General features: G+C 36.0%; 36 protein-coding genes (1 of these 36 only partly in view). 27 read left to right on the top strand and 9 right to left on the bottom strand.

Annotated elements, in window-relative coordinates:
• Positions 1 to 2,241: the 5' portion of an outer membrane beta-barrel family protein gene (locus VB264_RS11575; protein ID WP_323249508.1), read on the bottom strand. The gene continues 144 nt to the left of window position 1, outside the view; 2,241 of the gene's 2,385 nt are visible here — the first part of the coding sequence; it begins with the start codon at positions 2,239 to 2,241; its stop codon lies off the left edge, out of view.
• Between the two features lie 205 nt (positions 2,242 to 2,446).
• Between VB264_RS11575 and VB264_RS11570 the strand changes: the two genes are divergently transcribed.
• The gene (locus VB264_RS11570; protein WP_323249506.1) at positions 2,447 to 3,475 is read left to right on the top strand and encodes a sensor histidine kinase; all 1,029 of its coding nucleotides are present in this window, start codon (positions 2,447 to 2,449) and stop codon (positions 3,473 to 3,475) included.
• Positions 3,465 to 4,184, top strand: a complete 720-nt coding sequence (locus VB264_RS11565; protein WP_323249504.1) for a LytR/AlgR family response regulator transcription factor — start codon at positions 3,465 to 3,467, stop codon at positions 4,182 to 4,184. Before VB264_RS11570 ends, VB264_RS11565 begins: the two co-directional genes overlap by 11 nt.
• A 33-nt stretch (positions 4,185 to 4,217) precedes the next feature.
• Here the strand turns inward: VB264_RS11565 and VB264_RS11560 are convergent, their stop codons facing one another.
• Entirely contained in the window at positions 4,218 to 5,501 is a 1,284-nt protein-coding gene (locus VB264_RS11560; protein ID WP_323249502.1) for an ATP-binding protein, read from the bottom strand.
• Positions 5,502 to 5,687: 186 nt separating this feature from the next.
• On the opposite strand from VB264_RS11560, the gene VB264_RS11555 reads away from it, so the two are divergent.
• Positions 5,688 to 6,035 (top strand): Crp/Fnr family transcriptional regulator, encoded by a 348-nt coding sequence (locus tag VB264_RS11555; RefSeq protein WP_323249518.1) that lies wholly within the window; start codon positions 5,688 to 5,690, stop codon positions 6,033 to 6,035.
• Between the two features lie 439 nt (positions 6,036 to 6,474).
• Here the strand turns inward: VB264_RS11555 and VB264_RS11550 are convergent, their stop codons facing one another.
• Positions 6,475 to 7,362 (bottom strand): hypothetical protein, encoded by an 888-nt coding sequence (locus VB264_RS11550; protein WP_323249500.1) that lies wholly within the window; start codon positions 7,360 to 7,362, stop codon positions 6,475 to 6,477.
• A gap of 7 nt (positions 7,363 to 7,369) precedes the next feature.
• Entirely contained in the window at positions 7,370 to 8,329 is a 960-nt protein-coding gene (locus VB264_RS11545; protein WP_323249498.1) for a ParA family protein, read from the bottom strand.
• A gap of 934 nt (positions 8,330 to 9,263) precedes the next feature.
• Between VB264_RS11545 and VB264_RS11540 the strand changes: the two genes are divergently transcribed.
• From VB264_RS11540 to VB264_RS11485, 12 genes are all read left to right on the top strand, one after another.
• On the top strand, positions 9,264 to 10,631 hold the full coding sequence (locus VB264_RS11540) for a replication initiation protein (protein WP_323249495.1): 1,368 nt from the start codon (positions 9,264 to 9,266) through the stop codon (positions 10,629 to 10,631).
• 818 nt (positions 10,632 to 11,449) lie between these two features.
• Positions 11,450 to 14,008, top strand: a complete 2,559-nt coding sequence (locus VB264_RS11535) for a glycosyl hydrolase 115 family protein (RefSeq protein ID WP_323249493.1) — start codon at positions 11,450 to 11,452, stop codon at positions 14,006 to 14,008.
• A gap of 58 nt (positions 14,009 to 14,066) precedes the next feature.
• Positions 14,067 to 15,995, top strand: a complete 1,929-nt coding sequence (locus tag VB264_RS11530; protein ID WP_323249491.1) for a sialate O-acetylesterase — start codon at positions 14,067 to 14,069, stop codon at positions 15,993 to 15,995.
• A gap of 26 nt (positions 15,996 to 16,021) precedes the next feature.
• Positions 16,022 to 17,566 carry a glucuronyl esterase domain-containing protein gene (locus VB264_RS11525; protein ID WP_323249489.1) on the top strand — a complete coding sequence of 515 codons (1,545 nt, stop codon included), beginning with the start codon at positions 16,022 to 16,024 and terminating at the stop codon, positions 17,564 to 17,566.
• 134 nt (positions 17,567 to 17,700) lie between these two features.
• A complete protein-coding gene (locus VB264_RS11520) occupies positions 17,701 to 18,999 on the top strand; it encodes a glycoside hydrolase (protein ID WP_323249488.1) in 1,299 nt (432 codons plus the stop codon).
• A 698-nt stretch (positions 19,000 to 19,697) separates the two neighbouring features.
• Positions 19,698 to 20,573 (top strand): non-reducing end alpha-L-arabinofuranosidase family hydrolase, encoded by an 876-nt coding sequence (locus VB264_RS11515; RefSeq protein ID WP_323249486.1) that lies wholly within the window; start codon positions 19,698 to 19,700, stop codon positions 20,571 to 20,573.
• Between the two features lie 159 nt (positions 20,574 to 20,732).
• On the top strand, positions 20,733 to 21,743 hold the full coding sequence (locus tag VB264_RS11510) for a glycoside hydrolase family 43 protein (RefSeq protein ID WP_407654653.1): 1,011 nt from the start codon (positions 20,733 to 20,735) through the stop codon (positions 21,741 to 21,743).
• Positions 21,744 to 21,856: 113 nt separating this feature from the next.
• On the top strand, positions 21,857 to 22,936 hold the full coding sequence (locus VB264_RS11505) for an endo-1,4-beta-xylanase (protein ID WP_323249516.1): 1,080 nt from the start codon (positions 21,857 to 21,859) through the stop codon (positions 22,934 to 22,936).
• 303 nt (positions 22,937 to 23,239) lie between these two features.
• Positions 23,240 to 25,180: a family 43 glycosylhydrolase gene (locus VB264_RS11500; protein WP_323249484.1), complete on the top strand. Its 1,941-nt coding sequence runs from the start codon at positions 23,240 to 23,242 to the stop codon at positions 25,178 to 25,180.
• 241 nt (positions 25,181 to 25,421) lie between these two features.
• Entirely contained in the window at positions 25,422 to 25,580 is a 159-nt protein-coding gene (locus tag VB264_RS11495; protein ID WP_323249483.1) for a hypothetical protein, read from the top strand.
• 191 nt (positions 25,581 to 25,771) lie between these two features.
• Complete coding sequence (locus tag VB264_RS11490) at positions 25,772 to 27,385, top strand: FAD-dependent oxidoreductase (protein WP_323249482.1); 1,614 nt, start codon at positions 25,772 to 25,774, stop codon at positions 27,383 to 27,385.
• A 117-nt stretch (positions 27,386 to 27,502) separates the two neighbouring features.
• Complete coding sequence (locus tag VB264_RS11485) at positions 27,503 to 28,312, top strand: sugar phosphate isomerase/epimerase family protein (RefSeq protein WP_323249481.1); 810 nt, start codon at positions 27,503 to 27,505, stop codon at positions 28,310 to 28,312.
• An 11-nt stretch (positions 28,313 to 28,323) separates the two neighbouring features.
• Here VB264_RS11485 and VB264_RS11480 read toward each other — a convergent pair whose 3' ends face one another.
• Positions 28,324 to 29,808, bottom strand: a complete 1,485-nt coding sequence (locus tag VB264_RS11480; RefSeq protein ID WP_323249479.1) for a hypothetical protein — start codon at positions 29,806 to 29,808, stop codon at positions 28,324 to 28,326.
• A 149-nt stretch (positions 29,809 to 29,957) separates the two neighbouring features.
• Here VB264_RS11480 and rbsK point away from each other — a divergent pair, with 149 nt between their 5' ends.
• From rbsK to VB264_RS11465, 3 genes are all read left to right on the top strand, one after another.
• Positions 29,958 to 30,863 carry a ribokinase gene (rbsK, locus tag VB264_RS11475; protein WP_323249477.1) on the top strand — a complete coding sequence of 302 codons (906 nt, stop codon included), beginning with the start codon at positions 29,958 to 29,960 and terminating at the stop codon, positions 30,861 to 30,863.
• Positions 30,864 to 30,943: 80 nt separating this feature from the next.
• On the top strand, positions 30,944 to 32,509 hold the full coding sequence (locus VB264_RS11470) for an ADP-ribosylglycohydrolase family protein (RefSeq protein WP_323249475.1): 1,566 nt from the start codon (positions 30,944 to 30,946) through the stop codon (positions 32,507 to 32,509).
• A gap of 20 nt (positions 32,510 to 32,529) precedes the next feature.
• Positions 32,530 to 33,522 carry a GRP family sugar transporter gene (locus VB264_RS11465; RefSeq protein ID WP_323249474.1) on the top strand — a complete coding sequence of 331 codons (993 nt, stop codon included), beginning with the start codon at positions 32,530 to 32,532 and terminating at the stop codon, positions 33,520 to 33,522.
• An 87-nt stretch (positions 33,523 to 33,609) separates the two neighbouring features.
• Here VB264_RS11465 and VB264_RS11460 read toward each other — a convergent pair whose 3' ends face one another.
• Genes VB264_RS11460 through VB264_RS11445 form a run of 4 tightly spaced genes read right to left on the bottom strand, consistent with a single transcriptional unit; the run spans position 33,610 to position 38,813 of the window.
• The gene (locus tag VB264_RS11460; protein WP_323249473.1) at positions 33,610 to 34,596 is read right to left on the bottom strand and encodes an FAD:protein FMN transferase; all 987 of its coding nucleotides are present in this window, start codon (positions 34,594 to 34,596) and stop codon (positions 33,610 to 33,612) included.
• Positions 34,597 to 34,613: 17 nt separating this feature from the next.
• Positions 34,614 to 36,809, bottom strand: a complete 2,196-nt coding sequence (locus VB264_RS11455) for a PepSY domain-containing protein (RefSeq protein WP_323249472.1) — start codon at positions 36,807 to 36,809, stop codon at positions 34,614 to 34,616.
• A 9-nt stretch (positions 36,810 to 36,818) separates the two neighbouring features.
• Complete coding sequence (locus VB264_RS11450) at positions 36,819 to 37,313, bottom strand: DUF2271 domain-containing protein (RefSeq protein WP_309917749.1); 495 nt, start codon at positions 37,311 to 37,313, stop codon at positions 36,819 to 36,821.
• Positions 37,314 to 37,316: 3 nt separating this feature from the next.
• Entirely contained in the window at positions 37,317 to 38,813 is a 1,497-nt protein-coding gene (locus tag VB264_RS11445) for an ankyrin repeat domain-containing protein (RefSeq protein WP_323249470.1), read from the bottom strand.
• 1,224 nt (positions 38,814 to 40,037) lie between these two features.
• Between VB264_RS11445 and VB264_RS11440 the strand changes: the two genes are divergently transcribed.
• The 9 genes from VB264_RS11440 to VB264_RS11400 all read left to right on the top strand — a co-directional run bounded on the left by VB264_RS11440 (position 40,038) and on the right by VB264_RS11400 (position 57,352).
• Positions 40,038 to 42,035 carry an alpha-L-arabinofuranosidase C-terminal domain-containing protein gene (locus VB264_RS11440; protein WP_323249468.1) on the top strand — a complete coding sequence of 666 codons (1,998 nt, stop codon included), beginning with the start codon at positions 40,038 to 40,040 and terminating at the stop codon, positions 42,033 to 42,035.
• 120 nt (positions 42,036 to 42,155) lie between these two features.
• A complete protein-coding gene (locus VB264_RS11435) occupies positions 42,156 to 43,022 on the top strand; it encodes a transketolase (protein WP_323249467.1) in 867 nt (288 codons plus the stop codon).
• A gap of 15 nt (positions 43,023 to 43,037) precedes the next feature.
• Positions 43,038 to 44,009: a transketolase family protein gene (locus tag VB264_RS11430; RefSeq protein WP_323249466.1), complete on the top strand. Its 972-nt coding sequence runs from the start codon at positions 43,038 to 43,040 to the stop codon at positions 44,007 to 44,009.
• Positions 44,010 to 44,679: 670 nt separating this feature from the next.
• Positions 44,680 to 47,829: a SusC/RagA family TonB-linked outer membrane protein gene (locus VB264_RS11425; RefSeq protein ID WP_323249465.1), complete on the top strand. Its 3,150-nt coding sequence runs from the start codon at positions 44,680 to 44,682 to the stop codon at positions 47,827 to 47,829.
• A gap of 14 nt (positions 47,830 to 47,843) precedes the next feature.
• On the top strand, positions 47,844 to 49,733 hold the full coding sequence (locus VB264_RS11420; protein ID WP_323249463.1) for a RagB/SusD family nutrient uptake outer membrane protein: 1,890 nt from the start codon (positions 47,844 to 47,846) through the stop codon (positions 49,731 to 49,733).
• A 50-nt stretch (positions 49,734 to 49,783) separates the two neighbouring features.
• Entirely contained in the window at positions 49,784 to 52,810 is a 3,027-nt protein-coding gene (locus tag VB264_RS11415; RefSeq protein WP_323249461.1) for a SusC/RagA family TonB-linked outer membrane protein, read from the top strand.
• Positions 52,811 to 52,853: 43 nt separating this feature from the next.
• Positions 52,854 to 54,644 carry a RagB/SusD family nutrient uptake outer membrane protein gene (locus VB264_RS11410; RefSeq protein WP_323249459.1) on the top strand — a complete coding sequence of 597 codons (1,791 nt, stop codon included), beginning with the start codon at positions 52,854 to 52,856 and terminating at the stop codon, positions 54,642 to 54,644.
• Between the two features lie 40 nt (positions 54,645 to 54,684).
• Positions 54,685 to 55,641, top strand: coding sequence for a DUF5627 domain-containing protein (locus VB264_RS11405; RefSeq protein WP_323249457.1), 957 nt, complete (start codon positions 54,685 to 54,687; stop codon positions 55,639 to 55,641).
• 28 nt (positions 55,642 to 55,669) lie between these two features.
• The gene (locus tag VB264_RS11400; protein WP_323249455.1) at positions 55,670 to 57,352 is read left to right on the top strand and encodes an endo-1,4-beta-xylanase; all 1,683 of its coding nucleotides are present in this window, start codon (positions 55,670 to 55,672) and stop codon (positions 57,350 to 57,352) included.
• Positions 57,353 to 57,671 lie beyond the last annotated feature (319 nt).

Raw genomic sequence — 57,671 nt, 5'->3', positions numbered from 1 at the left:
CTGAAAGTTTTCAATCCTTTCTCGATAGGTATCTGAGTGAAAAATATCATTGATATTCAGTTTTATCGCCCCTTTGTCTTTCAAAATCTTTTTTTGCATCGAATAGTAAACAGATGCCCGAGCTAACACTGTTGTAGGATAGATTCTTTCTTCTGTTTTGTACTGAGCCGTAAGTTCACTTGACCACCCCTTCCCAAAACTAATTTGTTGAGTGGTAGATACTCTTCCAGTAAAAAATACTGTATGATTTGTTTCTCCGTTTATGTTACTTTTAATGTCGAATCGAGCCACTTGAAAATACAATGTTGAACTTAGCCATTTGGTCGGTTGCAGTGTTAAATTGTGATTAATAAATGTTCTGTTGCCAATGCCCGTATTAAATGGTTTTCGGATAAATGTTTCGCCTTCTCTGATGGTAACTTCTCCCAGAATTCCATCCGCTCCGTCATAGCCAAAACCCATTGTGTAAATAGATTTATATTGATATCTAAATCGTACTAAATTCAAGTAAAACGGCTGTAAATCAGGATTGCCTTGGGTGTAATTATAGGCATCTACATAGTTTAGAAATGGATTAAACTGTTGATAATTAGGTCGATTTACTCTCCTTGTGAAATTAAAACTAATGTTGTGGTTTTTTAAACTGTCTAGGTTATAACTTAAAAATACACTAGGAAAAATATTGGTGAAATTTTGATTAAATTTTTGGTATTTAATAGTTTCGTTTGCTAGTAATTCTCCTAAGATATTGGTATTTTCTGCTCTCAAACCCATTTGTAAACTCAACTTTTTATTGATTGGTTTTCTGATATTTATATATCCTGCATTTATGTTTTCATGATATATAAAATGGTTACTTCGGCTGTAAATGATTGCGGCAAATTCGTCTCGAAAAAGTGCATCATTATCGTTTTTTACAAAACTCGACTTTAATCCACTTTCTAAATTGGCTCCTTTGCCCAATGGTAGTGAATAGTCTGTTTTGAAGTTATAGATATTAATATTGTTAGATAATTTGTTGTCAAAAAGCTCATTTTCTGTTATTCTATTAAAATTTCGTAAGCCTTCTGACTGGTAGTTTAATATATTCAAATCCCCAGATAACTCATGCCCCTTATTATTGAATTTATGATTGAAGTTTACATTGGCGGATTTTGAGTTCCAATTATTGGTCCCATTATTATTGCCTTTGAATTCTTGAGTGGCTGTCGTATTTACATAGTTTGCCTCATCAGAACGGGGTCTATTTTGTAAAAAAAACTGCACGCCCAAAATAGTTTTTTCACTTAAAGTAAAATCTGCTCCAAATCTTCCATTCAAACTATTAGATTTATAATCGCTGTAGTTTTTCGATTGAATATTGGTTATACTTATTTTTTCATCATTAAAAATTGTCCTTTGTGAAGTTTCTTCTGTGTAGTCCTTGTCTAAACTCTGGTCTATTCCCCAAAACCAATTGATTTTCTGGCGATTAAGATTAAAGTTTACACTATTATTGACTCTCAGTTTTTGCCCCATCGACATGCCTGAAGATAAGTTACCTGTTAAACCTCTCGCTTTGTTCTTCTTTAAAATAATATTGATGATAGAAGACCCGGCGGCATCATATTTTGCAGGTGGATTATCCATCAGTTCGAGTTTATCTAACAAACCACCTGGTAAAGATTTAAGATAAGCTACCAAATCTGTCCCACTCATGTAGGTACTCCGACCATCAATCAAAACCATTGCTCCACTTTTTCCATAGAGATTAATATTCCCCTGAGCATCCACTGATATGCCCGGTGTTTTTTCTAAAACTTCAAGGGTGTTACTGGACGCTGCCGATATCATCGTTCCTACATTCACAACCGTTTTGTCGATTTCCTGTTCAATTAGCGGTTTTTTAGCACTAACTACTACTTCGTTTAAAGTGGTACTCTTGGCAGGCAAAAGGATAATAACGGGCAATTCTACCTTAGTTTGTTGTTCGTCCAATGTTTTTTTCACACTTCTATATTTCAAAAAACCCATTGAAGTGATTTCTAAAAAATAACTGCCGCTAGATAAATTTTGGATAAAGAAATTTCCATTTATATCAGTAATTCCTCCTTTCACAAAACTTGAGTCGATACTGTTCATAAGTTTGACAGTAGCACCAATCACCGATTCATTTTGAGTATCTTTGACACTCCCGACTATACTTTTATTTTGAGCCAATAGTTGACCTGATAGTATTAGTAATAGAAATAGTTTTTTCATAATTGTTTTTTTGACAAAGTTTGTTTTCTTGGGATTGCCCAGAAAACAAGTCTGACAGAAATCAATTTTGAAGGGATAAACATAGCAAAAGGACTGACAAAGGTTTTAACAGGTTTAAATGCGATTTCGTCAGTCAAATAATGGCGTTTGAAGTCAATAATTTTAATTATACATAAGGGTATTCAATTTTGTATAAAAAAACAAAATGAGCTTTTTAGAAAAAATATTTGGAAAAGAAGCCGTTAAAATCGGCAATTATTTAGGGCTGTCTTTTATAGCTGCAATGCTCCTGTTTACTATCTTTATGGCATTTGCGGATATTTTTTTCAAGAATAATGACGACGAGATAGCGTTAATATCAACTATTTTGTTGTTGATTGGTGTATTTGTAGGCCGTTTTTTGGCCAGTTTATGGCAAAGAAAGCATATCAGTAATTTGGTATTTATTGTGCTGATTGGGTTGACTTTCGCCCTGATAGTATCTTTAATGCCCATTATAGACACCCTTATCACTCATCAGGAATTCTTAGTTGTCGCTATAGCGTTGATTATCTATTTTGTTATCAGTATCTTAATTGGTCTACTCATAAAGCTCACACGCATGCGTACTGAACAAAAATTAGACGTAGCCAACACATCAGCTTTGCATAGTCAATCCGAATTACAGCTTCTTCAGTCTCAACTAAGTCCACATTTTTTGTTCAATACCTTAAATAATCTATACGGTTTGTCATTAACTGACCATCAAAAAATACCTAACTTATTGCTGAAACTATCAGATTTGTTGAGATATTCGGTGTATGACGCCAAAGATATTATGGTGCCACTGACAGAGGAAATAAACTATATAAAAAACTACATTGATTTTGAAAAAATACGTTTAGGCGTTCGCCTAAACTTGAAAACAGACTTTGAAGAAAGTAACCCTCAAAAACCTTTTAAAATAGCACCTATGCTGTTGATTGTTTTTGTAGAAAATGCGTTTAAACACTCCAAAAACAGTCTGGATAATGTGATAAATATAGAAATAAACCTAAAAACTTGGGGAAATTCAATACTATTTTCGGTTGTAAACTCTCATAATAATATATACAATGACAAGCAAAAACATAGTGGATTTGGCCTAGACAATGTAAAAAAAAGGTTGGATTTGATATATAAAGGCGAGTATGATTTGGAAATCAATGAGACTACAACTAACTATGAAGTAAAACTCAGGATAAATGGAAAATAAAATATCGTGTCTTATTGTAGATGATGAACCTATAGCCAGACAAATTATAGAAAAATACTGTTCACATTTGCCTGAAATTGAGCTATTGGCGAGTTGCGAAAATGTTTTTGTCGCTAAGAAAATATTAGAAAGTCAATCTGTTGATTTACTTTTTTTGGACATTAATATGCCTGTTTTGGATGGAATAGCATTTTTAAAAACACTTAAAAATCCACCCTGTATCATATTTACTACGGCATACAAGGAATTTGCCCTTGATGCCTTTGACCTTTCGGCAATAGATTATTTGCTCAAACCTTTTTCCTTAGACAGATTTATTATTGCAGTTGATAAAGTCAAAGAAAAACTAGCTGTATTAAAACAACCTTCTATAAAACCGATAGAAGAAACCACATCAGCTTTTACTTTCATAAAAGCTGATGGAAAAATACATAAAGTGGATTTTAGCTCTTTGCTGTATGCTGAGGCCAAAGGAAATAATGTACTAATTGTTTCCGAAAACCAGACTATTTTCCCAATCATGACGTTTAGTGATTTTTTAGCATTATTGCCCAATCAAAATTTCCTAAGACTTCATCGGTCATTTGTGATAAATAAAGCAAAAATAAGCCATGTTGAAGGAAACAGGGTATTTATTGATAAAACAGAAATACCCATCGGCGGAAATTACAGAGCAGATTTTTTGAAAAGTTTGGGAATTAGCAATTGATTCTTCATTAGTAATTTCTGTTTAAAAGGCTTTTTATAAATTATTCACCGCATACAATGGAGTGTTTATCATCCAGTCTTGTACTCTATGGTTATTCATTGAAAAACGTATATTCTGTTGTGTTTTAAACTTATCTACAAACACTTTCAAGCTTTTCGATTTGAGATTTTCCTCTGCCTTTACTTCTATCGGAATAATTGTTTGCTCTTTTTGAATCATAAAATCAATTTCAGCCGTAGCGTTTTGAGCAGACCAATAATAGATTTCATGTTTGATTTTCAATTGCTGTGCCACAAATTGCTCGGTTAATGCCCCTTTAAATTCCGTTAAAATACTGTTTTTTTCTAAAAGTATTTTTGGCGAAATACCTGCCATCGCATTGAGTAAGCCCACATCTAAACAAAATAATTTGAAAATATCAATATCGGCATAGGCACTTAGCGGAATATTGGGTTTTTCAACGATATTTACTTTCAGTACTAAACCCGCATCCGTAAGCCATCTGATTGCTGTTTCAAAGTCTTTTGCCCTTGAACCTTTCTTGATTTGTCCGTAAATAAACTTTCTATTTTCTTTAGACAATTGGCTAATCAAATGGCTCCAAACCAATCGAATTCTTGGCACTGTTTCGATTGGAGCATGTTTGGCAAAATCGTTTTCATAACCAAGTAGGATTTTGTTTTGAATTTCTCTAGCTTGGTACAAATCCTGAAATTGAATATAATTATCAACCGCTTCGGGCATTCCACCAACGAAATAATAGCGTCGTAACAAATCGACCAATTTTTCGTGAAAAGTATCTATTACAGCCCAATTTTCAATTTTAAGTTGATCTAAGAGTAATTGCTGACCGGTATTTTCTAAAAACTCGGCAAAGCTCATCGGGTACATCTGCAAAAAATCTACTTTCCCCACTGGAAAAGAAGTGCTTTTTTGTAAAGAAACACCCAAAAGCGAGCCAGCAGCGATAATAAAATAATGGGGTGCTTGTTCGTAGAAGTACTTTAGAGCAGTAAGTCCTTTATCAGCTTCTTGAATTTCATCAAAAATGATTAAACATTTGTCTGCCTGAATTTTGTAGCCTACTTCAATTTCAATCGTAGTAATGATGCGTTGTATATCAAAATCGACTGAAAATAAGCTTTTTAGCCTTTCGCTACTCTCGAAATTTAGGTAAACTGTATTGTCAAACTCCTGTTTCCCAAAGTCTTTCATCAGCCAAGTTTTTCCAACTTGTCTTGCTCCTTGCAAGATAAGCGGTTTTCGATTGGGTGAATTTTTCCAATGAACTAAATCTTTATAAAGGCTTCTTAACATTTTTTAGTTTGATTATTTGTACAAATATACATTTTTATCAATGAATAAGTGAAAATAGATGCACTTATTCAAACAAAAAACCTATAACTCTTAAATACATCGGCTTTGTCATGAAGCAGAAAAGAAAACAACAAGATAATCTAAAATAATGCCATCGTATTTGCGACTAAAATTTGACTATACTCTATATTTGTAAAAAGTGAATTTATATCGCATGGAGAAACTACGAACACATATGCCCCCATCAATGATGAGGAGTTTGAAGAAATAAAAACTCATTTCACGCTCAAAAAAGTTAGAAAAGGGCAATACCTTCTCAGCGAAGGCGACGAAGTAAAACATGAGTACTTTGTGCTATCTGGTATTTATAAAGTCTTTTATATTGATGGGCAAGAGAAAGAATATATATTACAATTTGCACAAGAAAATTGGTGGATGTCGGATTATCCTTCTTTCTTTAAACATAAAGATGCATCCATGTACATAGAATGTTTGGTACTGGCTTCGGTAGATATTTTGAAAGGGAAAAACTAACTGACTATTGGAATATTTAGGTCGATAACAAAAATGCTGGCGGAAATGAATTAGAAGTTCCAGTAGTAACAGATGGCAATATTATTACCAGCAGCTCCCCTATTGACGTAGCCTATTTTTCGAGAGCCGTAGAAAACTGGTTAACCCACAAATAAGCTCAGATTCTACTAATACTTTCATTCAAACATTTAAAAGATAAAGTCATTAAAATAGATATTTTTGAACTATCACAATTTGTTTTTTTGCACTGTAACAATCGTATTTTAATGGCTTAATGAAGACGTTATCCCAAATGAAAACAGCGCTTTGTATGATTATTGTAAATGTTAAAATGATTACTCTTAGGTAAAAAGAATTCCATTTATCCCAAACGACAAGTGCAAAGCTAAACATGGATTTCTCCAAGTGGACATAATGTCCACTTGGAGAAAATTTCTAATTAAGCCTCAGAAAGTATCTTTCCTAGTTCCTCTACTTTTACTTTTAAAGATTGATAATCATCTAAACTATTGGTTTCATATACTTTCTCAAGCATATTCTGAATTGTTAGAATAGTATCTCTATTTATTTTTCTTTCCGTTAAAAGAGTTGTTTCCGCACTATCTTTCTTAGACAATACCTTTTCTAAATCTTCAATAGATTCTATCGAATTATCTACGACCACTTTCGTTAGTTGTTGTACCGATTTCTTTGAAACTTTTTGTTTCCCAGCAAGCACCTCTTTCTTAAAAGCGGGACTAAGTTTTTCTAATCCAATCGCGAATTCACCATCACGGCGAATAGTTTTTTCATCTACATTAAATTGCTTCGCTATTTTTTGAGATGTTTTTTCATCACCCGCGTCTTTGCTGAAATTTTCAGCTTTGCTCGTAATTTTTTCATTATTGTACCTCAACCCACGATAATATGCCATTTGAATTTGACTCAGGTTCCTCCTACCCATCTGAAGGTCAAGCATGTAATTTTTGACCTCCTGTAAGCTATTAAAAAACATCAGCATAACATTAAAAGAAATGTTATGTTTGGTGCAAATTTTATAACGGTTATGTCCATCTACTAATACAAACCGTTCTGTATCTGTAATAGCTTCTGGATTTATTACTTTTTCGGTAGTCTGCCAGATGATTAAAGAATCTTTACATCCATTGGCAAGAATATTACTCTCTAAACCTTGTAATTCTTCCTCTTGCAAAGGCTCAATAAGATTCTTGAGCTCATCTAAGATAACTATTTTTTGTTTTATTGTTTCATTAGAAATCAATCCAGAAGTTACTGTCTGCGTCACATTAGATTTCATCTGTGTTTTAAAATCAATCTTTTTTGCCATTCCCTGATTACTTTTTATTGTTCAAGTTATTAAGAAGCTCTACTGCCAATTGATCATAAGACTTAGCAGCAGCTGAGTTCTTATCAAAGTCAAAAATTAGTGATTTAAGCGCTTGTGCTTTCTTGATTTCTATTCCTTTCTTAATTTCTGTTTCAAAAATATTTACGCTGCTATACGTTTCACGAACTGCTTCTTTCAAGCCAATATGAACAGTATTCTTTTCAACAATCGTAAACAAGATGCCTTCTATTCTCAGTCCTGGATTAGATAAAATTTGTGTTTCAAGAATGACACCAAACAAAGAATTTAACCCGTTCACAGCATTCATTTCTGGTTGCATGGCTACAATGCATGAATTAGATGCATTTAACGCATTTAACGTCAAAACAGATAGGGAAGGGGGGCAATCTATTAAAATAAAGTCATACACATCTAAAAACGGCACTAAAGCTCGTTGTAAACGTTGTTGATTAGCTGGAGCAGAGAGCAGAGATAGCTCTGCCTTTTGCAATTCTAAATCAGATGGTGCAATATGCAGATTTTCTGTAATTGGTTTGATATGGAGGGTTTCATTAAAATTAATCAACGAATTGAAAACCTGTCCCTCTTCGGTTGTTACATTAAAAATTTGGCTCAAATTTCCCTGAGAATCTAAATCTACTAAAAGTACTTTTAGCCCTCTGTTCGATAATGCCTCTCCTAGATAAGCCGTTGTGGTTGTTTTACCAACGCCACCCTTGTTATTAGCAATCGCAATCGTAGTAGCTTTTAAATTGAACGTCTCGCTATAACCATACTTCATCAAAATCGGTAATAGTTTCAAACGTTGTTTATCTGATAGTTCTCTTTTGAGATTAATAATTTGCGTCAGCGACCTTGTAGGCATGCCCGCTTCTTTCTCAATGCCTGTGATTGTTAAGGCCGGATTCCTATTCAAGAATCTTATCAATAATTCGGTTGTCAGCATTTTTTATAGTATAAAATAAGTTATGCAAATATAAGACCTGTATTTAATATTACTAAGTAAAATACATTTTTTATATTAATTAGGTTATATATTACAGCCTAATTTTAAACTATTAGTAGTATCTTTTGATGATATTTAGCTACTACTAATATTAGGACAATATCAATTTCAGGTTTATTTTTTAATAAAAAACATAAACAATAACAATGTTGTTTTATTTTAATTTATTATTTTAAATACTTTCAGGCCTTGTAACTATTTGATAATTAGATTATTATGGGCTTATCTATCACAAATAATTCGGCATCTATCACAAATAATTCGGAAAAATGCACTTATCTATCGCAAATAATTCGGAGAAGTATCACAAATAATTCGGAGAAGTATCGCATAAAATTCGGAGCAAATATTGACGTAGTAACGTTTGTGTATAAATGTCAATGATTTTATCTATCACAAATAATTCGGAAATATGTTTATGCTAATTTTCAATGTTTTTTTGTACAATCTTTTCCTTAATATTTCACATTTAATGATTATTTAACCGATGTTAAATGTACCAATTATATTAATCATCTTTTTATGTCTTATTACCTTTGATATGCCTATTATTTAGCTATTCTTTGTATCCAACTATCACAAATAATTCGGAGTAATTAAAGTGTTTTTTGAAAAGTATTACCATGATAGAAGTTATAGAGAACCATGACTTACCAACTATCACAACGGATACGGAAAATAAATGTAATAACATCTATCTTATTAAGATACTATTTTCAAAAATGCAAATGGCTTTATTTATCTATCACAAATAATTCGGAGTAATTAATTACCTTAAAAATTTCAATATATCACATCCATTTTTTAATGTGATATATTTATTGTTTTTTAATAAGTATTCATATATTTTTACGAGCATTTACCTTTTTAATGAATGGCAACCAAAAAGAAAAAAGCTCCATTAAACACCGATTCGGATATTAAGTTAATTCGAAAAGCTAACGAATTGGTAGAAGCCCGATATAAATTTGATATTTGGGAAACAAGGGTTTTTGCTTATATGCTAACACTTATTAAACACAATGATACAGACTTTAATGAATATACTATCAACACTGGAGATATCGTGCGAGAGTTTAACTTACATGACTCAGGGTTAGTATATGATAGTATAAAAAAAGCTGCTGAAAAATTGCTTGATAAAAAAGTAGAAATACTTCGCACTACAGCGGAAGGCAAACGAGAATATTTTAAAACACACTTGGTGGCATCAACGGCTAATCCAGAAGAAGGCGCTAAGGAAAATTATATCAAGCTTAGTTTTCATCCTGCGCTCAAACAATTTTTATTAGAATTAAAAGCCAGATACTTGGTATATGATATTAGAAATATCCTGAGCCTAACCAGTATTTATTCTGTTAGGCTATTTGAATTGCTAAAACAATATCAAAAGATAGGCAAAAGAAAGTTCATGCTAGATGAACTAAAGGAATTGCTGTCGATAGAATCACATGAATACCAACTCTATGGTCATTTTAAAGGTTTAATCAAACGAGCAGAAAAAGACTTGGCTAAGTACACAGATATATATTTTCAGTTTGAAGAAGAAATTCAGAAAAGGAAAGTAGTAGCTGTTACTTTCTATATTTTCGAGAATACAAAAAACCAACGATTGAAAGTAGAATCTGTTGCTTCTGCAAAAACTACGGAAAAAGGCATAGAAATAATTGCTGTCGATAATGTGGTTGAAACATTATTTCAGAAAGTAGAAAAATACGTTACCATGCAGCAAGTAAAGAAGTGGGTAGGAGAGGTGCCAGCAGAGCAAATAGAAAGAGCGATTACCTATACCCTCCATACGTTAGCATCAGGGAAAAGCATAGAAAATATTGGCGGATTCCTCAATACAATGGTTTATACGCCTAATCTTTTTGATAAATATGAAGTAAAGAAAGAAAAAGTAAAAAAAGTAGTTAAGCGTAATACTGAACAAAATAGCGAAATATCGATGTTAAAAGAAAACATCAATATGCTACAACAGGAATATGAAAAAGCGCTTGCTGGGCTGGATAAACGCTATTTATTAGAAAATCCTGTTCTTTATCAACAAATAATTGATAAAATTCAAGCGAATAGTTTTTATGATCATAAGCAATCGTTAGAAAATAATTTAGAACGAGATAGCATCAAAGGGTTGCGAACAGCAATATTATTTGAAATGTTTCCTGAATATCAGTCATTAATGAATCAATTCAATAAAGAAATGACTCGGCTTCATAATCGATTACACAGCTTACAGTAATTTAACTGAGCTAATTGGGGGGGGTAATGCTTACCTATTCTTCTTTTTTTCATGCTCAACATGGTTAGCTTTAGCTATTTAATACAAACAATTTTTTCTATTTTCTTAGTTAAACAGGTAAGCAAATACATTCATTATTTAAAAGTAGATGGGGAAGGAGTAAATACAAAATACATTATATCGGTGTATGATAGAAATGGACAATCTTTTAATTCCAAATGTTCTCTTATGAAGAGATTGACTCATTTTTGGGTATTAAGTTATCCAATCCTACTTCTGAGAATCGCTAAAAAACACAATCCTGACGTTTAAATAGTTGTCAATATTCAATTTGAACCGATTACATATTTATAATAAGTAATCGTAATCCTATTTTTCCATTTTTTAATATTATACTACTATTTAGGGAGTATAATGCTAAATATACCTTCAATAATGACAATTTATTCTTTAAAATTTCATGCAATCGGTTGCACGAAATTTTTTATTTGTATCTTTGCTATGAATAAACCTGATTTGGGAATTTAATTTGTTGGATAACAAGCGACAATTTTGACAATTGCCCTCTTTCTGTTGTGTCAGGGTGATTAAATAGATTTGTATCAAGTTTTCTATGCTTATTAGTCAAAAGTACCCCACCGTTTAATCACCCTGTGGCTTATATTTTATACAGCCTTCAGCAATTCTCTAATAAGTTAATTGTAAGCAGTGAGACTCCTCGCCCGATAAGGTATTCTCTTGCACAAGTAATCATGAAAATGCCATAATTATCTGAACATATAACTATTAATCTCTATTTAATTATTTCAAAAAGATAAATGAAAAAAAAACTATTCATTGCCTTATTTTTCCTTGTTTCCATATCAGGGCTATCTCAAAGTATTACTGTTGATAAATCTTCTTTTGCTCTCTCTACAGCAGCCATCTATGTTGATAATGCTGAAGTTGCGCTTGTAAAAAAATCAGCAGAACTTTTACAACAAGACATCGCATTAGTAATAGGCAAAAAAATCCCTATTATTAATGCAGTTGATAAAACACATAAAAATGTCATTGTAATCGGTACGATACAACAATCATCATTTATTAATGAACTGATTTTACAGAGGAAAATTGACGCTAATGCCATTAAAAACCAATGGGAAGCGTCGCTGATACAGTCGGTCAATCATCTAAAATCAGGTGTGTCTAATGTTCTTGTTATTGCAGGAAACGACCGCCGTGGAGTTGCTTATGGCGTATTTGAACTATCCAAACAAATAGGCGTTTCGCCTTGGTATTGGTGGGCAGATGTGCCTGTCAAAAAGCAAAAGGATGTTTATCTTAAACAAAGTATCAGAATTGTTGATGCTCCAAAGGTAAAATATAGAGGGATTTTTATTAACGATGAAGCCCCTGCTTTATCTGGCTGGACTAAAGAAAAGTTTGGAGGTTTTAATCATACATTTTATGAAAAAGTATTTGAATTGTTACTTCGTTCAAAAGCAAACTATCTATGGCCAGCGATGTGGGGCAATGCCTTTTATGCCGATGATTCACTGAATATAAAAATGGCTGATAAGTACGGGATTGTTATTGGTACTTCACATCATGAACCATTGATGCGTGCGCATGACGAATGGCGAAGAGTTGGAAAGGGTGCTTGGAACTATGAAACCAATAAAGATAAGCTACAGCAGTTTTGGCGAGAAGGGATAAAAAGGGCATATAATGAGAAAATAGTAAGCATAGGTATGAGAGGTGATGGCGATGAGCCAATGTCTAGAGAAACGGCTACAGCCTTGCTGGAAAGAATAGTGAAAGACCAAAGGAATATCATCAGCGAAGAAACTGGCAAGCCCGCCAGCGAAACGCCACAACTGTGGGCACTATACAAAGAAGTTCAGGAGTATTATGAAAAAGGTATGAGCGTACCAGACGACGTGACCCTTTTACTATGTGACGACAATTGGGGGAATATACGTAGACTACCTAAATTAGCAGATAAACCTAGAAAAGGAGGCTATGGTATCTATTATCATTTTGATTATGTTGGAGGCCCTCGAAATTATAAATGGTTGAATACTAACCCACTTCCACGTATTTGGGAACAGATGCACCTAGCTTGGGAACATAACGTAAAGGATATATGGATTGTAAATGTAGGGGATATCAAACCAATGGAATTTCCGATTTCGTTCTTTTTAGCATATGCTTGGAATCCCGAAAAGATGAATGCGAACGACTTACAAAAGTATAGTATAACATGGGCTGAAGCACAATTTTGGGAAAAAAAAGGGCAAAAAATTGCCTATTTAATGAATCAATATGCCAAGTATAACGGGAGAAGAAAACCAGAATTACTTGACGCTGATACGTATAGTCTGAATAATAATGAGTGGAAAAAGGTGGTAACTGAATATAATGACTTGCTAAAAAAAGCTGAAACCATCAACAAACAATTGCCTTCTGAATATCATGATGCTTATTTTCAACTAGTATTACATCCTATAAAAGCCTGTGCCAATCTCAATGAAATGTATTATCATGTGGCATTGAACAAAAGAGCAGCTAATAATAAATGGAACGTAGCGAATACTTATGCCGATAAAGTAAAACAACTGTATGCGAATGATTCATTAATTACATTGGCATATCACCAATTGAATAACGGCAAGTGGAACCACATGATGAGCCAGACCCACATTGGATACACTTACTGGCAACAACCAGTAAAACAGAAAATACCAGTAGTTAAGTATGTATTAGCAGATTCAGTGGCAGAACAAAAGGACTTGGGGGTTAAAACAGTAAAAAAAGCCCAAATTCCTACAGGACAAAAAGGTAATATTTTTTATCAAGACGAACAAAAGGGGGTATCGATTGACGCTAATCATTATTCAAAGGCAATCAATACAAATGGCATAAAATGGACTGTGCTTCCTGACCACGGCAGAACGGGGTCGGCTATTACTGCTTTCCCAGTGGTTGGGAAGGAACAACAGCCAGAAGGCAATGCCCCTCATTTGGAATACGAAATCTATACTTATAGCAAGGGAGACTTTGCGATAGATGCCTATTTTTCTCCTAGTCTAAATTTTAATGGAGAAGAGAATGGTTTGCAATACGCAATTTCTGTAGATAATGAGGCTCCTCAAATCATTAGTTTAAACAAAGAAGATAAAACAAGTGATAAGGGAATATGGAATAAATGGGTATCAGAAAATATTATTATTAAAACCACTAAGCATAATATCCCTAACGCAGGAAAGCATACTTTGAAATTTTGGTTAGTAACGCCGGGAGTAGTATTACAAAAGTTAGTGGCTGACTTTGGAGGTATTGAAAAAAGTTACCTTGGTCCTGAAGAAACATTAAATGATAACACTAAAAAATAACCCATAAATTCTCTTACTAAAATTTGAGAGGCTTTGATCCTAGTTTAGCGATTTTATTATGAAAAAGACAATTCTCTTTTGTTTAATGGCTGTGATGAGCTTGGTAGCTCATGCACAACTCCGTTTGCCCAAATTAATTAGCAACGGAATGATACTTCAACGAAATACCAACCTGAAAATATGGGGATGGGCATCTCCTAACGAGAAAATCACCGTGAAGTTTAAAAATAAACAATATAAAACTACGACTGATACAAAGGGAAATTGGCAAATTGTTTTACCTGCCATGGAGGCTGGAGGACCGTTTACGATGGATATTGTAGGACAGACTCAAATCAAAATACAAGATATTCTTATTGGAGATGTGTGGTTTTGTAGCGGACAAAGTAATATGGTTCATCAGTTGAATATCCATGATGTAACCTATGCAAAAGAGATTGCTGAAGCTAACTATCCACAAATCAGACAGTTTTGGATACCTACTCTCACTAATCTTCAAGGTGCCCAAAATGACCTTCCCGATGGTCAGTGGAAAGCGGCGGTTGGTGAAGATGTAAGACCTTTTTCCGCGGTTGCCTATTTTTTTGCTAAGAAAATACATGAAAAATATAAAGTGCCAGTGGGTATCATCAATGCCAGTGTAGGCGGTACACCTATAGAGGCATGGATGAGTGAAGAAGGCTTCAAAGATTTTGGGGCAATCAAGGGGATTATTGAGAAAAATAAGGATACTTCCTATGTTAATAGTTTGAATCGAAAACCTGCTACTAGTACTAATAAACCGGTACAAGTAGTGGACGAAGGCTTATCGGGGGCTTCAAAATGGTATGAGTCCGCTTATATGCCTAAGCATTGGCGGAATATCAACATTCCTGGATATTGGGAAGACCAAGGATTAAAAGACCTTAATGGCGTAGTGTGGTATAGAAGAGAAATAGAGATTCCTGCTACTATGACAGGCAAGCAGGCACAAGTATTTTTAGGGAGAATCGTAGATGCCGATGAGCTGTATATTAATGGTAAGAGGATAGGTAGTACTTCCTATTTATATCCACAACGTAGGTATAAAGTCGGTAAAGATGTATTAAAATCAGGCAAAAATCTTTTTGTAGTCCGTGTAACAAATACGGCAGGCAAAGGCGGATTTGTGCCTGATAAATCATATTGTATTTTTTCAGGGTCAGATACTGTTGACCTTAAAGGTAGTTGGCAATATAAGGTGGGGTTAGTCTATAAACCCATTACTGGGGGTAATTGGGGCGGTGGAATCAATGCTCAAAATCAACCAACGGCTTTGTTTAATGCCATGGTTGCTCCAATTATCAATTATGCGATTAAAGGTTTTTGTTGGTATCAAGGAGAAAGCAATGCGGGTCAGCCACAAGCATACGAAAAGTTATTGCCTGCGTTAATTCAGGACTGGCGTACTAAATGGATGGAGGATTCCCTACCATTTTTGTATGTGCAACTGCCTAATTTTATGGAATATAGCTATCTTCCTACAGAAAGTAGTTGGGCTTTATTAAGGGAATCTCAGCTAAAAGCATTATCAGTTCCTAACACTGCCATGACCGTTGCCATTGACCTTGGTGAATGGAACGATATTCATCCAGATAATAAAAAAGATGTAGGCGAACGCTTGTCTCTAACAGCCATGAAATTGGGCTATCACGAAAACTTGGTTAGCTCTGGACCTTTGTTTGAGTCTTCTGTAATAGAAGGAAATAAAATAGTTATCAGCTTTACGAATGTAGGAACGGGCTTAACAACCAATGATGGCGAACAACTGGGAGATTTTGCTATTGCAGGGGAAGATAAAAAATTCGTTTGGGCAAAAACAACAATTGAAGGAGATAAAGTAATAGTGTGGAGTGATGAAGTAACGAAGCCATTATATGTACGATATGCATGGGCTGATAATCCTGTGAATCCTAATTTATATAATAAAGAGGGGCTTCCTGCATCACCATTCAGAACCGATAAATAATCATTGCGTTTAAAAATTCCTATACTATGAAAATATACTTAATATTTATTGGAGCTATGAGCCTAAGCTATTTAGGCTTATCGCAACAGACTGTCATTGATAGTAACAAATACCCGCCCCTTACCACATTTACTGCACAGCAAGACCAAGCTAATATGATGCAGCAATTAGGTATTAAAAAACTAAGACCAGAGCCAAGTGCTAGTGAAGCTGACCCAAATTATGCTAATTACGATGAGCAATTGGCCAATCCTTGCCCTTTATTACCAGATATTCTTACTGCCAAAAATGGTAAAAAAATAACTACTCCCACAGAATGGTGGAATCAACGTCGCCCAGAAATTGCTGAAGACTTTGAAAAAGAAATGTATGGGCGAATCCCTAAAAATGTACCTAAAGTAACTTGGACAGTAAAAGTTACTGATAACGAATTTGTAGGGCGTGTACCCGTAGTGGCTAAACACCTGATTGGTCATGTAGATAATACCGACTATCCTTTGATTGATGTAAATATCAACATGGTAGTGGTATTACCGACTAATGTAAAAGGTCCAGTACCAGTACTTATCATGTTTGGTTTCCCTACCTTGCCAGCACCAGCACAGCCTAACCCGAGCGATATGGAGAAAATAAATCTGGCTTTTAAGGAAATGATGATAAAGACCAACCCAGATTTAAAGCAGATTTTTGATAAGTACCCTGCTTATTCGCCTATCACCAGACTACCCGCACCTAGCTTTTTTGCACCGCCAGTCACGGGTGATTCTCCACCTACCGAGCAATTGTTAGCGGCTGGTTGGGGATACTGTACGCTAGAAACAGGTAGTATACAGGCTGATAATGGTGCAGTACTAACGCGCGGAATTATTGGTTTAGTAAATAAAGGACAACCAAGAAAGCCAGACGATTGGGGCGCTTTAAGAGCGTGGGGTTGGGGTGCATCCAAAGCACTAGACTATCTCGAGACAGAACCTTTGGTCAATGCCAAGCAAGTAGGAATCGAAGGCGTTTCAAGGTATGGAAAAGCGGCGCTAGTGGCAATGGCTTTTGACCAACGTTTTGCCTTAGGATTAATTGGCTCATCGGGAAAGGGTGGAACTACCCTACAAAGACGAGTTTTTGGTGAAGCAGTAGAAAGTTTGGCTAGTTCAGGAGGATTTCATTGGTTGGCTGGCAATTACCTCAAGTATGCTACAGCTGAATCTTCTTTTGGGAGTAAAACAGGCTGTGATATTCCCGTAGACTCACACGAACTTCTGGCACTTTGTGCACCACGTCCTACTTTTGTGAGTTATGGCATACCAGAAAAGGGAGATGCTAAATGGCTTGACCAAGTTGGGAGTTATAAAGCTACCATAGCGGCAGGAACAGTATTTAAACTGTTGGGTGCAAAGGATTTAGGGGTAAGTAATGATTATAATACTGAAAATATGCCTCCCGTACTTTCTGGATTACTCGACGGCGAATTAGCGTGGCGCCAACACAATGGCGGTCATACAGATGCCCCTAACTTTCAGTTTTTCATTCCTTGGGCAAGTAAACAGTTGAAATACGAACGACTTACTAAATAATATCTCACAAACATAACCACTATTTTTATGAATAGTGGTTATATCATTCTTTGGAGTTTAAGAATTATCAAGCCGTTTCAGACGGCTTGGTAAGAACTTTTATTGTCATTTATAAAACAAAACCTACTATAACTATGCAAAATTTGTTCAAATCTTTTTTCTATTTATTCACGTTAATAGTTATCTGTTCAGCTTGTGAAAAAGCTGTTGATACTAATCCTGTTGTGGTTAAGCCCACACCTTTTAATATTAATATAAACCCCCAGACAACCTATCAGACAATCACAGGGTTTGGTGCAGCAAACAGAATGTGGGGGACGCAATCGTTGAAACCTACGGAAGCAACAAAAGCATTTGGGATAGATGAAAACCAATTGGGGCTTAGCATTTTTAGGGTAAGATTGTCTTCTAATAAAAATGAATGGCCTATTATTGTAGAAGCTGTAAAAGAGGCAAAAAGATATGGAGCAAAAGTATTGGCTTGTCCTTGGTCGCCTCCTGCAGCACTCAAGAGTAATAAAAGTGATATAGGAGGTCGTTTATTGCCTGAAAACTACAAAGCATTTAAAGATTACATCAATGAATTTATCGTTTTTATGACTCAAAATGGTGCTCCTGTAGATGTGGTTTCCATTCAAAATGAGCCTGATTGGAAAGCTTCTTATGAATCTTGTGATTGGACTGCCGACGACATGATTAATTTCTTGAAGGCTCCGGGCGAAATTGTTGGAGCAAAACTTGCTGCGCCAGAATCTTTGAATTTTAACCAGAACATGACTAATGCCTTGCTATCTAATGAAGAGGCTTCTCAAAAATTTGACATCGTGGCGGGTCATATTTATGGTGGTGGTTTAGCGAAGTTCCCTTTGGCAGAGCAAAAGAAAAAAGAAATCTGGATGACAGAGTTTTTATTAAATCTGGATACTGGAAATACGGGTGCTGCTAAATGGAATACCTATTCAGAAACTGCCAAATGGGCTGAAAGTATGAAAATGCTTGTTTCCGTCCATGATGCAATGACTAATAATTGGAATGCCTACATTTGGTGGTATTTGCAACGCTACTATTCATTTATTGGCGATGGGGAAGAGGGTACTATCAATGGAGAAGTGCTTAAGCGTGGATATGGTTTCTCGCATTATTCAAAATTTGTCCGCCCAGGGTTTGTTCGCATAGGTACGGATTTCAGTACGAATACTTATTTAAAAATAACAGCTTATAAGAAAGGGACGCAGACGGTTGTGGTAATACTAAACCCAGAAAGTAATTCTGTTAAAAATGTTCAGCTAAATGGACTAGCTGCTACTACTGCTATTGCTTATACTACTACTGAAAAAGAAAATTTAACCAAGCAAAATTTGACTGTTACCAGCAGTATTGTTGAACTAAACGTAGCACCAAGTAGTATTACCACAGTGGTGATAAATAATTAGCATAACGAGATTTAAAATGTAAAATTATACTCAAACCATTAAATAAGATATGTAACGTATATTGTTAATGGTTCGTGATGTTATATTTTTTTATGGTATTTAATTTTGTGAAAATATAAAAAAACTAATAGTAAGGTCTCGTTATTTCTAGCTCATATCATTGGAAATTTTCAAATGATATGAGCTAGAAATAGTTTAATAGGGAGACAAATTGATAGTAGAGAAATATTATCACTAACACACAATATTCAGTCTCAAAAATAAGCATTTTAGTAGTTGAAGAGCCTACTAAATAATCAGATAATTCATACAGTTATCCAAGCGATAAAGTTCATTACTTTATCGCTTACTTGTGATTAATTCTTCACTAATCGTTTTTTAAAACTCATTTTTATATTAAAATGAATTGAATTTATCGTTTTATATTTTCCTTTGAACATTTGGAATACAGATATATTAATTTGTGCTACATGTTTTTTCACTTATTATTTTACTTTGCGATGTCTGAAATTTGGAGACAATCTATTGACTTCGGTTATCAACTTAAATATCCAAAATAATAATATAATCAATCTTAAATGATAAGCGTAGTGAATAAATGCAGTCTCAAAATAGTTCGATGGTTATTCGTTTTTTCGGCACTTATATGTTGCAAAAAAACAGAAGTAACGCCTACGATAATAAGCCCTCCTTATACGATGAAATCAAATCCTATTTGGAGAACTGGCGATAGGGTTTTCTTGGAAGGCATTACTGGAACTTTTGACGACGTTTCGGTAAAAGACCCAACCATTGTGAATGTTGACGGAAAATGGCATGTGTTCTACACTGGAAGAGACGCTACTAAATGGCGCATGGGTTATATTGCTGGTAAAGAGCTAACAGACTTGAAAAAAGCCGATAGAAATTATATGACTTCATTAAATGGAGGGTCATATTTTTGTGCACCACAGGTTTTTCAACTTAAATCAAAAAAAACTTGGTATTTAATCTACCAAAGCGGTTTAGGAGCAACCTTTTCAACCAATGCAGATATCAATAGTCCTCAAGGATGGTCAGCGGGTAAAGCCATGGGTTTTACCGATGGAATTGATTTTTGGTGTATCTCAGATGGCACAAAAATACATTGTTTTTATTCAGCTCAGGATGGCTCTTTTACGATTAAAAAACGTAGTACGCTTGTTGCCGATTTTCCCTATAAATGGTCTGAGCCTGTGGTAGTTGCTACAGATACTTTTGAAGCACCCCATGTATATAAAAATAAAGCGGATGGCAAATACTATATGATGGTAGAAGATATAAGACGCTACTTTGAAATATGGCAAGCATCAAGTCTTGATGGCACTTGGACAAAACTTAATGAAAAGTGGGCTGATTACGCTAATTTAATTGAAACGAATGAGCATTGGACAGACCAAGTATCGCATGGAGAAATTTTGCGTTCGGGGATAGATGAAATGTGTGAAATAGAAGATATAAATCATTGTCAAGTAATATTTCAGGGCGTAGTAAATGGCAATTATGCTGACTATGGAATAATTCCCTATGATTTAGGCATCATGAAAAACTATTAATCTTCATTTTAAAGGATGATACTGAGCTTTGGTTTAGGGTGATAATCAAATATAGTACAAATGATTTTTGTAGTAAATATTAAACAAGTAGGTCGCAGAAATGACCAAAACTAATTTTAAGCAATGAAAAACAAGTCTATTTTTTTGATGATTGTTTCAATGACAATGATCACATTATCAGTAGTAGCACAAGATTCAAAGAAACAACCGATTTCACAGCCATTAATAAAGGAAATCTATACGGCAGACCCTTCTGCGCATGTTTTCAATGGAAAAATCTATGTTTATCCTTCACATGACATTGAATCTGGCGTTGCTCAAGACGATGAAGGAGGGCATTTTGATATGAAAGACTTTCACATTTTATCGATGGATAAAATTGGAGGGAAAGTAAAAGATAATGGTGTAGGGCTTTCTATCAAAGATATTCCTTGGGCGGGTCGCCAGCTTTGGGCACCTGATGCAGCCTTCAAAAACGGTACGTATTATTTGTATTTTCCCGTGAAAGATAAAAAAGATATATTCCGAATGGGCGTAGCAACTAGTAAAAGTCCTGTAGGACCATTTAAGGCAGAAAAAGAACCCATCAAAGGTAGTTATAGCATAGACCCCTGCGTTTTTAAAGATACTGACGGTAGCTTTTACATGTATTTTGGGGGCATTTGGGGCGGTCAGTTACAACGTTATGACAAAAATACGTACTTAGGAGTAACAGACAATCCAAAGAAAGGCGAAGTCGCTCGTTTGCCAAGAATAGCAAAGCTAACCGCAGATATGAAGCAATTTGACGGTGAAGTAAAAGAAATCAAAATTTTAGATGAGAATGGTAAATTGTTCTTAGAAGATAATAATGACAAACGCTTCTTTGAAGCTTCATGGATGCACAAATACAAAGGAAAATATTACTTCTCGTACTCAACGGGTGATACTCATAACCTTTGCTATGCCGTTGGCGATACTCCTTATGGCCCTTTTACTTACAAAGGCGTAATATTAAATCCTGTTGACGGTTGGACAAGTCACCACTCAATTGTTGAGGTCAAAGGAAAATGGTACTTGTTTTATCATGATATTCAGCTTTCTGGAAAAACACATTTAAGAAATGTAAAAGTGACAGAATTGCACTACAATCCAGATGGAACTATACAAACGATTACAGCTTATAAATAGTAAAAAACGTATTATTTGTTTGATTACTAGATAGTTCAATAATATATAATTATAAAAATAGAAATTATCCAATGATAAATAGCAAAATATTATTAGCACTTTTACTATGTGGCATGGTAGAGGTATCGGCAAAACCTCCGATAAAGCATACGAAATCTGTGAAAGAAACTCCTTCATTGAAGAAGGTATTTAAAAAAGATTTTGTGATTGGCACAGCCTTGAGTATTTATCAAATAGATGATAAAGACCCACAGGCGACAAGTTTAATTGCTCAACAGTTTAATACGGCTACACCTGAAAATATTATGAAGGCTCAGATTATTCATCCAAAATGGGATGTATACAACTTTGAACCTGCCGATAAGTTAATAACCTACTGCAAAAACTTGAATCTTGAAGTGAATGCACATGCGTTAATTTGGCATAGTCAACTGCCAAATTTTGTTCGCCAGATAAAAGATGCTGATTCTGTGAAAACTTTCTTTGAAAATCATATTACAACAGTTGCTAAAAGATATGACGGGAAAGTAAAAACATGGGATGTTGTCAATGAAGCACTCAACGAAGATGGAACAATGCGCAGGTCTATTTTTTTGAATAAATTAGGCGAAAACTTTGTTACTGAAGCTTTTAGACTAGCACAGACGGCCTCGCCAAAGTCAGAACTTTACTATAACGATTACAATAACGAGCAACCTGCTAAAAGAGCAGGATGTATTGCGTTGATTAAAAAAATCCAAGCAGCAGGTGTGAAAATTGATGGTGTGGGTATTCAGGGACATTGGCATTTGGGTAAAATACCGCTGAAACAGATTGAAGAAAGTATTTTAGCGTATTCGGCATTGGGCATTAAAGTAGCTTTTACAGAACTGGATATTGAGGTGCTAAAACGTGATTTTCAAGGTGCTGATGTGAATCAACGCATGCAAAATTCTCCATCATTAAATCCTTATGCAAATGGATTGCCCGACAGCCTTCAAACTCAATTAGCGATGGATTACGAAGCTCTTTTTAACCTGTTTTTGAAACATAAAGACAAGATTTCGAGAGTAACTTTTTGGGGAGTACATGATGGACAAAGTTGGTTGAATGGATGGCCAGTGCGTGGTAGAACAAACTATCCATTATTGTTCGACCGTAACTATCAACCTAAGCCTGCTTTTTACTCAGTGATCAGTACAAAGGGTAAGTAAAATAGGTAAACCGATAAGGTTGGCAAGTGTTATCCGAAACGAGAAGATAAAAAATATAAAATCTATTTGTTAGCTATATTCTGTATAGTATTTGCAAGTGGAAGTTTTGCCCAAAAAATGCAGGGGGATACCTGTTAATGATGGTTAACCATGCTACACAGTCATTGGAAGGTTATGTAGTGACTGGTTTAGGGCTGATCCTACCATTGGCTATCTTCCTAATACAGGTACATTAACGATTAAATAACTTCTGAACCGATTTTAACTAATATCCTCTTGATTATTCACTAAAGAAAACTTTATATGAAATATAAAATAAATCAGTACATCATATTAATAGGCTTATTATGCTTTACTAGCTCAGTATCTGTAATTGCACAAGATTTTTTTAATGAAGTAAAAACATACGTAAATCCTGTTTTGCCAGGCGACCATCCAGATCCAACGATGCTAAAAGTAGGGGATGATTTTTACCATTGTGGCTCAAGCTTTCATTTTACCCCTTATTTACCAATCTATCATTCAAAAGATATGGTGCATTGGAAAGTTATTAGCCGTGTAGTACCACCAACGATAGGTAGCTTTGTCTCAGATAATCCATCAGCAGGAATTTGGCAGGGTGCTATTACGTATTTCTATGGCTCATATTGGATATATTTCTCTTCTAATGGACAATGGTTTAGCAAGGCCGATTCTCCGGCAGGACCTTGGTCTACGCCAGTACAGGTAAAGTCAAATCCGAAAACAGGACCATTGGGATATGACAATGCCATTTTTGTAGATGATGATGGCAAACCTTACATGGTTATCAAGAACGGACAAAAAACCAATCGTTTGCAAGAATTAGGCAAAGATGGTCAACTGACATCATCAGTGATTGATATGGACTGGGTAAATGCAAAACTACAATATAGTTGGGCAGAAGGCCCTGTTATGTGTAAGCGTAATGGCTATTATTATTACTTCCCTGCAGGGGATGTATCAGGAGGGCAATATGTAATGAGGGGTACGGCTTTGACAGGTGACTCAACCAAATGGGAACGATTAGGAGAGTTTTTTAAACCTATTACCGACCCAAAAGTAGGGTTCCGTCGTCCTAACCATATTTCAGCACCTATTCAATTGGCCGATGGAAGCTGGTGGACAATTGGACAAAGTTATGAAAAGTATGATGGTGATGATTGGTCAGGTACGGGTCGTCAGACATCGCTTTACCCTGTGATTTGGGAAGGTGACCGCCCTTGGGGAATGGCTCCTACTACTTTACCTATCGCAAGCCCTAATCTCCCTAAAGGTGATATCAATTGGCGAAGCGTTGCGACAGATTATTTTGAGAAAGAAACCCTTGCGTTAGACTGGCACTTTTTGAGCAAGAAATATGCAGACAAATATTCACTTACTAGCAGAAAAGGCTGGCTACGACTTGTTTCAGATAGTAGCAGAACTAGTATTGTTCAAAAGGAAACAGACCACTATTATTCAGCCGTTACAAAAGTAGATTTTAATGCGACTGATTCTCTAACCAAAGCAGGACTTTATCTGAGTAGTGGTAATCAAAAAGTGACAGTGCGTTTGTATAGTGGTTTCGAAAAGGGCAAAAAAATCATTTTTAGTTTTGAAAAACACACTCAGTCTGTTCCAAATACCTTTGGGAATATCGTATGGCTAAAAGTTGTAAGAAATCTACACAACTTGGTAGCGTATTATAGTGGAGATGGCAAAAACTGGAAACAGGTAGGGGAGAGTATCAATTTGAAAAACCTTGATAAAACCCAACCAAATTATAATTCATGGGTAGGTACAAGCGTAGGGCTATTTACTGAAAAAAAACCTGCTGATTTTGATTTGTTCGTGTGTAAAGATGGTTTTACTGAACTGCCTGCGGTAGGTTATAGCAATTACTATGGCGTTGAAAAAGTAAAGGTTGGTACAGAAGATGTCGTTACGAATAATTCAAACTTGGGGGGGTGGTTTATGCTATCTGGCGTAGAATTAGGAGATAAAAAAAGCAAGGAAGTACAAGTACAGATTTCAGCAAGTGTGACGGGTAAAATAGAGATTTGGTTGGATGATTTAAAAACGGGAAAATTGATAGCGACTATCCCTTTTTCTCCAACGGGTGTCAACACCTTTAAATATATTAGCCAGAAAATAAAAGGGGTTTCAGGACAACACGATGTGTTTGTGAAATTCCCAACGGGCAATAGTAAAGCATTAAATGTAAAAAACCTTCTATTCAAATAATAATTACGAAAAATAACAGTTAGTTTTTAAAGCAGTAAACGGATATAGTTTACTGCTTTTTTTGATTTTAATCTATTCTAATCGTCGAAATAGCGTAGATTGGATATACCTCGATGGGCGGGTATGTAGCAAAATTTTCCAAAGAAAGACGGTATCCTATAGCTCGATTCTTTTCTTTCAAAAACATAAACATACTTTGCATCGATCCTTTATTAGAGGCTTTTATCTCAAGCGGTATAATTTGCTCCCCTTGTTTGCTGCTGACTTGTATCAATATGGTTACAATTTGGTAAGGAATAAGCAAGTAGTTGAAGATTGCCTAGGTCATATTCTAAACGATAAAGATGCGAATAAACTTTGGGCTGGCGAATACGATAAGGGCTTGGAAATAAAAGTATAATTAAATCAAGTTTTCAGGAAGAAACTACCCCAAGAGCAGATAGTTCTTCTGTTATTTCAAGCTAACTTGAAACAGAAGATTTCATTTAGTCTTTTAATGAATCTTCTTTATTTACGCTAAACCAACAATATGTTAAGCAGATTCAAACTATGAAAAAAAACATATTTTTTGTTGTATCATTGGTTCTTCTCATGTCCATTCCGAAGACGCTTATTGCTGTAACACCCATCATCAGACAAGCCGATGTAATTATTTATGGAGGTACTTCTGCTGCAATAATTGCTGCGGTACAGGTCAAGAAAATGGGCAAATCGGTTATCGTAGTGTCGCCTGATATACATTTAGGTGGTTTGTCGTCTGGAGGTTTAGGTTTTACTGATACAGGCAACAAGGAAGTAATAGCTGGTTTAGCACGTGAATTTTACCAACGGTTATATCAACATTACCAGGATAATAGTGTATGGAAATGGCAAAAGAGAGAAGAATATGGCAACAAGGGGCAAGGAACGCCCGCCATTGATGGTGCTAACCGAACCATGTGGATATTTGAGCCACATGCTGCCGAGAAAATATTTGAAGATTTAGTAAAAGAAAACAAACTGATTGTTTATCGAAATGAATGGTTAGATCGTTCACCAACAAGTATAGTAAAGACATCTGGAGGTATTCGATCTTTTCGAACCCTAAGCGGAAAGGTTTATCAGGCAAAAATGTTTATTGATGCTACTTATGAAGGCGACCTGATGGCATTGGCAGGAGTAAAGTATCATATTGGTCGCGAAGCCAACAGTGTTTACGGTGAAAAATGGAATGGTGTTCAACCAGAAGTTTTTCAACACGGTCATCATTTTAAAACGAAGGTTAGTCCCTATAAAATCGCAAATGACCCAAATAGTGGGCTTTTACCAGAAATTTCTTCTGAACCAATAGCAGAGTATGGTTCTGGTGACAATAAGATTCAGGCTTATTGTTTCAGGATGTGTTTGAGCAGTAATCCAGCCAATAGAATACCTTTTGCAAAACCAGAAGGGTACAACCCAGCACGATATGAATTATTGGCAAGAGTATTTGCTACAGGTTGGCGTGAAACCTTTGATAAATTTGACCTGATTCCCAATCGCAAAACGGATACCAACAATCATGGGCCTTTTAGTACGGATTACATTGGCAAAAATTATGATTATCCAGAAGCAACTTACGAGCGACGCAAACAAATAATTAAGGAACATGAATTATACCAAAAAGGCTTAATGTATTTTTTGCAAAATGATGAAAGTGTCCCTATTGATGTACGGAATAGCATGCAAGAATGGGGTTTACCTAAGGATGAATTTAAAGATAATGGCAATTGGCCTCATCAGCTCTATATCCGTGAGGCAAGAAGGATGATTGGCGAATTTGTGATGAAAGAAGCAGATGCCTTAGGAAAAACACAAGTGCCTAATCCAATCGGAATGGGTTCTTATGCCTTGGATGCTCATAATGCCCAACGCTATGTGACAAAAGATGGCTTTGTACAAAACGAAGGTGATATAGGCGTGCATCCCGACAAGCCTTACGCTATTGCTTATGGTTCAATCTTACCAAAAGAACAAGAATGCAACAACCTATTAGTGCCTGTTTGTTTATCAAGTAGTCATATTGCTTATGGTTCAATCAGGATGGAGCCTGTTTTTATGATTTTGGGTCAATCAGCAGCAACAGCGGCTGTTCTTGCTATCAATGATAAAACGTCTCCTCAACAGTTATCCTACAATAAACTAAAAGCTGTTCTATTAAAAGATAAACAAAGATTAGAATGGTAAACACTAAATTAGAAGAAGATGACATAAAACGATTTTTGTTTCTTGAGTTATTATGTTTCTGATGAATTAGGGGCTTTGAATTAATTTAGCATGGCAGTAACGTGTAAATCATCATTCATGAATATTAAATTTTATGCTCCTCAGTGGGGCAATGTACTTCCTTTTGCAACTTTTTGTCACAACGTAAAGACAGCAGGATACGACGGTGTAGAAATGGCTTTACCTTTTGATGAAAAAGAAAAGGCTGAAATACTGGCTACTTTAAATGATTTTGAGCTTGAACTTATCGGACAATATTGGCAATCTCATGAAAAAGATTTAGGCGAACATGCTGTTAGCTATGAAAAGCATTTGAGAAACCTTATTTCGGCTAAACCTATTTTCATTAACTGTCAAACTGGAAAAGACTACTTTACTTTTGAACAGAATAAGCAGTTATTTGATTTAGCGGGTACAATATCTGAGGAAACAGGCATTACAATTATTCATGAAACGCATCGAGGCAAAAGTCTTTTTGCAGCCCATATTGCGCAGGAATATCTAAATCAACTCCCAGCTTTGCGGATTTGTTTAGATATTTCTCATTGGTGCAACGTCCACGAGTCATTATTGGATGATCAGCAGGACGCTGTAGCAAAGGCCATTGCTCATACCAATCATATTCATAGTAGAGTCGGTCATCCAGAAGGTCCACAGGTAAATGACCCGCGAGCTCCAGAATGGGAAGAAGTACTACAAGCACATTTATCTTGGTGGGACAAAGTTGTAGCAACGCATCGACAACAAGGAACACAGCTGACTATTACTACAGAGTTTGGTCCAGCTACTTATATGCCCGTACTGCCTTATACCCAAATGCCTGTCGCTAACCAATGGGAAATAAATGTATATATGATGAATTTGTTGAAAGAGAGATATAATGCTTAATTGAGGATAATCTATTCGTTTCTATGCTTCTCAAACAATCGACTATATACCCATTTATCTAATTTCAGATTTTTGATAATGGGTTGATGATAAGGCATTTTTGAAAGGTCATTAAACGTATTCCATAGTTTTTGAGAACGACCATTCAATGTAAATACGTTTCTGAACACTTGAATGATTACTTTTTCAAGGGCATGATATTTCTTTTCGATTTTCAATTTTCTTTCTAGCGATAGCAAATCATAACTTAAGTAATCAAAATTACCTAAACGATGATGAATCAATAAATTCAATATCCTAATTTCAGCATACAATGATGTGCCCAGGTCTTCTTGAAAAGCAGCTAGAATCTCGTTGACATATTGCAGTGCTATGGTATAATCTTTTGTAAAATAGTAAAGCCTAGCCAAAGTATAATAAGCTCTGACTTGAAGCTTGACGGGTACTTGTGCTATGCTTTTTTGAATTTCGCTTAGCTGATTGTTTACCCATTCGAGTCCTTGTTGGGTTTTTTCTAAATCGATATAAAGGTTAACTTGATATGAAAAAATAAGTACTTGTAAATAGTATCTGGTACTTTCGTTGAGGGCTGGAATGGTGCGGAGTTTCGCTATAAAAAAAGCCATCTCTTCCCATTTCTCCATGGCTCTTAAATCGGTTAAAATACCTTCAATGCAATAGATGTAATACATTGGATTATCTATCCAAAGTGTTTGATGTTGCTCAAATAAATCTATCAACTCATAAAAAATAGCAATACTTCCTTTTGAATTGCCTACTGCCAGAAAGTACGTAGACTGAAATTGTAAGTGCAATCGTTTTGACTCAAATGTTTTTTGTCTTGCTTGTTGTAAAATCTGACTTTCTTCTAACAGTAAATCATTGAGCTTTTCAATATCCGCCGAACTTCTGACCATCCCATTTTTAAGATACCTAAACCAGAGTATTTCATAAAGCATAGCTTGCTCATGATGGATATTTTCTTGTTTTAATAAGGTTTTGAATTGTTCTTGCTTACGTATAAGCGCTGTTTCTGTAATGTCTGAAAACTGTAAACTTACCAAGTTTTGTAGTTCTAATTTGCTGAGTAGTAAGCAAAAAAGATGTTTATCATGTTTAACAGCAAGCTGAATGGCTTTGGCTAATCGCTTATTATACAAATCAATATGCCCTTTGTTGAACAGGATTTTACATTCCTGAATCATGTTTAAAAGCTGACTTTCAAGCGAATTTTCTTCTTCAAATAATCTCAGGCTTTTTAAAATATTGGCATACAAATACTTTCTTGCGGATTCTATAGATTTTGATGTGAGTTCATTTGCTACTCTTTGAGTTACTTCTTCCTCAAAATTTGAACAACTATCCAGAATATCATAAAGTTGCATAAAAGTTTTAGCCCCTTCTTGTATTTGCGTCGTTAACCTGAAATACCTTTTCTCTGCTTTTGATAAAGATTGTATTAATTTATGTAAAAATAACAGTTCAGAATTAGCCATATTGATATTTTATAGTTATTACCTTATTTAACGGTCTAAAATACAAATAAAGGTTAATAATATTAATTTTAGCCATAACTAAAAATGATAAAAATTCTACTTTTAATTGAATTAATAAAAGGTATTTTTGTATAAAAAAAAGAATACAAATGCGTAAGATTATTATAATTGGTAGTTCAAATACAGATATGGTGATAAAAGCACCAAAATTACCCTTGCCAGGAGAAACAGTAATGGGCGGAAAATTTTTGATGAATCCAGGAGGGAAGGGCGCAAATCAGGCAGTTACGTCTGCTCGATTAGGCTGTCCGACGGTTTTTATCTGTAAAGTTGGTAATGATGTTTTTGGTAAAATGGCTTTACAGCAATTTGAAAAAGAAGGTATTCAGACAGATTATGTGTTTACTGATGCAGAACAACCTTCGGGTGTTGCCTTAATTAATGTAGATATGCAAGGAGAAAATTGTATTACGGTTGCTCCTGGGGCAAATGCTTTTCTATCACCAGCCAATATAGACAAAGCCAGTGCAATATTTGAAAAGGAAGATTTAATATTGATGCAACTAGAAACCCCACTTGAAACTGTGGAATATGTGGTTAATAAATTTCATCAAACCGAAGCTACTATTATCCTCAATCCTGCTCCCGCGACTCCACTTAAAGAGGATATTTTAAAATATTTAACAGTAATCACTCCCAACGAAACGGAGGCAGAAATCCTTACAGGAATATCTGTGGTCAATGAAGACGGACTCCGAAAAGCCGCTAATATTCTCAGAGAAAAAGGGGTGAAGCATGTAGTGATTACCCGTGGCTCAAAAGGAGCGTATATTTTATCTGATGAGTTTGAAGGAATGGTAGATTCAGTAAAAGTAGAAGCTGTTGACACCACTGCCGCCGGAGATTGTTTTAATGGTGCTTTGGCTGTAGGATTATTTGAAAAAATGTCGTTGAAGGAAGCAGTACAATTTGCTTGCAAAGCAGCAGCAGCCTCGGTAAAAAAGATGGGAGCACAGTCTTCCATTCCATATCGCAAGGAATTAGTTGTGAGTTAGTGAATGGTGATTTAATAATTGTTGTGAGTTTTTCCATGACTACTTTAAACGTAAAACTATTGAAAACTAGATTGATACACATGAAAAAAATACTATTACTGATTGCTTTACTTTCAACAGCATGCTCTAGCATTGCTCAGACGGCAAAAACGATTACCCTCTCTCAGAAAGACCTTAAAAATAAAATAAAGGGCGGTTGGGCTGGACAAACCATTGGCGTAACCTTCGGAGGCCCGATGGAATTCAAATACAATGGGACAATCATCAACGAATATCAACCTGTGCCTTGGTATGATGGTTATCTCAAAAAAATGATGTTAGAGAATCCGGGACTTTACGATGATTTATACATGGATTTGACCTTTGTAGAAGTATTTGAAAAAGAAGGACTCGATGCTCCAGTGAATTCTCATGCCAAAGCTTATGCCAATGCGGGCTACGCTCTTTGGCACGCTAATCAAGTAGGGCGAAGTAACATTTTGAACAGAATCATGCCCCCACAATCAGGCTATTGGGAAAACAATCCACATGCTGATTGTATAGATTATCAAATTGAATGTGATTTTGCAGGCTTGATGTCTCCTGCCATGCCTAATACAGCCTCTAAGATTTCTGATAAAATTGGGCACATCATGAATTATGGCGATGGCTATTATGGTGGGGTTTATTTAGGTGCGTGTTACGCTTTGGCTTTTGTCTCAAAAGATGTTCGTTATGTGGTTCAGGAAGCGTTAAAAACTGTTCCTAAAGAAAGCAATTATTATAAATGCATTGCGGATGTGATTAAATGGCATAAAATGTATCCGAACGACTGGAAAAGAACTTGGTATGAAATTCAAAATAAATGGTCGCAAGATGTAGGTTGCCCAGATGGCGTTTTTGCCCCTTTTAATATTGATGCTACTATTAATTCTGCCTATGTAGTAGTAGGACTATTGTACGGCAATGGAGATTTTACCAAAACGATGGAAATCACTACCCGTTGTGGACAAGACGCTGACTGCAATCCGTCGTCGGCAGGAGGAATTTTAGGAACAATCTTGGGCTATGATGCCATTCCAGCTTATTGGAAAATGGGCTTGAAAGAAGCGGAAGACATCGACTTTAAATATACTTCTACGTCTTTGAACAAGGTTTATGAAGTTGGTTACAAACATGCTCTTTTAAATATAGAACGTAATGGAGGGAAGGTTCTCAAAGAATCTGTAACGATTCCAATACAAATTCCTGTAGCAGTACCATTTGAAAAAAGTTTTGACAACACTTATCCTATCGATAGAAAGTATGTGTACAAATCTTTGAAAGATGACTATTCTTTTGATTTTGAAGGAACAGGCTTTGTCGTAAAAGGCGAAACAGCCAAATGGGCATCCACCAGTAGTTATGTTTTTGAGATGGAGGTATATATCGATGGCAAACTGTTCGAAACAGCAAAATTACCCACTTCATTTACTACCAGAAGACACGAATTGACATGGAAGTATAAACTCCCAAAAGGAAAACATACGGTATCTTTAAAATTATTGAATCCATCTGCTGAACACGATTGTAGGATAACAGATATTTTAATTTATAGCGATCAACCCAATAGTACAGCCAATGAAAATGTATTTAGATTTGGTCAGCCTATCAAACCAAAACAATAAACCCCTCAATATTAGAAGACATGTTTATCATTGAAAATTACTCCACGGCTGTATTCTTCTGTCTAATTACGATGCTCTGCTGGGGGTCTTGGGCAAATACTCAAAAACTCACGGCAAACAACTGGCGTTTCGAGCTTTTTTATTGGGATTACGTATTAGGGATTCTACTAACATCTTTTATTTTGGCAATTACCCTTGGTAGTCATGGTGAAAAAGGAAGGGATTTCTTGAGTGATTTCCAACAAGCTTCTAATGAAAATATTGGTTCTGCCATCATTGGGGGCATTATTTTCAATGCTGCGAATATCTTACTAACCGCCGCAATGGCCATTGCAGGGATGTCCGTAGCATTTCCCGTTGGTATTGGTTTAGCATTAGTCATTGGGGTAATTGTTAATTATTTAGACCATCCTCTAGGCAATGGAATCCTTTTGGCGATAGGAGTAGGGCTCATCACTTTGGCGATTTTGCTGAATGCAAAAGTGTATCGTACTTCTTCGGAAAGTGCTAAGGTTTCAACAAAGGGATTGGCTCTATCGGTAATAAGTGGTTTGTTGATGGGCTTGTTTTATAAATACGTCGCCAATGCCATGTTTCCAGATTTTGAATTACCAGAAGCTGGGAAATTGAGTCCCTATACGGCTATTTTCTTTTTTGCCATTGGAATATTATTAAGCAATTTTATCTTCAATACTGTATTAATTTATCGTCCGTTTGTGGGCGATTCGCTCAATTATAAGGCCTATTGGCAAGGGAGCTTCAAAAATCATAGTTTTGGGGTCTTGGGTGGAACGATTTGGTGTTTGGGTATGGCATTCAATATTATTGCTAGTGGAAAAGCTGGACCTGCTATTTCGTATGGACTTGGTCAAGGAGCAACTATTGTAGCAGCTATTTGGGGGATTTATGTTTGGAAAGAATTCAAAAATGCTAGTAAAAGCACGAATGTTTTACTCAATATAATGTTACTTTTCTATCTCTTAGGATTAGGAATGATTATTTTGGCTAGGTAACAATAAGTAATCCTCTGAATAGGCTATTTACAAGCTTATTCAGAGGATTATTTTAACAAGTTTCACTCACTCCTTCAAGATAAATACCTACTCTAATTTATACTTATTGATATCAATATTAGGAGTAGAGTATATCTTACCTTTATCTGTGATAAGTATCGCTTTATAAGCTGGATATTTTTTTAAAAGAGCAAGCCCAAGGTCTTTACCCAACACCATTACAGATGTACTAAAACCGTTGGCCATTTCGGCACTAGGCCCCAAAACGGTTACACTGCATAATCCAGTAGCTGGATACCCCGTAACTGGATTGATAATATGAGCATATCGCTTGCCGTTGAAAATAACATATTTTTCATAACTTCCAGAAGTTACTACAGCACTTTTGTAGAGCGGTATAACAGCAAATATCGTGTCTTTGTGGATTGGATTGGTTATACCTACGCCCCAAGGTTTTCCATTGGGTTGCTTCCCCCAAGTACTCATATCGCCTGAGCCGTTTACTATACCAGCCTTAATGCCTTTGGCTAGCATCATATCTCTACAACGGTCGGCAGCATATCCTTCTCCCAATGCTCCAAAGCCAATTTTCATGCCTTTTAGCTTTAGAAAAATTGTAGAATTCTTAGGGTCTAATATAATATTATGGTATCCAACTTTTTCAACTGATTTCTTAATGGCCTCAGGAGTAGGCATTTGAGTCATTGAGCCATCAAACTTCCAGATTCTATCCATCGCTGCAAAGCTAATATCAAAAGCTCCATTGGTTATTTCAGAAAAATGGATGGCTCTTTCTGTCAATCGAAATACTTCTGGGTCAACTTTTACGGGTGCAATCCCTGCATTTCTGTTTACTTCCGAAATCTGAGTATCGCTTTTCCAGTCGGAAATAAGATTCTCTATCCGTGTTATTTCAGCGATGACGGCATCTATATTTTCCTCAGCCGATAACGAATCTTTAGCCACTATTGTAATATCAAATCGACCTCCCATCAATTTTACCGTCCTTTTTCGCAACACTTGTGCTGTGCTACCAAAACTTATCAGGAGAAGACATACCAATATTTTTTTCATATTTCCTTTCCAGTTATTTAATAACAGTCCATTAGTATCTGGCTTCTAGACTGATAAAAGCTAACATCATTACCAAGTTGTGATTGACAGATTTTATCTATAATTTCAATAACACCTTTTTGCATTGATAATGACCCACACAACATTATTACTCCTTTTGAAGCCAATGTTTGGGCGATGAAATCCCTATCTCTAGCAATCAACTCGCCAATGTATTGTTTATTAAGTGCCGTTTCTCGTGAGAAAGCAGTATGAAACTGGATGAGACCTTTATTTTCTAAAGATGACTCTAAAATAGGAGCATATTTTTCTAAAGAAATTTGCTGTCTAAAACCTCCGTAAAGATAACAAGGAACCTTTCGCTTATTCTGGCTAATCATTCCTAAGAAAGGAGCAATACCTGTTCCATTACAAATCATCACTACACTAGTTGCCTTTTTAGGAAAATGGAAATGCTTATTTTGGATAACACGTGCTTGAATAGTTTCTCCCGCCTTTAGTCTATGCAAAAAGCCAGAACCTAGTCCTTCAGGATGAAGTCTCACACTTAGCTGTATCTGCTTTTCACAAATGCCAACAGAATAAAGTCTTTCCCGATGATCATTTGCAGGATATATTGCCAATAAGTCGCCAGATTTGGCACGCAATTTTCGTTTAGCTTCAAAACGAATTAAAAATGTATCATCAACAGATTTCTCTGAGGTAGTATTCATCACTTCAAAAGCTTCTAGCGATGCAGGCTCTACTTTTACCATTTTTGGGGAAAGAGGAATCCCCGCTTGTTGCGACCAAGCCTCAGCCCAAATACTAAACTCCTGTTCAGATTTGTCATTGATAGTATGTACATCAACCAATGGCTTTGCCCACTGCTGATGCAATAACCAATGGTTTACTTCGAAAGCAAACTTACAAAAATCTGGATAAGCATGCGAACCAAAACCTACTACTGAAAATTGTACTGACTGATTCTGAGGGTATTGTTCGAGCAACGATTTGAATTTTTGAGCATTACTCGGCGCTTCTCCTAGCCCGTAGGTAGAGGTAATAACAAGTAGTTGTTCAGCTTTTGGGAAAAGAGCATAATGATTCATATTTCCCATAAAAACAGTTTTCCCTTGACTATCCAGTTCATTATAAATAGCTTGAGCAAAACGGAAAGTACTACCATTTTCAGAACCAACCAAGATGATGAAATTACTTTCTTTGGCGGAATATTTATTTTTAATAGACGTAGCTCTTCGTTTCCAAGTAATACAGAATCCTGAATAAATAAAAAAGAGAATATTGGCAGATGCTAAGGCTAAAATAATTGCCCAAACAATATTGATATTACCTGTATGTATCGATAAACTTAAGTCGGCAAGTTGCTGTGAGGTAGGATATACTACTTGACTGAGTACATCTCCCGTAATTTGATTGACAGCGAGTTCTCTGTCTTTAAGTTTGATGACATAATACTCTTCTACATCTTCCGAAAAAGGAAACTCAATACTCTTTACTGCTGAAAGCTTGATATTTTTAAATAAAGTAAAATCTGCTAGCTTTTGTGCTGGTTGCGTTTTGATGTCATCTATGTTTACGTCAAGATTTACTTTAGGAGCCTCTTTGCTTCCAAATCTGTTCAGCGATAAATGTGCGCCTGTAAAAGCAATGATAATAATTGGTATAATGGCCCACCTGCTTAGTACTACGTGGTAATATTGAGCAAAGTCTTCACGAACAATGCGCGTAAATATTCGCTTGATACCACGTTGCCTTTGAATTAATAACATCAGCCCCGAAAGCGTAATTAATAATAGGATAAATGCGGTAAAACCCATTATTAAACGACCCGTTTCATGCAAAAAAAGTGAGCGGTGTAAGGTCGTTGTCCATTGAAAAAAAGCATTCTTTTCTCGGTAATCACCCAACAGTTTACCCGTTAATGGATTTACATAAGCATGGATATTTTTACCATCCGCATCGCTACCATTTATGCTCACTACATTATTCGGTTCGACCGTTAGATCAATAAGGTCTGGATAGTTTGTTTTAAGGACTGGAAGTGTCTGAGCAAGCGTAATCTGTGAAAAATCATTAACCCGATAGGTATTAGTAGGATTGACTACGGGTTCAAAGGCCAAAATAAGACCCGTCACAGCAGCTAAGGTTAAAAATAGAAAAGAAGATACAGCCAATACTAAGTGGCTGTATCTCCAAAGAGAAATTATCATAAATATCTACTATTGGTTAGCGCTAAAGCGCACGTAACGGATATATCCAGTACCTTCGCTTTTAGCAGAAAGGCTTTCGGTTGTCAGTGGGATTTCTAAGTCTTTTACATAATAAGGCTTATCTTCCACAGCAGTTTCGAAGCGCAATTTATAGTTTGAATTAATAGTGGCATTGTCCAATTCTAATACCACCACACTTCTATCACCTCCCGTTACTGATGCTCCAGTAATGGCACTAATGTTAGTTGGTTTTTTAGCAAAAGCTTTATGCCATTCTTTTAAATTTCGATACCATTTTTTATCAGAACCAAGTACATACAATGTTTTTTGATAATTATCTTTCGCATCTACAAGCGAAACAACTAAATAGGCTCCTTCACCCATATAGTTTGTCATCTGAATCATACATTTGTACTTGCTGGTACCTGTATTTTGTGCCGATGTTGCTAATGAAACAAAAAACATTAGCACAAGGAGTAAGGTTGCTTTACGAAATAATTGCATAGTTTATTTAAGAAAATTAATGGAAATTTTAGCTTTAGAAAGTGTTTCATTTTCACTCGCTAAGTCAAAAGCTGTTTCTTTAAAATTAGTCTGAGCATCCTTTGCTGCTCCAATTGACACCAAATATTTAAGGATATTATCATCTTTGGCAATCATCGCCGCTTTATGTAACGCTGTAATTCCTTCGCTATTTTTAGCGTTGATATCAATACCCAAAGGTTGAAGACGTTTCAAAAGGGATAAGTCGCTTTTAGCTACGGCCAAGTGATAAAGCGTATTTCCATTTTTTTGTGGTGCTAATACGTTCAATCCCTTTGCTTGTAATAGCTTTAGTTTTGTTTCAAAATCTTCTGGTTTAGGACCATTCGGACCTCTTCCTTCGCCACTACTATATGATAAAATAAGGTAAGCTGCCAAATTGTCGCCATTCTTATCTGCAACCTGTATAGAAGCCCCTTGGTTAATCAGATAACGAACTACGTCAGGAGAGTTACTACGCACAGCCATTGCCAATGCTGTAATACCTTTTTGATTACCTTGGTTGATGTTTTTTACTTTTGGAAGTAACAACGCTAATACTGTAGTATCACGGCTACCAAGTGCGGCAGTCATAAATGCAGTATTCCCTTCGCTATCTGCTTGGTTAACGTCAGTCCCTTTGCTTAAAAAATATTGAATAATATCGTGTTGCTTCGGTTTTCTAACAATAAAATGCAATGCATTTTCCCCATTTTTATTCGTTGCTGTTGGTTTTAGTTTCAAGCTTTCTAAGTACTGAAATGTCTCTATTGTATTAGCTCCTTGGCGTGTACCTTGTGCCGCCATAATCATGGCATTATCTGTAGCAGGGACTCCTTTTTGTAAAAGAGCCTTTAAGATTTCAATATTCCCACTTCTAGCGGCATAGCTGAATGCGTTATTCCCATTAGCGTCAGTACTTTTTAAATCTAACCCTTTTGAGATGAAATAGTTCGTCAATATCAAGTCTTTATCATTGGCAACCACTAATAATAAAGCATTCGCTCCCTCGTTGGTTAAGTCTTTCTTTAAATTAGCACCTGCTTTCAAACATAAGTCAAAAATTTGTGTATTCGTCTGACCAGCAGAAGCTGCAAAATTAAGAGGCGTTGCTCCGTGGCTATCTTCAATATCAGCTTTTGCACCTTTCCCTATTAAATACTCCATAATTTCCACATTACCAGTAGAAGCTGCCCAGTGTAAATAGGTACGGCTATCATGCGTTATCTTTGTAATATCGTTACCAGGCTGAGACAGAAGATATAAAATTGTTTCATTGGGCACTTTTGCATTAATAGCCATTACTACGGGGTCAAAACTTGCTCCATTGAGTTGAGCAGGATTATTCCCTTTTTCCACCTCTGCTTTTACTGTACTTACTGTTGGTTTACTTCTCCAAAACGATTGCTCTAACAATGTGTTTTGTTGAGCTTTTGCAGCAAACGTCAATAAAGTTATTGCCACAATGAATAATTTTTTCATAATGAATAATGTTGAATTAAAGTAGTTATAATTGATACTAAATTGTTCACTAAATCTTTAGATTTTAGAAAAAGCAAAAGGTTTAGTGTATGTTAAATATTGGTCTTAATTAATGGGATAATTTCAGGTTGATAAAGTGAAGTGCAAACTTTGCAAATATGAACGCAAATCAATATACGTTTTGTGCGTAAACCTAACTTTCCACTTAGATATTGGTACTGTTATTACTTCTACTTGCAATAATCTTATGACGTATTCTTGTACTTTCTTCATTTTATCTATTTTTACAGGCGTATTATTTAGACTGATTATAAATTAAAGCAAAGATACTACCCACTTCCTTTACAAGCCAAGAGAAATGTCAGAAAATTTGAGATTCTTCTTAGTTTTATGTGTGAATACTCTTCCAAATAATTTTGGCTAAAAAATTAACCTTGATTTGTACTGTTAATTATTTGATAAGTCCTTTTTGATAAATGAACCAACAAAATAACAAATCCCTCTGCTTAAACAAGTCACTAGTTTAGTAGAGGGATTTGACCTGTGAACAAAAGTATAATTTTAATTAATCAATTAAAACTTTATCAAGCGAAACAAAATCATCGATTCTTTGATAGTTTGATTTGCTTTTGTCAGACCACGTCGAGTCTTCTCTCTGAACTGTCTTCTCGTTAATCAAAAATATAGTCTTCTATCAATACATTCTGACCATCGCATATACTTTGATATTTTTGAGAAGGTCAAAGCAATAGATAGAATTCATTTATTAGGAAGAACTACTTAATAATCAGACATATAGATATGGCATTTACAGTAATGATACGGTCTGCTTATATTTTTTCTTGAATTTATTAAAGTTTAAGTTGTTCAAGTTATATTTTATTAATAACTTTGCTTATGTTAGTCCTAAGTAATATAAATTGTGTACATTTAACACAATTCAAAGCCCTTTAATTTTTATTTTAACTGAAAAATATTTTTTTGCTTTGTGTGTTCTACTGTGTTATATACTTATCTTGTTTTAGTTATATTGTTTGTTTATAAATTTATTTTACTATAAATAAAGTTTTTATTATTAAAATATCTTTTAAAAGAAGTCGCTAGTATAAAGCCCGAGAATCATTTGTGATTAGGGCATATTTCTAAAAATATTTTTTTGCTTACACTGTTCTAGTGTGTTATACATTTGTATTGTTTTGGTTATTGTAAATTTTTAGTTAAAAAATGGAAAAAAATAGGAACATATCTCAAAGTAAGAAGTATAAATATATGCGACTATGTTTGTTGTATTTCTTGATTTTTCCTACAATAATTAGTGTTGGTCAATCACAAACAAAGAAGACAGAAACGGGAAAAAAAATCAGTCCTTATTTATTCGGATTATTTTTTGAAGATATCAACTATGCTGCTGATGGAGGATTATATGCCGAATTGATACAAAATCGCTCGTTTGAATACAGCCCAACTGACCGAACAGACTGGCACTCACTTTCTTTTTGGGAATACACTACTCCGAGGTATTCTTATGGCTCACTTAATGTTGAAACCAGTACTCCTGTGCATCCCAACAATCCACATTATGCGGTATTGAATATTGAGCATGTTGGAGAAGCAGGTGTTGGCGTAAAAAATCATGGGTTTGAAAATATCGTAATAAAACAAGGTGACAAATATTCTTTTTCAATGTTTGCACGTCAGCTTTCATCAAGCCCCATTGCTGTTACAATTAGCCTGCAAACGCCAAAAGGGAAAGTAGTTGCCGAAAGTAAAATAAATGTTAACACTAAAGATTGGAATAAATATACTGCTTCGCTCACCGCTTCAGCGAGTAACGACAGTACTTCATTAGTTATTTTGGCTACTACAAAAGGAAAAATAGCCTTAGATGTTGTATCTCTTTTTCCTGAGAAGACTTTCCTGAATCGTCAGAATGGACTACGAGCAGACTTAGCCCAATTGTTGGCAGATATGAAACCATCTTTTATCCGTTTCCCAGGCGGATGTCTTACTCATGGCGATGGACTAGGGAATATGTATCGTTGGAAGAATACAGTAGGTCCTATAGAACAACGTGTAGAACAAAAAAACATCTGGGGATATCATCAAACGGCTGGTTTGGGATATTATGAATATTTTCAGTTTTGCGAAGACATAGGTGCAAAACCACTTCCTGTATTGCCCGCAGCAGTTAGTTGTCAGAACTCAGGAGGTACTTGGCGCATTGGTGGGACAGGACAAAAAGCCTTGCCAATGGATGAAATGCAGGAGTATATTCAAGAAGTGCTAGATTTAATAGAATGGGCAAATGGCCCTGCAACATCTACGTGGGGAGCAAAGCGTGCGGCGGCAGGTCATCCACAACCTTTCAATCTTGAATTTGTGGGAATAGGGAATGAAGATAAAATTACGCCAGAATTTGAGGCACGCTTTAAAATGATTTATGATGCTGTAAGAGCGAAGCATCCAGAAATTACGATTATTGGTACTTCTGGACCATTTTCTGACGGAGAAGATTTTGATAAGGGATGGACAGTTGCTAGTAATAGCAATGTCCCAATGATTGATGAGCATTATTATAAAGAGCCAAAATGGTTTCTTTCAAACCTGAATCGTTACGATGCTTATGACAGAAAAAAACCTGGCGTTTATCTCGGCGAATATGCCTCATGGGGAAATAAATTGTATAATGCTATTGCGGAAGCTGCTTATATGACTGGGCTAGAACGCAATGGGGATATCGTAAGAATGGCATCGTATGCTCCTTTGTTGGCGAAGAAAAATCATACTCAATGGAATACAGATATGATATTTTTTGATAACTCAAAAATCAGCCTTACTCCCAATTATCATGTTCAGAAGATGTTTACTACCAATCAGGGAGATTATTATTATGATAATGTTATTGCTCAAAATGTTAAAGATACTACTCTTGCAGCTTCATGTGTAAAAGATAGCAAAACGGGTGATATTATTTTAAAATTCGTCAACAATAGCAATGTAGCAAAAAGTATGAAAGTAAATCTTTCAACATTCAAAAACTATATGAGTAGCGCAGCGCAAATTGTGCTGTCTGGAAATGCCAATGCCGAAAATACATTAGAGCATCCACAGAACATTGTACCTGTATATTCAACAGTTAACGTAAATAAAGTTTTTGACTATCCTGCTCCGGCAATGTCTCTTACTGTAATTAGAATTAAGATTTTATCAAAGAAAATTTAAATATGAATTCTTTCAGTATTGAACATCAGCATGATAAAATGAACACACACGTTTATACCAGTCCGTTATATACAATACCTGTTTTTTCTAAGACTCAAAGAAAACGTAATAACAAATAAAATGGAATTAAAACAATTACAAAATACAGCTTCGCAAGTGCGCCGTGATATTGTACGGATGGTACATGCTTGTCAATCGGGGCACCCTGGTGGTTCATTAGGATGTACTGATTTGGTCGTAGCACTTTATTTTCATGAAATGACAATTAATGAAGAAAAAGGAGCAGACGGATACTTGAAGTTTTCTCGTGCGGGACAAAATGAAGACTTATTCTTTTTATCGAATGGACATATTTCTCCATTATTCTATTCTGTCTTGGCTCACCGTGGATATTTCGCTCCCGCAGAATTGGCTACTTTCAGAAAAATAAACTCACGTTTACAAGGACACCCAGCTACACATGAACATTTGCCGGGTATTCGTATTGCTTCTGGCTCATTAGGACAAGGTTTGTCGGTAGCGGCTGGAGCCGCAAAAGCCAAGAGACTGAGAGGAGATGACCGTAATATATATGTATTGATGGGGGATGGCGAACAGCAAGAAGGGCAAGTATGGGAAGCAGCACAGTTTGCAGCACATTATCAACTCGACAACCTGATTGCTATCATTGACTGGAACAAACAGCAAATAGATGGCCCAACAGAGAAAGTAATGAGCAATAAAGATTTGAAAGCAAAATATGAAGCTTTCGGATGGACCACGATTACGTTAGAAAATGGGAACGATATGCAATTAACATTAGATGCATTAGCCCAAGCCAAACAGTTGAAAGGACAAGGAAAGCCAATTATGATTCTAATGAAATCAGAAATGGGATATGGCGTTGACTACATGATGGGTACGCATAAATGGCATGGTGCAGCGCCTAATGATGAACAGTTGAACACAGCATTATTACAATTAGAGGAAACAATTGGTGATTACTAATAAATAATTTTAGAGATGAAAGAATACAGTTTCACAGAAAAAAAAGATACTCGTTCTGGATTTGGAGCAGGTATGGCAGAATTGGGCAAATCAAATCCAAAAGTTGTCGCACTTTGCGCAGATTTAGTGGCATCCTTAAAATTAGATGCATTCATTAAAGATAATCCTGAAAGATTTGTTCAATGTGGTATTGCTGAAGCAAATATGATTGGCGTATCGGCAGGGATGGCTATTGCAGGCTATATTCCTTATGCTACTACTTTTGCCAATTTTGGTTCGGGAAGAGTATATGATCAAATCAGACAGAGTGTTGCTTACTCAGGCAGTAATGTGAAAATTTGTGTGTCACACGCTGGATTAACATTAGGAGAGGATGGCGCAACACACCAGATTTTGGAAGATATTGCTATGATGAGAGCCATGCCAGGGATGACGGTAATCAATCCATGTGATTACAATCAGACAAAAGCAGCGACTATCGCAATTGCTGAATACGAAGGACCGGTTTATCTTCGTTTCGGCAGACCCGTCGTTCCAGTATTTACAGCTCCTGACCAAAAGTTTGAAATAGGTAAAGCATGGATGGTGAATGAGGGTAAGGATGTAAGCATTTTTGCCACAGGCCATTTAGTATGGGAAGCCATACAGGCTGGAGAAATATTGGCGAAAGAAGGCATCGATGCAGAAATTATCAATATCCATACAATTAAACCATTGGACGAAGAAGCAATTTTGAATTCAGTGAAGAAAACAGGGTGTGCGGTCACTGCCGAAGAGCATCAATTGAATGGTGGATTAGGCGATGCGGTGTGTCAATTACTCAGCCGAAACCACATAGCACCTATTGAAATGATTGGTGTAGATAATTCTTTTGGTGAAAGTGGAACGCCTGCTCAATTGATGGAAAAATACGGATTGAATGCACAGAGTATTGTAGATAAAGTACGCATTGCTATCAAAAGAAAGGAATTAATCAGTTCAAAATAGTTTGTAAAAAATAGTATCTGTTTTTATTTTGTCATAAAAGCCACTCATATTTTGGGTGGCTTTTATTATGTAAAGTCTGTCATCAAAATGCTGAAATTATGAAAAGCTTATATAGAGGAAAACAGGATAGTACTAAAATATCACGAGTATAGTACATATTTTAATGACCTGTTGAATTTAATTACTTGGTGCTAATGCTATATTTGATATTTTTTATGAATTAAATATCATCTTTAAAATAATCATTAGTTCAACTAAAAGTATTTTTAGGATTTATGCTACAAAACTATAGCACAAAAGTATTAATTTGTATTGATTTTGTTAAGTAATACTTTTACATCAAAAATTGTTTAAAAAGTTGCCAATTATTCGCTTTAAAAGACCTCAAGGCTACTAAAAATACACTATTTTCATCTCTAAAACACCTAAAAAAATGAATTTTAGTTTATCCAGACAGTTCTCAATTCTTTTAAATTTTTTCTTTTAGAGGTACAATTTCCAAATATTTTTGACAAAAGCTTATTGCTACGTATACTATTTAGAAAATTATCGTGTGAAATTAACACTTTCTTACGATGCTGAACATTTGGTATAGATATTTAAAGATTTATGCTACTGTATTCTTATACTACTCTCTTACTTTGTACGAAAATATTATATTATTTATTAAATGAATCATATTTATCGTCGTATGAAGCAATTTGACTTATCTATTCCAATTACGCGAAAAAAGCTGTACTTAGTTGTATGGTGCATATCGCTTTTAATTGGTTTTTCGAGCTTTTCATTAAAAGCTCAAACAGTAAAAGGGACTATTAAGTCCGCTTCAGGAGAAGGAATACCTGGAGCAACCGTTAGTGTTAAGGGTACTACCCGTGGGGTTAGCGCGAGTAAAGATGGAACTTTTTCCATTGCTGCCACACCAAAGACAACTTTGGTTTTCAGCTCAGTTGGCTATAAAACACAGGAGGTTTTAGTAGGTAACCAAACAAGTATTAATGTAGTGTTAGAAGAATTTCAATCTGCATTAGATGAGGTAGTAGTTGTGGGTTATGGAAAACAAAAGAAAGAAGGTGTTGTAGCCTCTGTTACCCAAACAACGAATAAAGAATTAGAGCGAGCAGGTGGTGTGTCAAGTATTGGTGCAGCATTGACTGGAAATGTGCCAGGCTTAATTACCAATGCAAGTACTGGTCTTCCAGGTGCAGAAGATCCTCAGATTATTATTCGTGGTCGTAGCTCTTGGAATAATTCAGACCCACTAATTCTAGTGGATGGCGTAGAGCGTCCTATGAACAGCGTTGATATCAGTTCTGTTGAAACAGTTACTGTACTTAAAGATGCTTCGGCGACTGCCGTTTTCGGTTCTAGAGGTGCCAATGGTGTAATTTTAATTACTACCAAACGAGGTAAAATGGGAAAGGCATCAATCAGAGCTGTCGTAAATACCATTGTAAAAGCTCCTTCTAAACTACCTCAAAAGTATGACTCTTATGATGCATTGAAAATTAGAAATGAAGCAATTGAGTATGAACTTGTGACAAAACCAGAAGGGTGGAGAGATTATCTACCTGAGGGGATTCTTAATAAGTATCGTAATCCATCAAGTGTAGCAGAAGCAGAACGCTATCCCAATGTTAACTGGGAAGAAGCATTATTCAATTCTTATGCGATTTCCAACAATGCCAATTTGAACATCAGCGGGGGTACAAATCTTGTGAAATATTTTACCAGTGCAGATTTTTTACAAGAAGCCGATTTATTTAAAATCTATGATAATAAAAGAGGGTACAAGCAAGGTTTTGGCTTCAATAGACTTAATGTTCGTAGTAATTTAGACTTTCAATTAACGCCTAGTACACTTTTTAGAACAAACCTTTCAGGTTCATATGGAGTAAGAAAAAGCCCATGGGGCTTCTCTGGAAGTCAGTACGGCCCATGGATTGATGCTTATAATGCAGCTCCTGACTTGTTTTTACCGCAATATTCAGACGGTTCATGGGGCTTTTATGCACCTAACCAAGCGAGAGCCGAAAACTCTGCATTGAGTCTTGCAATTGGTGGACTACAATATCAAACTACTGCCCGCATAACGACTGATTTTACGTTAGATCAAGATTTGGATATGCTTGTGAAAGGCTTGAGAGCTTCGGGTACTGTCTCGTTAGATAATACTTTTGTAGAATCAGATCGTGGTGTTAATGACCTTTATAATGGTACTCAACGTAAGTGGGTAAATCCTGAAACAGGCGTTGAAACATTCCAATCGGCTGTTGATGGTATTACAGGTTTTGATTTTCAAGAAGGTATCAAGTGGGCACCAGCAGCAGGGGCTATCGGAGCTAGCCAGCGTCGTTTGTTTTACCAATTACAGCTTAATTACAACAAAACGTTTGCAGGGTTACATAATGTAACTTTGATGGGTTTAACAAACAGAAACGTGTATGCAAACGGTAGTACAATTCCTTCCTATAGAGAAGACTGGGTGTTTAGAACAACTTATACATTCAACAATAAATACACTGTAGAGTACAATGGTGCTTATAATGGTTCTGAGCAATTTGCAAAAGACTACCGTTTTGCCTTTTTCTCTTCTGGGGGTGCTAACTGGGTAATATCTAACGAAAAATTCATGAATTCGGTGAAATTCATCAATTCTATGAAACTGCGTATGTCTTACGGACAAACAGGGTTTGACAACCTAGGAGTAAGATGGCCGTATCTTGAGCAATGGTCATACGGCGGAACATCAAGATTGGGTGTAACTGGTGAAGGAGCAGAACAAAGTCCATATACTTGGTATTCGCAATCAACAGTTGGTAACCCAACCGTACAGTGGGAACAATCAGAGAAATTCAATCTGGGTTTAGACTTTGAACTTTTCAGAGGTTTTGTGAAAGGTAAGGCTGACTTCTTTCAGGATAATAGAAGTAAAATTTTGTTGACAGGAAGATCCGACGTACCAAGTTATTTTGGGGCATCTCCGCCAGTGGCAAACTTAGGTGCTGTTAAAGCAAGCGGTTATGAATTAGAACTTCATTTCAATAAAAATGTAGGGAAGTTCCGTTTGTGGGCAGACCTTAACATGACGCATACGCAAAACAAAATTATTGAACGTGCTACGCCAGAATTACTGCCTGATTATCAGAAACCAGAAGGTATGCAGATTGATCAAGCTTATTCATTCGTAAGCAAAGGCATGTATAATAGTTGGGATCAGTTGTATGGAAGTGCGATGCACAATGTAAACGACAACCAAAAATTATTGGGTAACTACTACTTGGTTGATTATAATGGAGACGGAGTTATTGACACGCAAGATAGAATTCCTTATGGGCACACAGGCTGGCCACAGAATACCTACAACGCTACTTTAGGCTTTGATTGGAAAGGGTTCTCAGTTTTTGCACAGTTCTATGCGGTGAATAATGCTACTCGTCAAGTGGTTTTCACAAGTTTAAGTTCACAAAGCCATACAGTTTATCAAGAAGGTGCATACTGGTCACCAACAAATACTAGCGGAACGCCTATTCCACGTTGGTTAACAACACCATTCGGGGACTATAGAGGTACACAGTATATGTACGATGGCTCTTATGTAAGATTAAAAAATGCTGAAATAGCATACACTGTAAATCCTGACATTAGTAGAAAATTAGGACTTAGTAGTCTGCGAATTTATCTAAATGGGAATAACCTTATTGCTTGGAGCAAAATGCCTGATGATAGGGAGTCTAATTTTGCTGGTACTGGTTGGGCCTCACAAGGAGCTTATCCAACAGTAAAAAGATATAATTTAGGTTTAAACATTACTTTCTAATTAATAATAAAAACATGAAAAAGAGAATAAAACTTTTGTGTGTAGCTGTAGTTTGTTCTATGACTTTTGGAGTTACTTCATGCTCAGATTTTTTGGATCGTGATCCTCAATCTCTTGTGTCTGAAAAAGATGCCTTTAAAAACTTTGTAAACTTTCAAGGATTTACCGAAGAACTCTATCATACTATTCCAGACTTTTCTAATGGTTACTGGACCAACTCTTTTAACTGGGGAGAGGATGAAATCCAATCTACAGCCCAAAACTTTCACTTTGGTGTAAAAATTGATAATGGCGATTTTTGGGGCTGGCAACGCAATTTTGACGGCTGGCAAGCTGGTTGGATGGATCGTAACAGTAATGTAACCAACGATGACCGCTTTACAAAATCACTTTGGGGTTTAGGATGGTACGGTATCCGTAAGGCTAATTTAGGTTTGGAAAATATAGACAAACTGACTGATGCCACACAAGAAGAAAAAGACTTAATCAAAGGTCAGCTATTGTTTTTTAGAGGTTGGTATCACTTTATGTTTATGCAGTATTTTGGAGGACTTCCATATATTGACAAAGTATTACCTGGAGATCAGAAGTTAACCTTGCCTCGTCTTAAATACAGCGAATGTGCTGATAAAGCAGCCGCGGATTTTAGAGCAGCGGCCAACTTATTACCTACAAACTGGGACAACACAACGGCAGGTAAGAGGACATTAGGTAAAAACACATTGCGTATCAACAAAATTATGGCACTTGGCTATTTGGGAAAAAATTATCTTTGGGCTGGTAGTCCATTGATGAATTCGGTCTCAGGCGGCGGTACTACTTACAATGCTGAATATTGCAAAAAGGCAGCAGATGCATTTGCTGAATTACTTAATTTATGTGAGAGTGGAGAAGCTCCTTACCGCTTAGTTCCTTTTGCACAATATTATACTAACTTCTATACGACTGGGCAGAACTGGCAAATGCCAGGTGGAACTGAAGCCATTTTCAGAGGACCGTACTATGGTGCTAATAGTTCAAACTGGGGAACGAGTAAACAATATAGCCCACTTATTATCAGTGAAGGCGATGTAAAATTCTTGCCAACAGCCAATTATGTTGACAACTACGGAATGGCTAACGGATTACCTATTAAGGATATTACAAAAGCTGACACAGAGTCTGGTTATAATCCTGAATATCCTTGGAAAGGAAGAGACCCACGTTTTTACAATGATATTATTTTCGATGGTGTGAGAATGGTAGCAGGAAGTATTCCAAATGCCAGCGAAGTGAACAACCGTTATGCCAATTTACATACTGGAGGTTCTTATCGTGATATTGCAACAGGTAGCCGTACAGGATATTTACTCTTTAAGTTTGTTCCAAGAACAGCCAACAAGTATGACCAAGGATATGGTTATGATAAAAGTCTTAACATTCACTTGCCATATATGCGTTTGGCAGATATTTATCTGATGTACGCTGAAGCTGCTGCACAAGGCTATGGCTCGGCTATGGGTAAAGCAGGAAGTTATTCTAAAACTTCTGTAGATGCCATCAACGTCATTAGAGATAGAGCAGGAGTAGGTCACGTAGATGCTAAGTTCATGGGTTCTCTGGATGTTTATATGGAAGAATTAAGACGTGAACGTGCTGTAGAACTTTCATTTGAAGGTCATCGCTTCAATGACCTCCGTCGTTGGTTAATGATTGCTAAAAATCCTTATACACTTAAAAAATCAATTGAATTTGATAGAGCAGCTACATTGGATCCAGCGAAAGACCCTAAAGACAATAGAGTTTTGAACATCAGAGAGTCTGTCATATTAGAGCGCAAGTTCACTGATAAGCATAATTGGTTGCCATTAAAGGTTAATGACGTGAATTTGTACCTAGAATTTGCTCAAAATCCTGGCTGGTAATGGGGAGGCAAATCATATAATGAGATAATCAATAGATAAACGAACAAGAAATGAAGTTTATAAAAATAATTATGGTTTTATGTGCATTACTGGCTTTTTCAAAAGCTACGATAATGGCGCAGAATCCCTCGACGATTAAAATTAAAGCCACCGTTGTTGGCTCGAATAAACAGCCCGTTATTGGCGCTATTATAAGTAGCTCTGAAGAAATCGGGAAAGCTGTCACCACAGATGATTTGGGTACTTTTAGTATTGAAGTTCCTAAAAATGAGGTATTATCAGTCGCTGCGAAAGGTTTTAAAACCAAACACATCACTGCTAACCAACAAATCAGTGAAATCATTATCGCACCCGAGGAAAACCAAGAACAAGTAGGTCTTCCTTTCCGTAATGTTGATAAACAAGATTTGCTTGGTGGAGTAGCTTCTGTAAATGTGAAGGAGCTTCTTAAGAAGAATTACTTTACCTATCCATTAGATGGTATGGAATCTTTAGTCCCTGGATTTAATGGAAACAGTAACTGGGGAATGGGAAGTTATCTATTCATGATTGATGGGGTTCCTCGTGAGACAGGAAACGTAATGCCGACAGAGATAGAGCAAATAGTATTTTTGAAAGGAGCTAACGCCGTGGCATTATACGGTAGCCGTGGCGCCAAAGGTGTTGTGAATGTAATTACAAAAAGAGGAGTAGCGGGTCAAAGTAGATTTGACCTTAGAATTAACAGTGGTGTAAATGTTCCTAAAGCTTTTCCACGTTATTTAGGTTCAGCAGAGTATATGACTTTATATAATGAAGCACGTAGAAATGATGGATTGACGAATTTGTATTCTGAATCTGATATTTATAACCATGCTTCAGGAATCAATAAATATCGTTATCCTAATATAGATTTTTACTCATCAGAATACCTCAAAAGTAGTTATGGTAGCTATGATGCCACTGCCGAAATTTCAGGTGGAAATGAAAGAGTTAAATACTATACAAATTTAGGGTTTGCAACATCTGGTTCACTGTTGAACTTTGGAGAAGCGAAAACTAACAATAATTCAGACCGTCTTAACTTCCGTGGAAATATCGATGTAAACTTAAATGAGTTTATCAGTCTGAATGCTGATGCTACTGCTATTTTTTATACTGGTCGTGGTGTAAATGCTAATTTTTGGGGTAGTGCTACAACGGTTCGTCCAAATCGTTTTTCACCACTTATTCCACTTAGCTTAATTGAACAAGAAGATGCGGCTTCACAGGTTTTAATCAAAAACAGTAATAATATTATCGATGGACAATATTTACTTGGAGGTACTCAATTAGACCAAACGAATCCTATCGCTACCATTTATTCTGGAGGTAGTAATCAATTTGCTAATCGTCAATTCCAGTTTAATACAGGGATTAAAGCAGACCTTAAAAATGTATTGAAAGGCTTGAGTTTCAAATCTAACTTTGCTGTTGATTATGCTACAGAATATACATTGGCTTATAATTATTCTTATGCTACTTATGCACCTACTTGGAATAAGTATAGCGGTACTGACTTAATTAGCAGTCTTACTGTATATGGCCAAGATGCAAAATCTGGAACTCAGAATGTATCAGGAAATAGATATCGCCAAACGATTGCATTTTCAGGACAGTTAAATTACGATAGAACTTTTAACGAAGACCATCATTTATCAGCTATTTTATTAGCAAATGGGTTTCAACAATCAGAATCTGCGATTTACCACAAAACCAGTAATGCCAATTTAGGTTTTTTAGCAAGCTATAATTACAAGCATAAATACTACATGGATTTTAGTGCTGCTTATATCCATTCTGCAAAACTTCCTCCAAGTAATCGTCAAGCATTTTCTCCGTCACTTACTTTAGGCTGGAGATTAAGTCAAGAAGAGTTTCTTAAAAATTCAGATATCGTAGACGATTTGAAGTTGACAGCTTCTGCTAGTATTTTACATACAGACCTTGATATTCCAAATTACTATTTATATCAAGGTGTTTATACTGGTGCTGGTTCATGGTATGGTTGGAAAGATGGTACGGGTATTCAAGCTACTGAATCAAGAAGAGGTGATAACCCTAACATGAAATTTCCTAAAAGAGAAGAAATTAGTGTAGGATTCGAAGGTTCGTTTTTCAAAAGATTATTAACCTTAAACGGAACATTCTTTGCCAATACAATCTCAGGAAATATCATTCAAGCATCTGTTTTATTTCCAAGTTATTTCACAACTGGCTTTCCAGTATCTTCATTTATTCCTTATGTAAATTATAATGAAGACAAACGTGTTGGCTTTGATTTCGGTGCTAGTTTGAATAAAAAATATGGTGAAGTAAATTGGACTTTGGGTGTAAATGGTACATACTACCAAACTACTGCTACTAAAAGAGCAGAATTATACGAAGATGCCTACCAAAACCGTCAAGGGAAACCGCTTGATACGATGTGGGGCTTACAAAGTTTGGGGTTATTCCAAGATCAAAACGATATAGCAAACTCTCCAACACAAACATATGGACAAGTAAAGCCTGGCGATATTAAATACAAAGATCAAAATGGTGATGGTATTATTAATAGCCGAGACGAAGTCTCTTTAGGAAAAGGTGGTTGGTTCGGTGCTCCGCTTACTTTAGGGATAAACCTCACTGCTCAGTGGAAAAAGCTTACTTTTTTTGCAATGGGTGTTGGTCGTTTTGGGGCTAATGGAATGCGTAATAGCTCTTATTTCTGGGTGGATGGTGAAGATAAGTATTCTGCAGTAGTGAGAGATAGATGGACGGAAGCAACAAAACTAACAGCCACCTATCCAAGACTTACCACTTTGACAAGTGATAATAACTTCCGTTCATCTGATTTCTGGATTTATAAAACGAATCGTTTTGACTTGAGTAAAGTACAAGTAACCTATGATTTGACGGATGTATTAAAGATGAAATCTTTTGTACGTGAACTAGGATTGTATGTCACTGGCTTTAACCTACTAACTGTGTCTGACAATCGTGAAACCCTAGAACTTAATGTGGGAAGTGCACCACAAACACGTTTGTTCAATTTAGGTGTAAAAGCCCTTTTCTAAGTTTTTGAAAATATCATATTTTGAATATTATACTATGTTTTATATGAATAAAGGAATATTAAAACTACTGGTTTGCGCTGCTGTATTGCTGACCGGATGTCAAGACCTAATAGAACCTGCTATAGAGAATAACAGGCAATTAGATCCTAGTGCTTATTTACCAAGTGACTCAAGATTTCCATTCGGTATATTGCTGAATGGTTATAACAGAATACCAACGAATTCGTGGTCTTTTAATGACGTGGCAACTGATGATGCTGTAAGTAACGATCAAGACAATGGCTATTTAAAATTGGCAACAGGTCAGTGGACAGCTAACATTAATCCAACAAGCCAATGGACGAACTGTTTTGCAGGAATTCAATACCTGAACATTATGCTTGGAGAAGTAAACAAGGTTCAATGGGTGACGGACCCTGTTGCTAATAGATTGTTTACTACTAGAATTAAAGGAGAAGCTTATGGACTTCGTGCGTTATTGATGTACCATCTTTTGTTGACACACGCAGGTAAAGGAGTAGGCGGAACGATGCTTGGAGTACCTATTTTACTTAAACCACAGACTACTTCTGATAATTATAATCTTCCAAGAGCTTCTTTTGATGATTGTATGAAACAAATCTATCAAGATTTAGACAGTGCTGATGTCAAGCTTCCTTTAGACTATCAGAATTTTTCACTGGGACAGGAATCTCAGATACCAGCAAAGTATGGTCAGGTAACGATTGAGCAATATAACCGTGCATTCGGGGTTACTTTCAGCGGTTTATTTACTGGTCGTATTGCTAAAGCAGTAAGAGCGCAAGCTGCATTACTGGCAGCCAGCCCATCGTTTAATAATGGCAATACAAGTAAGTGGACAGATGCCGCCAACTATGCCGCTAATGTATTGAATTCGAATGGAGGGTTGAATGCTGTGACAAGTAATGTAGCGAGTGGTCTTACTTGGTATACTAATACTACGGAGATCGCTAATCTTAAGGATGGAGCTAACCCTCCTGAAATATTGTGGAGAAATAACTGGGGTGAGAATAGAGATTTAGAACAAGCTAATTTTCCTCCAACATTATTTGGTAACGGACGTATCAATCCGTCTCAGAACCTTGTAGATGCTTTTCCAATGCTAAATGGGTATCCGATTAGTGATGCTAACAGTGGCTATAATCCTGCCGACCCATATACTAATCGTGACCCACGCTTGAAAATGTTTGTGCTTGTGAATGGTGCAACCGCTGGTGTAAATAATACAGCTATTAATACTACTGCTAATGGTACTACCAACGATGCGCTTAATAAAGTGGCTACTTCGACAAGAACGGGTTATTATTTGCGAAAATTGTTACGCCAAGATGTAAACCTCAACCCTACATCTGCCACCAATCAGCGTCATTACAAACCGCATATTCGTTATACCGAAATTGCGTTGGCTTATGCAGAAGCAGCTAACGAGGCTTGGGGACCTACGGGTACGGGTACAAATGCTTATTCAGCTTATGATATCATCAGAGCTATCCGTAGAAGAGCGGGGATTGGTACAACCAACAACGATGCTTATCTGGAAAGTGCAAAAGGTAATAAGGAAACGATGCGTACATTGATTCGTAATGAACGTCGCTTAGAACTTTGTTTTGAAGGATTTAGATTCTGGGATTTACGTCGCTGGAACGCAGGACTTACTGAGCCAGCCAAAGGAGTGAGTATCCAAAATGGTGTTTACACTTTAATCCCAGTTGTACAAGACAGAGTATTCAAGAGTTATATGAAATACGGCCCAATTCCTTATTCAGAAATACTGAAGTTCCCTGCACTTGAACAAAATGAAGGGTGGAATTAATAATCAGCTATAATTTTATTATTGACAAAATTTAATATTTATGAAGAAATTAGTTTTAATGTCGGTACTAATCCTAATCGGGCTTGCTTCCTGCAATACGGAAAATGAGTTCCCGGATTACAAATACCAAACTGTATATTTCGCTTATCAGTATCCTGTAAGAACAATTACTTTAGGAGAAGATACGTATGTGAATACTGATTTGGATAATCAACATAAATGTCAGATTTATGCTTCAACTGGTGGGGTTTATGAGAGCAGAAAAGATGTATCTATAAAAATTGCCGTTGACAATTCACTCGTAAAAAACGGTTTACTGTTTGGAACAGGAAAAGACGCGGTGCTTCCTATGCCTACTAATTATTATTCGTTAGGCTCAGATAAGATTATTATTCCTAAAGGAACATTGGCGGGTGGAGTAGATGTACAATTGACAGATGCATTTTTTGCAGACCCAAAATCAATCAAAAATACCTATGTTATTCCTTTAACGATGACTAGCGTAGCTAATGCCGATTCAATACTTTATGGCAAACACTTTATTTTGTATGCTATCAAATATGTGAATACTTGGCATGGAAATTACCTTAGACGTGGAAAGGATGTTGTTACAGGTACTATGAATAAAACGATAGTTCGCCATGCACAATACGTAGAGCAAGATGAAGTTAACAAACTTTCTACCAAATCGTTAAGCGAACTTGAGTTTCCAGTAGTTTTCAAAGATAAAGATGGTAAGAACATCAATATAACATTATCACTAAAATTTGAAAGCGACAAGTGTACGATTTCTTCATTAACGAGTGGTTATACTGCAACTGGTAGTGGCACTTTTGTGAAAAAAGGGGAGAAAAACAGTTGGGGGAGCAAGGACAGAGATGCTCTATACCTAAAGTATGAAGTGAATCTTGCAGGAATGAATGTATCAACAACAGATACCCTCGTTATGCGTGATCGTACAGTAACAATGGAAACCTTTTCGCCAGTGACAAAATAATAATTTGTCTAATTAGAACAGTTATCTTATGAATAAATTATATAAAGTAGTACTAGGTCTGACCACATTGATGGTGACTTCTTGTACTAAATATGAGGCGCTAGAGTTTAGCGTCATCAAGCCTGAAAGCGCTACTGCTCAGGAAGATATTGATGCTTATCCTGCATTAAAATCTTATATCAATCGCACTACATACCCCAATTTTAAGTTTGGGGTTGCTCTTTCGCTTTCTGACTATGTCAACAAAGGCGTAATGTATCGCCTTGCCAATAAAAACTTCGATGAAATAGTTTTAGGCTATGAAATGAAGCATGGTGCAGTAGTACAAGCCGATGGTAGCTTAGCGCTAGATAACGTCAGTAAATTATTAGCAACCGCAAAAGAAAATAATATTTTAGTGTATGGTCATACTTTGTGTTGGCATGCCAATCAAAATGCCACCTATTTGAAAAAGGTAATTGCACCTGATATCTTGTCATCAACTGGTCCTGGTTGGGATTTAATCACAGCTGCTGATTTTGAAGGTAATGTTACCAATAATTTTGAAGCTAATGCTAATGCTGTAACATCTTACACTGCAACGGGTGGGGGTGCCAACGGTGTTGGGAGAGCTTTGAAAATAACAAATGCAAGTGTTCGAACCAATGATTGGGAAGCTCAATTTTTCTTAAAATTTTCTCCTGTAGCTGTTTTAGGAGAAAAATACACCCTTAAAATGGATGTGAAAGCAGATGTTTCCGCATCTTACCCAACTCAGGCACATGTAACAGCAGGTGCATACAAACACTGGGACTTTTTTGGAACTATTTCGGCTACTCCAACTTGGACTACTTATACCAAAGAGATTACAATTACCGCAGATATGGCTACTTGCGGTGCAATTGCTTTTAATCTTGGTAAAACTGCCACTAATTTTTACTTTGATAATATTACTTTAACAAAGTATAATGCTACAGGAAGTGTGCAAACAAAAGAAAAAACTTCTGAGCAAAAAAATACCCTGATTACCAGTGCCTTAGATAAATGGATGTCGGGTATGATGACAGTAAGTAAGCCTTATGTAAAAGCATGGGATGTAGTAAACGAACCAATGGACGATGGAAAACCTTACGAACTTAAAACAGGAGTAGGCAAAACTTTAGCCACTGATGAATTTTATTGGCAAGATTATATGGGCAAAGATTATGCTGTAACTGCTTTTCAATTAGCGAGAAAATACGGGAATGCTAGTGATATACTTTTCATCAATGATTATAATTTGGAATATAATCTGGATAAATGTCGTGGATTAATCGCTTATGTAAGCTATATCGAAGGAAAAGGAGTAAAGGTTGATGGTATTGGTACTCAAATGCACATTGATATCAAGTCGGACAAAACCAAGATTGCCGATATGTTTAAGCTATTAGCTGCTACAGGAAAAGTGATTAAAATTTCGGAATTGGATATTGGTTTAGGTAGTGTGAAAACAGATAATGCAACTCAGGCACAATATCAGGCACAGGCTGAAATGTATAAATATGTTATCGACAAATATTTTGAGCTTATACCTGCGGCACAGAGATACGGTATCACATTGTGGAGTCCACTAGACAGTCCTGCCAATTCAAGCTGGAGAGCAGATGAGCCGATTGGTCTCTGGACAAAAGATTATGTAAGAAAAGTAGCTTATTCTTATGTAGCTGAATCTATTAAAGCAAATATGAAATAATAAGGAGATGTGTTTATCCTTTAAAAATAAGCAACTATTTACTATATAACCCTATCCATTAATATATAACTACCCGTTTCGTTTATAATCCCTAGCAATTTGTTAGGGATTATTTCAATAAATGGGTATGAGTAATTTACCTAACCACTATTTTTAAAATCAGGAAATATTAGCTTATTTGTTAAATACAACAATAAAAGCTTACCTCAATTCGTCTGATTGTTTCAAATGCGGATTATAACAAAATTTTGTACTAACAGTAAGATTTATGAATAATTAGCTTTTGTAAATACTACTAACAGTAGCAACAGATGTGGCC

Origin of the sequence: Arcicella aquatica (assembly GCF_034928825.1) — a bacterium.
GTDB classification, from domain to species: domain Bacteria; phylum Bacteroidota; class Bacteroidia; order Cytophagales; family Spirosomataceae; genus Arcicella; species Arcicella aquatica.
Note: the sequence above shows the minus strand (reverse complement) of the source record. Positions and strands in the feature narration are given on the sequence as shown.

What these genes read in the sequence shown, in the direction of transcription:
- VB264_RS11435 (WP_323249467.1), top strand. Translation starts at nt 42,156, where the DNA reads ATGGAATTAAAACAATTACAAAATACAGCTTCGCAAGTGCGCCGTGAT.
- VB264_RS11490 (WP_323249482.1), top strand. Translation starts at nt 25,772, where the DNA reads ATGTCCATTCCGAAGACGCTTATTGCTGTAACACCCATCATCAGACAA.
- VB264_RS11430 (WP_323249466.1), top strand. Translation starts at nt 43,038, where the DNA reads ATGAAAGAATACAGTTTCACAGAAAAAAAAGATACTCGTTCTGGATTT.
- VB264_RS11405 (WP_323249457.1), top strand. Translation starts at nt 54,685, where the DNA reads ATGAAGAAATTAGTTTTAATGTCGGTACTAATCCTAATCGGGCTTGCT.
- VB264_RS11530 (WP_323249491.1), top strand. Translation starts at nt 14,067, where the DNA reads ATGAAAAAGACAATTCTCTTTTGTTTAATGGCTGTGATGAGCTTGGTA.
- VB264_RS11540 (WP_323249495.1), top strand. Translation starts at nt 9,264, where the DNA reads ATGGCAACCAAAAAGAAAAAAGCTCCATTAAACACCGATTCGGATATT.
- VB264_RS11465 (WP_323249474.1), top strand. Translation starts at nt 32,530, where the DNA reads ATGTTTATCATTGAAAATTACTCCACGGCTGTATTCTTCTGTCTAATT.
- VB264_RS11550 (WP_323249500.1), bottom strand. Translation starts at nt 7,362, where the DNA reads ATGGCAAAAAAGATTGATTTTAAAACACAGATGAAATCTAATGTGACG.
- VB264_RS11565 (WP_323249504.1), top strand. Translation starts at nt 3,465, where the DNA reads ATGGAAAATAAAATATCGTGTCTTATTGTAGATGATGAACCTATAGCC.
- VB264_RS11525 (WP_323249489.1), top strand. Translation starts at nt 16,022, where the DNA reads ATGAAAATATACTTAATATTTATTGGAGCTATGAGCCTAAGCTATTTA.
- VB264_RS11500 (WP_323249484.1), top strand. Translation starts at nt 23,240, where the DNA reads ATGAAATATAAAATAAATCAGTACATCATATTAATAGGCTTATTATGC.
- VB264_RS11480 (WP_323249479.1), bottom strand. Translation starts at nt 29,808, where the DNA reads ATGGCTAATTCTGAACTGTTATTTTTACATAAATTAATACAATCTTTA.
- VB264_RS11470 (WP_323249475.1), top strand. Translation starts at nt 30,944, where the DNA reads ATGAAAAAAATACTATTACTGATTGCTTTACTTTCAACAGCATGCTCT.
- VB264_RS11415 (WP_323249461.1), top strand. Translation starts at nt 49,784, where the DNA reads ATGAAGTTTATAAAAATAATTATGGTTTTATGTGCATTACTGGCTTTT.
- VB264_RS11485 (WP_323249481.1), top strand. Translation starts at nt 27,503, where the DNA reads ATGAATATTAAATTTTATGCTCCTCAGTGGGGCAATGTACTTCCTTTT.
- VB264_RS11515 (WP_323249486.1), top strand. Translation starts at nt 19,698, where the DNA reads ATGAAATCAAATCCTATTTGGAGAACTGGCGATAGGGTTTTCTTGGAA.
- VB264_RS11425 (WP_323249465.1), top strand. Translation starts at nt 44,680, where the DNA reads ATGAATCATATTTATCGTCGTATGAAGCAATTTGACTTATCTATTCCA.
- VB264_RS11560 (WP_323249502.1), bottom strand. Translation starts at nt 5,501, where the DNA reads ATGTTAAGAAGCCTTTATAAAGATTTAGTTCATTGGAAAAATTCACCC.
- VB264_RS11445 (WP_323249470.1), bottom strand. Translation starts at nt 38,813, where the DNA reads ATGAAAAAATTATTCATTGTGGCAATAACTTTATTGACGTTTGCTGCA.
- VB264_RS11570 (WP_323249506.1), top strand. Translation starts at nt 2,447, where the DNA reads ATGAGCTTTTTAGAAAAAATATTTGGAAAAGAAGCCGTTAAAATCGGC.
- VB264_RS11460 (WP_323249473.1), bottom strand. Translation starts at nt 34,596, where the DNA reads ATGAAAAAAATATTGGTATGTCTTCTCCTGATAAGTTTTGGTAGCACA.
- VB264_RS11520 (WP_323249488.1), top strand. Translation starts at nt 17,701, where the DNA reads ATGCAAAATTTGTTCAAATCTTTTTTCTATTTATTCACGTTAATAGTT.
- VB264_RS11510 (WP_407654653.1), top strand. Translation starts at nt 20,733, where the DNA reads ATGACAATGATCACATTATCAGTAGTAGCACAAGATTCAAAGAAACAA.
- VB264_RS11545 (WP_323249498.1), bottom strand. Translation starts at nt 8,329, where the DNA reads ATGCTGACAACCGAATTATTGATAAGATTCTTGAATAGGAATCCGGCC.
- VB264_RS11420 (WP_323249463.1), top strand. Translation starts at nt 47,844, where the DNA reads ATGAAAAAGAGAATAAAACTTTTGTGTGTAGCTGTAGTTTGTTCTATG.
- VB264_RS11505 (WP_323249516.1), top strand. Translation starts at nt 21,857, where the DNA reads ATGGTAGAGGTATCGGCAAAACCTCCGATAAAGCATACGAAATCTGTG.
- rbsK (WP_323249477.1), top strand. Translation starts at nt 29,958, where the DNA reads ATGCGTAAGATTATTATAATTGGTAGTTCAAATACAGATATGGTGATA.
- VB264_RS11535 (WP_323249493.1), top strand. Translation starts at nt 11,450, where the DNA reads ATGAAAAAAAAACTATTCATTGCCTTATTTTTCCTTGTTTCCATATCA.
- VB264_RS11440 (WP_323249468.1), top strand. Translation starts at nt 40,038, where the DNA reads ATGGAAAAAAATAGGAACATATCTCAAAGTAAGAAGTATAAATATATG.
- VB264_RS11400 (WP_323249455.1), top strand. Translation starts at nt 55,670, where the DNA reads ATGAATAAATTATATAAAGTAGTACTAGGTCTGACCACATTGATGGTG.
- VB264_RS11410 (WP_323249459.1), top strand. Translation starts at nt 52,854, where the DNA reads ATGAATAAAGGAATATTAAAACTACTGGTTTGCGCTGCTGTATTGCTG.
- VB264_RS11450 (WP_309917749.1), bottom strand. Translation starts at nt 37,313, where the DNA reads ATGCAATTATTTCGTAAAGCAACCTTACTCCTTGTGCTAATGTTTTTT.
- VB264_RS11455 (WP_323249472.1), bottom strand. Translation starts at nt 36,809, where the DNA reads ATGATAATTTCTCTTTGGAGATACAGCCACTTAGTATTGGCTGTATCT.